Origin of the sequence: Allobosea rubneri (genome assembly GCF_032464875.1) — a bacterium.
In the GTDB taxonomy this organism is placed as follows: Bacteria; Pseudomonadota; Alphaproteobacteria; order Rhizobiales; family Beijerinckiaceae; genus Allobosea; species Allobosea rubneri.
On the sequence record NZ_JAWDID010000024.1, the window covers coordinates 1 to 55,697 of the forward strand.

Genomic DNA, 55,697 nt, shown 5'->3' on the forward strand with positions numbered 1-55,697 from the left:
ATCTCGGCAAGGTCCAGGGCTCGGGGCCCCATGGCCGCATCGTCGAGAAGGACATCGAAGCCGCCAGGCAGGGCGGTGCTGCGAAGGCCACTCCGGCTGCGGCCGCCGCTCCGGCAGCTGCTGCGCCGAAAGCCGCCGCGGCGCCGCTCGCCTCCGGCCCGTCGGACGATCAGGTCAAGAAGCTGTTCGCGCCGGGCTCCTATGAGGAGATTCCGCATGACGGCATGCGCAAGACGATCGCGCGCCGCCTGACCGAAGCGAAGCAGACCATCCCGCATTTCTACGTGACGGTCGATTGCGAGCTCGATGCGCTGTTGAAGCTGCGGGCCGAGCTCAATGCTGCCGCTCCGGAGAAGGACGGCAAGCCGGCCTACAAGCTCTCGGTCAACGACATGGTGATCAAGGCGCTCGCCCTGGCACTACGGGCCGTGCCGGACGCCAACGTCTCCTGGACCGACGGCGCGATGCTGAAGCACAAGCACGCCGATGTCGGCGTCGCGGTTTCGATCCCGGGTGGCCTGATCACGCCGATCGTCCGGGACGCCTGCCACAAGACGCTCTCCCAGATCTCCAACGAGATGAAGGACCTCGCGGCCCGCGCCAAGAACCGGAAGTTGAAGCCCGAGGAATACCAGGGCGGCACGTCGGCGGTCAGCAATCTCGGCATGTTCGGCGTCAAGGACTTCGCCGCGGTGATCAACCCGCCGCATGCAACGATCCTGGCGGTCGGGGCCGGCGAGCAGCGCGCCGTGGTCAAGGGCGGGCAGCTCGCGGTCGCGACCGTGATGTCGGTGACGCTCTCGACCGACCACCGCGCCGTCGACGGCGCGCTCGGGGCCGAGCTGCTGCAGGCCTTCAAGGGCTATATCGAAAAGCCGATGGCGATGCTGGTGTGAGGTAGCCATGACCCGCCAGGCCCGCATCCTCGCCTTCGGCGATTCCCTAACCTGGGGGCGCATCGCCAACCGGCCGGAGCGACATGGCGACGATGTGCGCTGGCCGCGCGTGCTGGAAAAGGCGCTCGGCGGCTATGCGACGGTGATCGAGGAAGGGCTGAACGGGCGGCGGATCGCATTGGAAGACCCGCTGCGGCCCTATCGCTCCGGTATCTCGCTGCTGCCGCTGTTTATCGAGTGCCATGCGCCGCTCGACCTCGTCATCCTGATGCTCGGCACCAATGACTGCCAGCGCCAGCATTCGCTGGCGCCCTATGACGTTGCCCGTTCGATGCGGATGCTGGCGCAGGTGGCGCAGCGCCCGCCGGTCGAGCCTGGCATGCCGGTGCCGGAAGTGCTGATCGTCTCGCCGCCGGTGGTGCGCATGCCCGACGATCCCGAGCATGAGGCGAACTTCTTCATGGAAGGCGCCCCGGAGAAGATGGCCTTGCTGGCGAAATATTATCGCCGGATCGCCGACGAGATCGGTGCCCATTTCTTCGATGCTGCGGCGGTCGCGAGCGTCACCGGTGCCGACGGCATCCATCTCGATGCCGAGAACACCCGCGCCATCGGACAGGCGCTCGCGCCGGTCGTCGACGGGCTGCTCGGCCTGCCGCTGCCTGCCCGCGGTCCGGCGCTGCGGATCACCGGTCCGTAAGAGAAATTACCGGGGTAGTGCCCCGCAACGTCAACGCCTCCCAAAGATGGGAGGGAAGAGCCGAGGTGCCTTTCATGGCTGATTACGACATCATCATCATCGGTTCCGGCCCTGGCGGCTACATCGCAGCGATCCGCGCGGCGCAGCTCGGCTTCAAGACGGCGATCGTCGAGCGCGAGCATCTCGCCGGCATCTGCTCGAACTGGGGCTGCATCCCGACCAAGGCGCTGCTGCGCTCGGCCGAGATCCTGCACTACGGCCAGCACGCCAAGGACTACGGCCTGACGTTGGAAGGCACGTTCAAGGCCGATCTCGAAGCCGTGGTGAAGCGCTCGCGCGGCATCGCGGTGCGGATGAACAACGGCGTCCAGTTTCTGATGAAGAAGAACAAGGTCGACGTGATCTGGGGCGAGGCCAAGCTCACCAAGACCAACACGATCACTGTCGCGCCGACCAAGAAGCCGGCTATGCAGCCGCAGGGGCCAGTGCCGAAGGGCGCCAAAGGCGAGGGCACCTATACCGCCGACCACATCATCGTCGCGACCGGCGCTCGCCCGCGCGTGCTGCCGGGGCTGGAGCCCGACGGCAAGCTGATCTGGACCTATTTCGAGGCGCTGGTGCCGCCGACCATGCCGAAATCGCTGGTGGTGATGGGCTCGGGCGCGATCGGCATCGAGTTCGCTTCGTTCTATCGCACGCTCGGCGCCGAGGTGACGGTCGTCGAGGTGATGCCGCAGGTCGTCCCGGTCGAGGATGCCGAGATCGGCGCCTTCGCGCGGAAGGCCTTCGAGAAGCAGGGCATGAAGATCCTGACCTCGACCAAGGTCACCAAGGTCGAGAAGGGGGCGAACTCCGTCACCGCCCATATCGAGGACGACAAGGGCAACAAGCAGACGATCACCGCCGAGCGGATGATCTCGGCGGTCGGCGTCGTCGCCAATGTCGAGAATCTCGGGCTTGAGGCGCTCGGCGTGAAGCTCGATCGCGGCGTGATCGCGATCGACGGGCTCTGCCGGACCAATGTGAAGGGCGTCTACGCGATCGGCGACGTCGCCGGCCCGCCGATGCTGGCGCACAAGGCCGAGCACGAGGCGGTGATCTGCGTCGAGGCGATCAAGGGCCTGCACCCGCACCCGATGGACAAGGCGATGATCCCGGGCTGCACCTATTGCCACCCGCAGATCGCCAGCGTCGGCCTGACCGAGGCCAAGGCCAAGGAAGCCGGCCACCAGCTCAAGGTCGGCCGCTTCAACTTCGTCGCCAATGGCAAGGCGGTGGCGCTCGGCGAGGACTCGGGCATGGTCAAGACGATCTTCGACGCCAAGACCGGCAAGTTGCTCGGCGCCCATATGGTCGGGCCCGAGGTCACCGAGCTGATCCAGGGCTTCGTCGTCGCGATGAATCTCGAGACCACCGAGGAAGAGCTGATGCACACCATCTTCCCGCATCCGACCCTGTCGGAGACGATGAAGGAGGCCGTGCTCGACGCCTATGGCAAGGTGCTCAACGCCTGAGACCTGCGACTGCGCGCTTGCCTTTGGAGGGCGCTAGCGCAGGTCGAACCTGATGCCGACGCCGATGAAGTTCGAACCGGACTTCTTCGGCGCGATCAGGCCGAAAACGCCGGACCGATGATGCAGCCGGGTGACGAACGAGACGCCCGGCGCTGAGGCATGCGAGAACTCCGCCTCGAAGGCGAGATAGTTCAGCGTCCGCGAGGGTCGGACGTCGATGGCGCCCTCGAAGCGCGGCCGCTCCGACGCGACCGACAATCCCTCTCCGACCGCGAGATTGGCTTCGAGCCCGCCGCCAAGCGGGATCTGCCCGGTCCTGAACATCAGCGCCAGCGTGCCCTCCCAATGGCTCTGGCCGCCGAAATGCTTGAGGACCTGGCCTTCGAGCTCGATGCGGTTGCCGCGGAAGGCAAAGTCGGTGAACGGCAGCGGGGTCGAGAAGGAAGGCACGATCACCCGCGACAGCCCGACACCGGCGAAATTCGTGTCCGAGAAGCTCAGATTGCCGGTGATCGCCCGGCTGGGCACGTCGAGCAGATCGGTGTTGACCCAGCGGCTGACATAGCCTGTCGCGTGCCAGCGCCGCTCTCCGGAACGATCGAAGGCCTCGGCGACCGGCCCACCACCGAACGCAGCCGCAAGCAGCCCGCCCGTCATCAGCACGCCCGAGTGGCGTGGCCGGGTTCTGCCTTCGGGGGCGATAGCGCCGTCACAGCAGGGCATGGCCGGCATCCTCCTCCACGCTGCCGTAGAGCCAGAGCCTCCAGTCCAAGGCGGTAGGGAAACGCCAAAACGCCGTTCCGTCAACCGCAGCCCCGGGAGGGCGGGGCGGCTGGCGCATTCGGCCACGAGGACAATTGTTTCCTGGCCGCTCCCATCTATTCTCTGTTGCCGAGGCGCGCTTCCAGAGGATCTGCGCCGAACGGGTTACAAGGTCGTCGCTTCCGGAGGTTTCCGATGGACATGCGTGCAATCCTCGTCGCCATCGTCATCGGCCTCGTCGCCGGATGGCTCGCCAGCATCGTGGTCGGTGGCGGCGGGCTCGTCCGCTACATCATCACCGGCCTGATCGGTGCCTTCGTCGGCAGCTTCCTGCTGGGCGCGCTCGGCATCAATCTCGGCATCGGCAATCCACTTATCTCGCAGATCGTCACCGCAACGATCGGTGCGATCGTCGTCGTGCTGCTGGCCCGGCTGATCGCCTGAGCGCTTTCCTCTGGAAACCGGCGCACGCGATGGGCATATCGCTGCGATGACGACGACACGCACGCGCAAGGCCCGCGGTCCCGGCCGGGTCATCGAGGACGACAAGGTCGAGATCCTGCCACCGCGGCGGGGCCTTGCGGTCGACTGGCGCCGACTGCTGCCGCCGGTGGCGTTCGGGACTGCGGCGGGCTTCATCGCCAGCCTCGTCGTCGGTGGCGGCGGCTTCCTGCGTCATGCCGTGGTCGGCCTGCTCGGCATGCTGGTCGGCCAGGGGATCGTGCGCGTCACCGGCTGGCGGGTCTCGACCGGCTCGCGCTTCGCCGACGACATGGCGATGGCGGTGATCGGCGCGATCCTGGTGGTGCTATTGGCGCGTTTCATCGCCTGAAGGGCGGGAACCGGCCGGCAAGGCCGGCGTTGATCGCAAGGCCGCGGGCGCCGCGGTCAGCGAGGGCAGGGGGACTACCATGAACAACGAGATCGTCGCCGCGCTCGGCACGCCGGGCTACGGCTTCTTCATGACGCTGCTGATCGGCATCCTCGCCGGCTGGATCGCCGAGCGGGTGACCTCCTCCGACCATGGACTCTTCACCAACATGATCGTCGGCGTCGCCGGCTCCTTCGTCGGCAGCCGGCTGGCCGATCTGCTGGAGATTCCGGTCTATGGCTTCTGGCGCACGCTTACCGCCGCCATCGCCGGCGCGTGCCTGCTGATCGTGGTCTGGCGCGCCCTGCGCAACTGAGTCACGCGCGGCCGCGGGTTGCCCGCGCGACGCTTCGGGATTAGCTAGACGGCGAGGTCGCCTTTCTCTCGCGGCCGCAGGAAACGGACCCATCCATGGCCGTCGTGCTCGACCTTCTGAACCGCGACCCGCGTCCCAATATCGGCAATCCGAAGGCCGAGGCGAAGCCGGGCGGCGAACTGCGCCATCCCGAGAAGCAGAAGCGCGCCGAGAATCCGATCCTGCGCAAGCCGGACTGGATCCGCGTCAAGGCGCCGGGCTCGCCGAAATGGGCCGAGACCCAGAAGATCGTGAAGGCCGAGAAGCTCGTCACCGTCTGCGAGGAGGCGGGCTGCCCCAATATCGGCGAATGCTGGGAAAAGAAGCACGCCACCTTCATGATCATGGGCGACACCTGCACGCGGGCCTGCGCCTTCTGCAACGTCAAGACCGGCGTGCCCGAAGCGCTCGACCATGAGGAGCCGCGCAAGGTCGCCGAGGCCGTCGCCAAGCTCGGGCTCGAGCATGTTGTGATCACCTCGGTCGACCGCGACGACCTGAAGGATGGCGGCGCCGAGCATTTCGCCCGCGTCATCCGCGCCATCCGCGAGGCCTCCCCGACGACGACCATCGAAATCTTGACGCCGGACTTCCTGCGCAAGCCCGGCGCGCTCGAAGTCGTGGTCGCGGCCAAGCCCGACGTCTTCAACCACAATCTCGAAACGGTCCCCGGCAAGTACCTGACCGTGCGCCCGGGCGCGCGCTATTTCCATTCGCTGCGGCTGCTGCAGCGGGTGAAGGAGCTCGACCCGACCATCTTCACCAAGTCCGGCATCATGGCCGGCCTCGGCGAGGAGCGGAACGAGGTGCTCCAGCTGATGGACGATCTGCGCTCCGCCGAGGTCGATTTCATCACCATCGGCCAGTATCTGGCGCCGTCGCGCAAGCACCATGCGGTGATCCGCTTTGTCACGCCCGACGAGTTCAAGAGCTTCGAGACCATCGCCTATGTGAAGGGCTTCCTGATGGTCTCCGCGACGCCGCTGACCCGTTCCTCGCACCATGCCGGCGAGGACTTCGCCAAGCTGCGGGCCGCGCGCGCCGCGAAGACGGGCGCCTGAGAGCGGCTCTCCGATGCCGATGTTCAACAGCACCAGGCGGGTGAAGCACTCGTCCGCGGAGATGTTCGCTCTCGTGGCGGATGTCGAGAAGTATCCTCAGTTCCTGCCGCTCTGCGAAGGGCTCGTGGTGCGCAGGCGGACGCCGCGTGAAGGGGGAGGCGAAGTGCTGCTCGCCGACATGACCGTCGGCTACAAGGCGATCCGCGAGACCTTCACCAGCCGCGTCACGCTCGATCCGGCCAATCTCAAGATCCTTGTCGAATATGTCGACGGACCGTTCCGCTATCTCGAGAACCGCTGGAGCTTCCGGCCGGCCGAGAAGGGCTCGGAGGTGGTGTTCTTCATTTCCTACGAGTTCGCCAGCCGCATGCTCGGCCTGCTGATGGGCGCGATGTTCGACAAGGCTTTCCGCAAGTTCGCCGAGGCGTTCGAGCGCCGGGCCGACGCGGTCTATGGCGCCGGGGTGCCGCTCACTTCAGGCTGAGCGAGGCTTCGCGCAGCAGATCGAGCGCTTCCAGCACGCTGAGGCGGCGGATTTCGTCGCGGCCGAGCGCGCCGAAGCGCCTTTCGCGATGAAGTGTCCGGTCCGCTCCGGCGCAGGCGAAATGGACGAGGCCGACGGGCTTTGCCTCGCTGCCGCCATCGGGGCCCGCGACCCCTGTGATCGAAACGGCGAGACGCGCGGAAAGCCGTTCCCGTCCGCCTTCGGCCATTGCCCGCGCCACCTGCTCGCTGACTGCCCCGTGCCGAAGGATCAGTTCCGGCGGGACATTGGCGAGCGTCGTCTTGGCTTCGTTGGAGTAGGTGACGAGGCCTCCGAGCACCATGCTCGACGAGCCTGCAATCGCCGTCAGGGCGCCGCAGACCAGCCCTCCGGTGCAGGATTCGACCGTGGCGACAGTGATGCCGCGCTCGCGCGAGATGTTCAGGAGCTCGGCGGCCAGCGAACGAGTCTCGAGGTCGAACATGCTGTCACTCCGGTTCCGGCAGGCGGATGCTGGCCGAGGCCTGCGCCGCCAGCCCTTCGCCGCGCCCGGTGAAGCCCAGGCGCTCCGAGGTCGTGGCCTTGACCCCGACCTGGTCGAGCCGCAAGCCCGCGATCGCGGCGATGCGGGCGCGGATGGCGTCGCGATGCGGGCCGACCTTCGGCGCCTCGCAGATGATCGTCAGGTCGAGATGGTCGATCCTGCCGCCGCGGGCCGCAACGCGCTCCGCCGCAAAGGCGAGGAAGCGATCGGACGATGCGCCGCGCCATTGCGGATCGCTGGGCGGGAAATGGCTGCCGATATCGCCATCGGCGAGAGCGCCGAGCAGCGCGTCGGTCAGGGCATGCAGGCCGACATCGCCATCGGAATGCGCGGTGACGCCGTGTGTATGGGGAATGCTGACGCCGCCGATCCAGACATGGTCGCCGTCGGCGAGGGCATGGACGTCGTAGCCCGTCCCGACCCGCGTCACGAGGCTGCGTCCCAGCCGCTGCTCGGCGGCGATGAAGTCTTCGGGATGGGTCAGCTTGAGATTCATCGGGTCTCCCGCAAAGGTCGCGACCTCGTGGCCGGCCCATTCCATGATCGCTGAATCGTCGGTGAAACCGTCGGCTCCCGCCGCGAAGGCCGCCTCATGTGCGGCGAGCAAGGGCGCGAAGGCGAAGGCCTGCGGCGTCTGCACCGAGACGAGGCGGTCGCGCGGCGGCGTCTCGACGATCCGGCCGTCGGCATCGAGCCGCTTCACCGTATCGGTCACGGCGAGGGCAGGGATGGCCGCCTGCGTCTTGCGCGTGGCGACAAGCGCCCGGTGGACCAGTTCGGGCGAAACGAGCGCGCGGGCGGCGTCGTGCACCAGTACGGCGCCGGTGAAGCCCGCTTCGGACAGCGCCTTCAGCCCGGCCCGGACCGAGGCCTGGCGGGTTTCGCCGCCATGGGTCGGCGGGAGCAGGCGGCCGCGCTCGCCTTCGCCGAGTTCTGCAATGGCATTGCGATAGCGTGCATCGTCCCTGGCGCCGATCACCACCAGAACGGGGCCGATGCGCGCTTCGGCCAGGAAAGGCGCGAGCGCGCGGCAAAGCACGGGCTGGCCGCCGAGGCGACGGTATTGCTTGGGCGCCTCGGCGCCGGCGCGCAGGCCGCGTCCGGCAGCGACGATCAGGGCGGCAACGGCCATGGTCATGAAAGCGTCGAGGGCTCCGGAATCTGATGCTGCGGGTGATAGGCTGCGCGGCGCCGATAGCCAAGCGGCGGGGCAGCCGCATGGGCTGAATCGACACGATGCACATCGGAAAGGCAGTCAACCTCGTCGGCTTGCGACGATGGTGCAACGCAGCATTGCTTAGAAATCCCTTGCGCGGTGCAATAGATGTCCAATAAATCACCAGAATGGAATCTGCCTCAAAATCAGGCGACACAGTTCTTGCCATTGGCGGACTGAGCCCGGCCGCCCGCGCCTTCCTGGCGCCGATGTCGGGCGTCACCGATGTGGTCATGCGCCGGATCGCGGCACGTTTCGGCGCCGGGCTGGTGGTTTCGGAAATGGTCGCCTCCGACGAGCTGTTGCGCGGCAGCGAAGAGGCGCGCCTGCGGGCCGAGGGCTCAGGCGTGACGCCGCATGTGGTCCAACTCGCGGGCTGCGAAGCGCGCTGGCTTGCCGAGGCGGCTCAGGTCGCCGAGGCTTCCGGCGCCGAGATCGTCGATATCAATATGGGCTGCCCGGCCAAGAAGGTGGTCGGCGGCTGGGCCGGCTCGGCCCTGATGCGCGATCTCGATCATGCGATCGGCCTCGTCGAGGCGGTCGTCGCGGCCGTGAAAGTGCCCGTCACCGTCAAGATGCGCCTCGGCTGGGACGACGCCTCGCGCAATGCGCCGGAACTTGCGCGGCGCGCCGTCGCCGCCGGGGCCGCCGCAATCACCGTGCATGGCCGCACGCGACAGCAATTCTACAAGGGTGTCGCCGATTGGGCGGCGATAGCGCCGGTGCGGGAAGCCGGCGCCTTTCCGCTGGTGGCCAACGGCGATATCGCGACCGCGACGCAGGCGCGCGACTGCCTCGAACAGTCCGGCGCCGATTATGTGATGGTTGGCCGTGCCGCGCTCGGGCGTCCCTGGCTCCCCGGTCAGATCGGAGCGGTGCTCGCCGGGCGCGAGCCCGATGTGATCGCTGTCGAGACCAAGGCCGAGGTGGCGCGCGAACACTATGAGGGCCTGCTCTCGCTGATGGGGCGCGAGGTCGGCGTCCGCCATGCCCGCAAGCATCTGGCCGCCTATGCCGACGAGGCGCTGGCCTGCGGGCTCGCCCACGACGAACAGGCCCGGCGCGAACTCCTGACCACGGTCGAGCCGGCCCGCGCGCTTGCGGCGCTGGAACGTCTGTTTTCGACCGAGCGCCTCGGCGCTGCCGCCTGAATCACAGGGAAGACCGCGTATGACCATGGCGATATTCGGCGAAAGCGGAGAGACGCCGGATGGAGGGCTGTTCGACAGCCTCGAAATCCAGGCGCTGAATGTGCTGCCGATGCCGGTCGTCGTGGTCGGGGACGGGCAGGCGGTGCTTTACGCCAACACGGCGGCCGAGGATTTCTTTCAGGCCAGCGCCGTCGTGCTGAAGCGCCAGCGCTTGCAGGATCTGATCGCCTTCGGCTCGCCCGTGCTCTCGCTCGTCGACGAGGTCCAACGCCGCGGCGCCAGCGTCAGCGAATACCGGCTGGAGCTCGGCTCGCCCCGGCTCGGGCTCGACCGGATCGTCGATGTTTTTGCCTCGCCATTGCCCGGCCAGCCGGATGCGGTCGTGCTTCTGCTGCAAGAACGGACAATTGCCGAAAAAATGGACAGGCAGCTGACGCATCGTGGAGCAGCCCGCTCAATTACTGCGCTCGGCGCGATGCTGGCGCATGAGATCAAGAACCCGCTCTCGGGCATTCGCGGCGCAGCCCAATTGCTGGAAACCTCCGTTCCGGACGACGACCGCCTGCTGACCCAGCTGATCTGCGACGAGGCGGATCGGATCGTGAAGCTGGTCGAGCGCGTCGAATTGTTCGGCGACGAGCGGCCGAGCGAGCGCGGCCCTGTCAACGTCCATGACGTGCTCGACCATGTGAAAAGGCTGGCGCAGTCGGGCTTTGCCCGGCACATCCGTTTCAGCGAAGCCTATGACCCGTCGCTGCCGCCGGTCTCCGGCAATCGCGACCAGCTTGTCCAGGTGCTGCTCAACCTGGTGAAGAATGCCGCGGAGGCGATCGGCTCCGATGCGATCGACGGCGAGATCACGCTGACCACCGCCTATCGGCCGGGCATCCGCATGCAAGCCCCGGGTTCGCATGCGCGGCTGGCCCTGCCGCTGGAGATCGGCGTGCGCGACAATGGCCCGGGCGTGCCCACCGATCTGCACGCCCACCTGTTCGATCCCTTCGTCACCACCAAGGCTCAGGGCAGTGGCCTTGGACTTGCACTCGTCGCCAAGGTGATCGGCGATCACGGCGGAATCGTCGAGTGCGAGTCCGTGCCGCGACGCACAACATTTCGAATCCGGTTGCCACTGCACGAAGCGCGTGAGCGCCAGTCAGGGTAAACAGCACCAGGAAGCAGGACTGCATGCCGACGGGTAACATTCTCATCGCCGATGACGACGCCGCCATCCGCACGGTCCTCAACCAGGCGCTCGCCCGCGCCGGCTACGAGGTCAGGACTACCGGACAGGCGGCAACGCTATGGACCTGGGCAGCCCAGGGGCTCGGCGACCTGATCATCACCGACGTCGTCATGCCCGACGGCAACGCCTTCGACCTGCTGCCGCGCATCAAGCGGGTCCGGCCGGAGCTGCCGATCATCGTGATGAGCGCGCAGAACACCTTCATGACCGCGATCAAGGCATCGGAGCGCGGCGCCTACGAATACCTGCCCAAGCCTTTCGACCTGAAGGAACTGGTCGCGATCGTCGGCCGGGCTTTGTCGCGCCCGCGCGGCGAGGTCGGGCGCGGGCATGCGGCGGAGCCGGACGACATCCCGCTGATCGGCCGCTCGCCGGCCATGCAGGACGTCTACCGCGCCCTGGCACGGCTGATGCCGATCGATCTCACCGTGATGATCAACGGCGAATCCGGCACCGGCAAGGAACTGGTGGCGCGGGCGCTGCACGACTACGGCAAGCGCCGCAACGGCCCGTTCGTCGCGATCAACATGGCGGCGATCCCGAAAGACCTGATCGAATCCGAGCTGTTCGGCCATGAGAAGGGCGCCTTCACCGGCGCCCTGACCCGCTCATCCGGCCGCTTCGAGCAGGCCGAGGGTGGCACGCTCTTCCTCGACGAGATCGGCGACATGCCGATGGAGGCCCAGACGCGCCTGCTGCGCGTGCTGCAGCAGGGCGAATACACCACGGTCGGCGGACGCACGCCGATCAAGACCAATGTCCGCATCGTCGCCGCGACCAACAAGGATCTGCGCATCTCGATCGCGCACGGGCTGTTCCGCGAGGACCTGTTCTTCCGGCTGAACGTCGTGCCGATTCGGCTGCCGCCGCTGCGTGAGCGGGTCGAGGACGTGCCGGATCTCGTCCGTCATTTCTTCGGGCTGGTCGAGAAGGAAGGCCTGCCGCGCAAGCAGATCGATTCCGAGGCGATGGACGTGATGCGTCGCTATCGCTGGCCGGGCAATGTCCGGGAGCTGGAGAACCTCGTCCGGCGGCTCGCGGCGCTCTATCCGCAAGAGACGATCACTGCCCCGATCGTCGAAGCGGAGCTTCAGCCTGCTGCGGCGACGCCGAGCTATGCCGGCTCCGGCGGCGGCCAGGAACGTGCCGAGACGCTTTCAGGCTCGATGGAGCGCCATCTCAACCAGTACTTCTCCGGCTTCGGCGACCATGTCCCGCCGCCGGGGCTCTATCACCGCATCCTGCGCGAGATCGAGCCGCCCCTGATCGCGGCGGCGCTGGCAGCGACCCGCGGCAACCAGATCCGTGCCGCCGAACTGCTCGGCCTCAACCGCAACACCCTGCGCAAGAAGATCCGCGAGCTCGACATGCAGGTGGTGCGCTCGCCACGTTGAGGCGGCCAGGGAATGTGAACGAGCGAGGCGTCGCGCATTCAGGGCGCGCGCCCAGGCCGGTCACTTCGAAGCGAGCTGTGTCACCAGCCCCTGCATCGCGGTCGGTTGGATCGATATCTTGCCGACAAATGGCCGGTCATGCGCCAGGACCACGAAATAGGCCGCGGCGGCGACCAGCACATAGATGTGCGATGCCAGGATCTGCATGCGGAACGTGTGACTGTGGCAGATGAGAATCAGCAGCAGGGTCGCCGTCGAGATCAGCCACATCGCGCTCCATTGCGCCCAGGTCGTGCCGGCCCTGGACGCCGCGAGGCGCGCGAGCCGCGCGTGCCGGATCTCCAGGAGCTGACCGAGCAGCGGTGAATAGCTCGTACCGTTGGCGAGCAGACGATTCTGCCGGGCGATCAGGTCGATCGCTCCCAGCAGGTGCTTCTCCGACTGGTCGAAGACCGCATCCTCGAGCGATGTGCTCTTGGCCATAGCCGGCCAGTCGACCGCAATGACGTCCTTCAGATAGGCCTCAAGCCCGCCGTTCAGCTGGCTCTGCACCTCGTCCGGCAGGCCCGCAGAAACGACCAGGGCGTTCTCCACGGCATCGGCCTCGCGCTGGACGGCGGTACGCGCGGAAACCGCGTCATTCCAGATGCCGGCGGCCGAGAAGGCGACGATCAGCGCGAAGAGCGCGCCGCAAGCGTTGATGAGAGAATCGCGAATCGGCAGCGGCTCGCTCAAGCGGTAGCCCATGCGCGGCACGGCGAACCGCACGAATCCGATCAGGAGCCAGCAGATCGCGGTGCTGATCGCCCAGACGACGAGAAACATCGCCGCGAGTGGCAGTTGATGGAAAGCGATGAGCATGAGGGCCTCTGCGATCCGGCTTATGCACAGGCTAGAGGCTGTCTTTGAGGGGGCATAGAGCCCCGAAGCCGGCTTCAACAGATTGACTTCCAAGGGACACGTGATGGCGGGCGCTCTTGCCTTGCCCGTGTCATATTTTGACAACACCGTTGCGGCAGCGCATCACAGCGCCGGATCGCTCGGACCGCCCTTCGGCGGAGATGCGTCCAACGGAGCTTAGACACCGCTTTGACTGCCTCGATCGGCGACCTTCGCATGACGCCGCGCAATGAAGAGACGCCAAGGCGGGTTTCTGCCTGGCTCGGGGCGACGGTCGTCTGCTTCGCGCTGGTTTCCGGGCTCGCGACCTTCCTGGTCCTCGCCGGTGCGACGCCGGTCGCGCCGGTCCATCAGGTCGTGCTCGGCCTGTTCGTTCTGAACGGCTTCCTGATCCTGCTGCTCTTGGTCATCGTCGCCGTCGAGGCGGCGGTGCTTATCAAGGCCAGGCGCGCGGGCGTCGCAGCCGCCGGGCTGCACGTGCGGATCGTCAGCCTTTTCAGCATCGTCGCCGCCCTGCCGGCGGCGCTGGTCGCGGTGGTCGCGACCGTGACGCTGGAGCGCGGCCTCGAGCCCTGGTTCTCGGACCGGATGCGCGACGTGATCTTCAAGTCGGTTGAGGTCGCCGACGCCTATACCGCCAGCCAATGCCGTTCGCTCGGGCGCGAGATCCGTCTGCTTGCCGATGATCTCGGTCGGGCCAAGCCGGCTTTCGACGTTGACCGCCCCTGGTTCGAGAACTTCCTGACGGCGCGCGCCACGGCGCTCGGCCTGCCCGTCGTCTGGATCATGAAGCCGCCGGACACCGTGGTCGTCCGGGCCAATATCGATGTCTTGCGCGGCGCGAGCAAACCGGATGCTGCCGCCTTCGAAGACGCCGAGACCTCGCCCGAGCCGATCTGCGTCATTCCGTCGACCGGGCGTGTCTTCGGGGCGCTGCTGAAGCTCCCCTCCTATGACGGCGCCTTCCTCTATGTCGCGCGTGAGGTCGATCCGCTGGCGGTCGAATTTCCAGCGGTGGCTCGTGCGGCAGCAGTCGAATATCTCGGCATTGATGCACGCCGCAAGGGCGTCCAGATCGCCTTCGCCTCGATGTACGGGCTGATCGCGGTGATCCTCCTGCTCTCGGCGAGCTGGCTCGGGCTGAATTTCGCCAATGGCCTGGTGGCACCGATTCGCCGGATGATTCACGCCACCGATCAGGTTTCCAGCGGCAATTTCTACGTGCAGGTACCGATTCGGCGCGCGGAGGGCGATCTCGCCCATCTCGGCGAGACCTTCAACAAGATGACCGCGGAGCTGCGACGACAGCGCGACGGGCTGGTGACGGCGAGCGAGGTGATCGATCGCCGGCGCCGCTTTACCGAGACTGTGCTTTCCGGCGTCTCGTCGGGCGTGCTCAGCCTCGACGAGGGCGGGCACGTGACCATCGCCAACCGTTCGGCCGAGGCGCTGCTCGGAACCGGTGGACGCCTGCTGGGCCAACCCATCGCCGAGATCGCTCCCGAGATTGCCGGGTTCGTGGCGGAAGCCATGGCCAATCGCCAGCGCTTGAGCTCCGGCCAGGTCGCGATCACGCGGGCCGGGCGCGACCGGATGGTCAACATCCGCGCCGTCCGTGAAGGCGAGGGGGCCGGTGCCGGGCTTGTCGTGACGCTCGACGACATCACCGATCTCGTCACCGCCCAGCGCACGGCGGCCTGGGCCGATGTGGCGCGCCGCATCGCGCATGAGATCAAGAACCCGCTGACACCGATCCAGCTGTCGGCCGAGCGCATCCGCAGGAAGTTCGGCCGGGTCATCATCGAGGATAAGGAGATCTTCGACCAGTGCACGGCGACGATCGTGCGGCAGGTCGACGACATCCGTCGCATGGTCGACGAGTTTTCGTCCTTCGCGCGAATGCCGAAGCCTTCGCTGGCGCGCGAGGACATCGTCGAGACGGTCCGCCAGATCGTCTTCCTCATGCGGGTCGGCAATCCCGAGCTCACCATCGCCGACAGCCTGCCGGCCGAGCCATTGCTGGCGCAGTTCGACCGTCGCTTGATCTCGCAGGCGCTGACCAACGTCATCAAGAATGCGACCGAGGCGATCGAGGCCGTTCCGGCCGAGGAGCGCGGCAAGGGCCGCATCGACATTTCGATGGAGCGTCATGACGACGGCCGCATCGTCATCGACATCCTCGACAACGGCAAAGGCCTGCCTGCCGACCAGCGCCACAAGCTGCTGGAGCCCTATATGACGACCCGCGACGGCGGCACCGGCCTCGGCCTCGCGATCGTCGGCAAGATTCTCGAGGACCATGGCGGCGGCATCGAGCTGCTCGACCGGCCCGACAATGCGCGGGGCGCGCAGGTCAGGCTCTGGTTCGTCGAGACCGGGCCGCCGGACAGCGGCGAAGAGACATCAGAAGCACGCAATGCATCGGCGGAAAGAGCCGGAGGACAGATGAACGGGACCCAGGCATGAGCGCTGACATTCTCGTCGTCGACGACGAAGCCGACATTCGAGAACTCGTCGCCGGACTGCTCGAGGACGAGGGCTACCGGACCCGCAAGGCGGGTTCGGCCGACGAGGCGTTGGCGGCGATCGCCGCGCGGCGACCGAACCTCGTCTTCCTCGACATCTGGCTGCAAGGCAGCCGGCTCGACGGACTGCAGGTGCTGGAGCTGATCAAGGAGAGCCATCCCGAGCTTGCCGTGGTCATGATCTCCGGCCACGGCAACATCGAGACGGCTGTCTCTGCGATCAAGCACGGCGCCTACGACTTCATCGAGAAGCCGTTCAAGGCGGACAGGCTCGTGCTCGTCGCCGAGCGCGCGCTGGAGGCTTCGCGATTGCGCCGCGAAGTGCGCGATCTCAAGGCGCGTTCGGTCCAGGCGAGCCGGATTGTCGGCCGCTCGACAGCGGTCAACCAGCTCAGGCAGACATTGGAACGCGTCGCGCCGACCAATGCGCGCGTCCTGATCACCGGCGAGCCCGGCTGCGGCAAGGAACTGACCGCCCGGACGCTGCACGAGGCTTCCAGCCGCTCCGGCGGGCCCTTCGTCGTCATCAACGCGGCGACCATCACTCCCGAGACGATGGAGGAGGAGCTCTTCGGCATCGAAGGCGGCGAGGGACGCTCGCGCCGTGTCGGCGCCCTCGAGGAGGCGCATGGCGGCTCGCTCTACATCGACGAGATCGGCGACATGCCGCGCGAGACCCAGAACCGCATCTTGCGCGTGCTGGTCGACCAGAACTTCCAGCGCGTCGGCGGCGCGACCCGCGTCCATGTCGACGTCCGGATCATCTCCTCGAGCAGCCGCGACCTCGTCAAGCTGATCGCCGAGGGCCAGTTGCGTGAGGATCTTTATCACCGCCTCGGCGTGGTACCGATCCGCGTGCCGGCGCTGTCGGAACGGCGCGAGGACGTGCCGGAGCTGATCGAGTTCTTCATGGAGCAGATCTCGGTCGCCAGCGGCTTGCCCAAGCGCCGCATCGGCAGCGATGCGATGGCGATCCTGCAATCGCATGAATGGCCGGGAAACGTGCGCGAACTGCGCAACAACGTCGAAAGGCTGATGATCCTGACCAAGGGCGATCCCGGTGCGGAGATCACGGTCGAGATGCTGCCGGCCGAGGTCGGTGCGATGGTCCCGACGACGCCTTCCGGCTCCGGCGGCGAGAAGCTGATGAGCCTGCCGCTGCGCGATGCCCGCGAGATCTTCGAGCGCGAGTACCTGATGGCGCAGATCGCGCGCTTCTCGGGCAACATCTCGCGCACGGCGGAGTTCATCGGCATGGAGCGCTCGGCGCTTCATCGCAAGCTGAAATCGCTGGGGGTGGGGTAGTTCGGGGCGTCCGCAATGCGTTCTGCGCAAGGCGGTCGCTTAAAAATGGTGCACCGCAACCCTTGCGCGACAATGCGCCCTCACGATCTAATGAAGCGTCGGTGTTTCGAAGCGCGACGGCTGTCGTCGTAGCCCAACGGAACGATCTGGATCGCATGCGCAAGCCGATTGCGGTCCCAACAACAGAGGCAAAACATGGCCGCAGAGCGGGCTCAGAATCTCCAGGACACGTTTCTCAACCACGTCCGCAAGCAGAAGATTCCCCTCACCATTTTCCTTGTGAACGGCGTCAAACTGCAGGGCGTTGTCACTTGGTTCGACAATTTCTGCGTGCTGCTGCGCCGCGATGGCCATTCGCAGCTCGTCTACAAGCACGCGATCTCGACCATCATGCCGGGTCATCCCGTGCAGTTGTTCGAGTCTGAGGAACAGGAAAAGGCCTGAGTCGTGGCCGGCAGAGCCGGAACTGACGACGACATCCCGGCGGAGAAGCGCATCGATGCGGCCGAACATGCGGTCGCAGCCGATACTCGCGCATTCGTGATCGGCCCCTACCCGGCGCGCAAGGCGTCGGGCAGGGTGGCCGAGACCGACGACAATCCGCGCAGCCATGCGGCGCGCCTGGACGAGGCGATCGGCCTGGCCGGGGCCATCGACCTGCAGGTGGTCGAGGCTATTCCCGTCCTGCTGAGTACGCTTCGCCCGGCGACCTATATCGGCAAGGGCAAGGTCGAAGAGCTGTCGGAGCGGGTGAAGCTCGAGGAGATCGGGCTCGTCGTGATGGACTGCGCGCTCTCGCCGGTGCAGCAGCGCAATCTCGAAAAAGCCTTCGGCTGCAAGGTCATCGACCGGACCGGGTTGATTCTCGAGATTTTCGGGCGTCGCGCACGCACCCGAGAGGGCACGCTGCAGGTCGAGCTCGCGCATCTGAATTACCAGAAGAGCCGGCTCGTGCGGTCCTGGACCCACCTCGAGCGCCAGCGCGGCGGCTTCGGCTTCCTCGGCGGACCGGGCGAAACCCAGATCGAGGCCGACAGGCGGGTCATCCAGGAGCGGATGACCAAGATCGAGCGCGACCTCGAGACGGTGAAGCGCACGCGGTCGCTGCACCGGGCAAGCCGCAAGCGCGTGCCTTATCCGATCGTGGCGCTGGTCGGCTACACCAATGCCGGCAAGTCGACGCTGTTCAACCGGCTGACCTCGGCAGAGGTGCTGGCGCAGGACATGCTGTTCGCGACGCTCGATCCGACGGCGCGGGCTCTCAAGCTGCCGCATGGCGCGAAGATCATGCTCTCCGACACGGTCGGCTTCATCTCGGACCTGCCGACGCAGCTCGTCGCCGCCTTCCGGGCGACGCTGGAGGACGCGATCGAGGCGGATGTGCTCCTTCATGTACGCGATGTCTCGCACGAGGACACGCAGGCCCAGGCCACCGACGTGCGCGGTATTCTTCGTGACCTCGGCATCGATCCGGATGACGGCCAGCGCGTGATCGAGGTCTGGAACAAGGCCGACCTGCTCGAAAGCGCGGAGCGCGAGCGCCAGGCCGCCCTTGCCGAACTCAAGCCGGAAGCGACGCGCCCGGTTCTGGTCTCGGCGCTGACCGGCGAAGGCATGGGCCGGCTGACCGACGCCATCGAAGCCCGGATCGCCAGGAGCCGCCCGGTCTACCGGCTGGCGCTGGAGCCCGGCGACGGCAAGTCGCTGGCCTGGTTGCATGCCAATGGCGAAATCCTCGAGCGCAGCGATGCCGAGGACGGCGCGCTCAGCCTGCTGGTGCGCCTGCCGCCAGAGCGGGAAGGGGCCTTCACGGCTCGTTTCCCGCAGGCCGAGCGCCAGCGCTAGCGGGCACCCCGACCGGTTCACGCCGTCATTCCGGCCCAGCAGAAGCGAAACCCGGAAGCCATCACAAGGCTCCGGTGCATTCCGGCGCTGCGTCGCTCTGCTGCTTTTCCAGGATGAGGTTTCGATCGGAGGCCGGCTTCGCCCGAAAATCGGCCTCCGCTTTTCGGGGCGTCCTTCTAGCCTGCTCCTAGTTCAGCTCGACCTTGTCGAGCCGGTAACGTCCCTTGCGGTCGCGCCGGAAGAACTCGCGCGCCTGCGGGTGGCGGATCGGCTGACCGGTCTCGTCACTGACCAGATTCTGCTCCGAGACATAGGCGACGTATTCAGTCTCCTCGTTCTCGGCGAACAGATGATAGAAGGGCTGATCCTTGGACGGGCGCAGATGTTCGGGGATCGCGAGCCACCATTCCTCGGAATTGGAAAAGACCGGATCGACATCGAAGATCACGCCGCGGAACGGGTAGACGCGATGGCGTACCACCTGCCCGATGCGGAATTTCGCGGTTCTTGCTTCCATGTTCCTTCGATCTGTTTCTGACTTGGCAGGCGGTTACCCTGCCAACATGCGTCGCCATCCAAGGCCTGACCTAGGATTGCGCCGGCAATAGGTCAATCTCCGCGGCGGTCACGACTTCGCGTCAGAAGCCGTAGCGCGCCGCCAGGGCCGGATCGCGGCCGGAAACCTGCTTCGCCAGGTCGACAATCACCTTGGCCTGCTTCCAGGTCGCGTCGTCCTGCATCTTGCCGTCGATCATCATCGCGCCGGAGCCGTCCGGCATCGCCTCCAGGATTCGCCTGGCGAAGGTGACCTCGTCCGGGTCCGGGCTGAAGACGCGCTTGGCGATCTCGATCTGCGAGGGGTGCAGCGTCCAGGCGCCGGCGCAACCGAGCAGGAAGGCGTTGCGGAACTGCGCCTCGCAGGCGGCTCCGTCCGAAAAATCGCCGAACGGGCCATAGAACGGCTTCAGCCCTGCCGAGGCGCAGGCATCAACCATCTTCGCCAGCGTGTAGTGCCAGAGGTCCTGCTGGGCAACGGCGCGGGGAGCGCCATCGGCCGTGAGGTCGGCGATGACCTTGTATTCGGGGTGGCCGCCGCCGACCCGTGTCGTCTTCATCGCGCGCGAGGCGGCAAGGTCCGCCGGGCCGAGACTCATGCCGTGCATGCGGGGGGAGGCGGTGGCGATCGCGTCGACATTCTTGACGCCCTCGGCCGTCTCCAGAATGGCGTGGATCAGCACCGGCTTGGGCAGAGCGTGCCGCGCCTCGTGCTGCGCCAGCAACTGGTCGACATAATGGATGTCCCAGGGACCCTCGACCTTCGGCACCATGACGACATCGAGCTTGCCGCCGATCTCGCCCATGATCGCGGCAATGTCGTCCAGAAACCAGGGCGAGTTCAGCGCATTGACCCGCGTCCACAGTCCGGTCGCGCCGAAATCGGTGGCCTTGGCCAGTTCAATGAAGCCGTCGCGAGCGGCCTGCTTGGCCTCGACCGGAATCGCGTCCTCAAGATTGCCGAGCACGATGTCGACTTGGCCGGCTAACTCGGGGACCTTGGCCCGAACCTTCTCCAGATGGGGCGGGACGAAATGGATCATCCGCTCCAGCCGCAGCGGCAATTCGCGATAGGGCTCCGGCGCGCCGATCGCCAGAGGACGGAAGAACTGGCGCGGCGTCTTCGTAGTCATGCTCGGCTCCATGCTGCGGTGCAGCGAATGTGGCCGAGAGCGGCGCCGGCGTCCACTCGCCTTTGGATGCAAGAAGGAGGGGTGTTTTCCTAGGAAAATATGCCGCAGTCGAACATCAGGAAAACATTCCGATTGCGGGCGTCGCGGCGCCTGCCGCCGTTCCAGGCGATCTCAGTTCCGGCTGAAGGGATTTTCGAGCACGATGCGCGCCGGCGTGCCGATGCTGTCGCGTGGCTCGATCCCGCCGCGCAGATTGAGCGCATCGCTGGCGAAATCGGGGTCGTGCAGGCTGGCCTCGCGCACCCGCAGCTTGCGCTCGAAGCTGCGCATCTGGGCCTCCCGGTGCGAGATGCCGACCCTGGCATCGATCTCGCGCCGCTGGCTCGCGTTCAGATCGGCCGAGTCCCGGAAATCCCGAAAATCCGAGGCGGTATAGGGCCATTTGGTCGAGCCGGCGAAGGTGCGCACCCGCCCGTCGAGGACGACGCTGTCGCCCGGCCGCAAGGTGATGTCACGCAGCACGGAAATGCGATGCTCGCCGGGCTTGGCGATGGCCGGACGGCAGGCGGGATCCGAAGATTGCTCGTAGCCATAGGCGACCGGCAGCGCGCCATACGTCTTGCCGTCCGCCGAGACGGCGGCGTCGATCGTCGTGGCGCCCGCAGCGACCTTGAAGACCTTGACCGGGATGCCGGGATTGCTGGCCTGGCAAATGGCTTCATGGGCCTTCAGGTCGCTCTGGTTCCTGAGATGGCCGATCGGCGCATGGAAGCCGTCGCACATGCGCACGCAGATGGTGCGCGTTACATCGGCGGCGCCCGAGACGGTGTCGTAGCGGATCGCCGGCTGTCGCTTGGCGACGCGCTTGGGCGCGGCTTCGCGCCGCTTGAACGGATTCAGCACGATCGGCGGGTGCCGGATCACGCCGTCGGGGCGGGCCTGCCAGAGGGGCATGGTCCAGAGATTGCGCTCGGGGGCATAGGCCCTCGCGGAAGCATAGACCGCGCGCGGAGCCGCTTCGCGTTGCGCCTGGCGGGCGGCGGCCTCCTGCCGATGGAAGGCGCGGATGCCGGCATCGTCCTCGGCCTGGACGAGGGAGACCGTGAGCACTGCGCCGCTCGCGCCAAGCGCCAAACCAAGCCCCGCCATCGCTGCCAGACGCAAGGGTTTGCGCCCGCGGCGTCGCAGAGAAGCGGAATCTGAAACGGAAATAGCGGCAGGTGCCGCCTTGGAAGCAATCGATTCGATATTACGGACACGAAACACCGCGATCACTCCATCGCTCGCTGGTTCAGCTGTCCGCCGCAAACGAGCCATAATTTACTTTTTGTTAATATTCAATTGCCGGCCGCCGCAACGGCAAATGGGCGCGATGCTTAACGTCGCGCTGCGGCAGGTCTCGTTGGCTGGCTTGCTTGCGGCTCAGCGCAGAATCGTCTCGCGCAATGGCGCTGCGACGACGGTGTCGGCATCGAGCGTGCCGCGAAGCTCGGCGATCTCGGCGAGTTCGCGCGGCTCCTCGCGCACCTGCAGGCTCTGGCGCAGGAGCTTCTGGCGCGTCTCGGCCAGAGTGATGCCCACGGTCTCGTCGATCATCCGCCGTGTCGCAAGGCCTAGCTTGCCGGCCCGGCGGAAGTCAGCGAAATCGCCGGCTTCGTAAGGGAAGGCCGAGGAGCCCGTGAAGGTTTCGACCTTGCCGTCGAGGACGATGGAATCGCCGGGACGCAAGGTGATGTCGCGCATCAGGGAGACGCGCCGTTCGCCAGCGGTGACAATGGCCGGCCGGCAGAGCGGATCGGCCTTCTTCTCATAGGCGTAGGCGTTCGGCAGCGCGGTGTAGCTCGTACCGTCGCCGGCGACGGCGCGGTCGACCGACGTGGCGCCCGCCGACAGCCGGAACAGCCTGGCGGGAACGCCGGGGTTCTGCGCCTCGCACAGGGCCTCCTGCGCGCTGAAATCCGCTCGTGAGCGGGCATGGCCGAGCGGAGCATGGAAGCCGTCGCAAAGCCGCACGCAGATGGTGCGTCCCGCTCCGCCGGTCCAGGCAATGCTCTCCTGATTGCGAAGCGTAGCCAGCCGCATCCTCGGACGGACCGGCTGGCCGAGACGAATATCGGCTCGCGTCGCGAGAGCCGGGCGGGCGAACCGGACGGGTGCCGGAGCGTAGGCAAGACCCGCCGTCGGGCGGCCAGCCCATCTGGTGGCCTCGTCACGATGGAAGGCACGGATGCCGGCATCGTCCTCGGCGAGCACAAGCGAGGACGCTGCGAGCACGGCGCCGGCGCAAAGAGCGGCAGCAAGGCGGCCGAGCGGGCGGATGCGGCGCGGCCGCTCTGCCATTCCTGCCCGAACGCCTGACATGTTGCTGCGCTCCCCCACCAAGCTCGTCTCGGGGAAAGCGATACGTAGAAGGCTGTTCAGAACGCTCGAAAAAAACCTCGCAAATTTGAACGATCTGCCCGCAAGAGCCGGGGATACTTAACGGATCGCGATCAGCTCTCGGCGCGATGCAGCGCCTGCGGGACGGCGACAGGCACGGCCGCGCCAGGCACTTCCGCCGGCTCGCCGCGGCCGCGACCGGAGAGCCAGCTGTCGACCTTGTCGAGATAGAAATAGATCACCGGCGTGATGTAGAGCGTCAGCAACTGCGAGACCAGGAGGCCGCCGACCACGGCGATGCCGAGCGGCTGGCGCAGTTCGGCGCCGGCACCGGCGCCGAGCGCGATCGGCAATACGCCGAAGATCGCGGCAAAGCTCGTCATCATGATCGGACGGAAGCGGACGAGCGCGGCCTCGCGGATGGCGGAGAGGGCATCGTCGCCGTGGCGGCGGCGCTCGATCGCGAAGTCGACCATCATGATCGCGTTCTTCTTGACGATGCCGACCAGCATCAGGATGCCGATGATCGCGATGACCGACAGATCCATATGGAAGTACTGCAGCGCGAGCAGAGCGCCGAGACCGGCCGACGGCAGGCCGGACAGGATGGTGATCGGGTGGATGAAGCTCTCATAAAGGATGCCGAGGATGATGTAGATCACCAGGATCGCCGCGAAGATCAGCAGTCCCTGGCCCTTCAGCGCATCCTGGAAGAGCTGGGCCGAGCCGGCGAAGCTGGTGACGATCGAGGCTGGAAGGTTCACGTCGCGCTCGGCCGCGCGGATCGCGTTGACGGCGTCGCCAAGTGAAACGCCGGGCGCGGTGTTGAACGAGATCGTCACCGCAGGCTGCTGCGAGATGCGGTTGACCGCGAGCGGGCCGACGCTCGGCTTGATCGTGGCCACCGTCTCGAGCGGGACATTCTGGCCGTTGGCGGCCTTGAGCAGCAGCCGCGACAGCACGCCCGGGTCCTGCTGATAGGCGCGGTTCGCCTCCATGATCACCTGGTAATCGGTGGCGGGCGTGAAGATCGTGGCGATCTGGCGTGAGCCGAAGGCGTTGCCCAGCGCCTGGCGGATCTGGTCGCTTGAGATGCCGAGGCTGGCGGCGCGTTCGCGGTCGATATCGATCGAGAGCTGCGGATTGCGTAGCTGAAGATCGATGTTGGCGTCGCGCAGTTGGGGAATCTGGGCGAGCCGCTGCTGCATCAGCGGCGCGTAGTTGAACAGCGCCGCGAGATCCGGACCCTGCAGCGAATAGAGATACTGGGCGCGCGAGGAGCGGCCGGCGTTGAGATTGATGTTCTGGACCTGCTGGAACACAGCCGTCATGCCCGGCACTTCCGAGGTGGCCCGGCGCAGCCGGGCGATCACCACATCGGCCTTGTCCCGTTCGGATTTGGGCTTCAACGCGATGAACATGAAGCCGTTATTGGTGGCGTTGAAGCCACCGATGTTCGAGGTCAGGTAGTCGACCGCCGGATCGGCCCGGACGATCTCGGCGACGCGGGTCTGGCGCTCCGCCATCGCCTCGAAGGACGTGTCGGGCGGACCTTCGGTCGCGCCGCGCAGCAGGCCGGTATCCTCCAGCGGGAAGAAGCCCTTCGGGATGTCGATATAGAGCTGGACCGAGACGTAGACGGTTCCGAGCGTGAACAGCAGCATCAGGAATCGCGCCCTCAGCACATGGTCCAGCGACCAGCGATAGGCGCCGAGCATGCCCTGGAAACCGGCCTCGAAGGTCCGGTCGAGCAGGCTCGGTTTCTTGTGATGGTCATGTGCCTTGAGGAAGCGGGCGCAGAGCATCGGGGTCAGGGTCAGCGAGACGAAGCCGGAGACGATGATCGCTGCGGCGATCGTGCCGGCGAATTCGGCGAAGACCTTGCCGACCACCCCGCCCATGAAGAAGACCGGGATGAAGACAGCGACCAGCGAGATGGTGATCGAGAGGATGGTGAAGCCGATCTCGCGCGAGCCGTCGAGCGCTGCCTGGAACGGCTTCTTGCCCATCTCGATATGCCGGATGATGTTCTCCAGCATGACGATGGCGTCGTCGACGACGAAGCCGACGGCGAGCGTCAGCGCGAGCAGCGAGATGTTGTCGAGCGAATAGCCGAGCGCATACATGATCGCGAAGGTGCCGATCAGCGAGATCGGCAAGGCGAGCGTCGGGATCAAGGTGGCGGTCAGGTTCTTCAGGAACAGGAAGATCACCATGATCACCAGCACGATGGCGATCATCAGCGAGACCTCGACATCCTCGACCGCTTCGCGGATCGGGATCGAGCGGTCGTTCAGTACCGCCAGATTCATCGCCGCGGGCAGCTGGGCGCGGTAGGCGGCGAGCCGGTCCTTGATGCTGTCGACGACCTCGACGGTGTTGGCGTCGGACTGGCGGTAGACGGCGAGGATGATCGAGCGCTCGCCATTGTACCAGCTCGCGGTCTGGTTGTTCTCGACGGAGTCGAAGGTCTGGGCGACGTCGCTGAGCCGGATCGGAATGCCGTTCTTCTGCGAGATGATCAGGTTGCCGTATTCGGCCGCGCGCTCGAGCTGGCCGGTCGCGCCGAGCGTCAGGCGCTGGTTGATGCCGTTCAGCGTGCCGACCGGGGAGTTCGAGTTGGCGGCCGAGACGGCGTTTCGGACATCGGCGAGCGAGAGCCCGCGCGCCGAGACGGCATCCGGATTGACCAGGATGCGCACCGCGTATTTCTGCGCGCCGAAGATGTTGACCTGGGCGACGCCCGGCAATTGCGCGATCTGCTGCTGCAGCACGTTCTCGCCGAACTCATGTACCTCGTAGAGCGGCTTGGTCGCCGATGTCAGCACCATGAACAACACCGGCTGGTCGGCCGGGTTGACCTTCCTGAAGCTCGGCGGGGCAGGAAGCTCGGGCGGCAGGCGCCGCGTCGTGGCGCTGAGCGCCGCCTGCACGTCGAGCGCGGCGCCGTCGATGTTGCGGTTGAGGTCGAATTGCAGGGTGATCGAGGTCGAGCCGAGCTGCGAGACCGAGGACATCGAGGTGATGCCCGAGATCGAGGCGAACTCGCGCTCCAGCGGCGCGGCGATCGAGGAGGCCATCGTCTCCGGGCTGGCGCCGGGCAGACGGGCGCTGACGTTGATCGTCGGGAAATCGACGGGGGGCAGGGCCGCGACCGGCAGCTGCTTGAAGGCGAACAGCCCGAAGATCAGGAACGTCGCCATCACCAGCGTGGTCATGACCGGGCGGCGGATGCAGAGCTCGGGCAGGTTCATCAGCCGGCGCTCCCTCGCTGCGAGGTCTGGTTCGGCGGCGGACTCTGGCCGCCGCGATCGCGGTTGCGCTCGATGGTCCGCGCCCCCTCCGTCAGCAGGAGCTGGCCGTCGACCACCACCGTCTCGCCGCCGCTGAGGCCGGAAGCGATCACCACGCGGTCATCGACCGTGCGGTCGACGACGACCGTGCGGGCCCGCGCCAGCCCGTCCTCGACGATGAAGACGAATGAGCCGTTCTGACCGGTCTGGATCGCCTCGCGCGGCACTGTGACAGCCTCCGGATCGACGCGCAGCGTGACGCGGACCTGGCACAGCGCGCCGGGCCAGAGCGTCTCGTCGGCATTCTCGAAGGACGCGCGGATCTGGATGGTGCCGGTCGTGGCGTCGACCAGGTTGTCGACGACCGCGATCGTGCCCTCGGCGCTCTTCGCCCCGCCTTGCTGCGTCGCCTGCACGACGGCAGTCCCGGCTGCCATCGCGGCGCGGATGTCGGGGAGATGACGCTGAGCGACGGCGAAGGCGACATAGATCGGGTCGGTCTGGTTGATCGTCACCAGCACGGTCGAATTGTCGCCGGTCTTGGCGATGTTTCCTTCCTTCAGCCCGGCCACGCCGATGCGGCCGGAAACCGGCGCGAGGATCGTGTAGTAGCTGAGCTGGACCTTGAGCGCCTCGACGGCCGCCTCGCCCCCGCGAATGGCAGCTTTCAGGGTCGCGACCTGGGTGCGCGCCGTATCGAGGCGCTGGTCTGTAGCGAAATCGCGCTTCGCCAGTTCCTCGGCGCGCCTGAGATCCGTCTCGGCCGAGGCGAGCGAGGCGCGGTCCTTCGCGACGCTGGCCTCGGATTGCTTGATCAGCGCCTCGGCCAGGCGTGAATCGAGCCGGAAGAGCACATCTCCCTTCTTGACGTAGCCGCCGTCCTTGAAAGCGACTTCGGTGATCTGCGTGTCGACGCGCGAGCGGACATTGACCGACGAGATCGCCTGGACGGTGCCGATCGCATCGAGGCGGACCGGCATCGCCCGGCGCTCTGCCTTGGCGGTTACGACCGTGACAGGCGGGCGGTTGCCGGCACCGCCGCGCCCGCCTGGTGTCGCGGCGACCGGTGCGGGCGGCTTTGCCTGTGTCGGGACCAACTTGCCGAAGGGTACCTGATCGAGCGGCCAGGGGATCGGCCGGCCAGTGTAATGGAGTGCGGCGCCGACTGCGAGGATGCCCGCAGCCGAAAACAGAGCTAGACGCCCGAAACTCAGCCTTGCCATGAAAAGCCTTGCGCCATGCGGGCGGCCCGGCCGAACCTTACGGAACCGCCGCCCCTCCAACCATCGCCGCCGCCGAAATCGAGCATGCAGAGGGTGGTTTGCCGGCGCAAGCCGGCATCACGCATTGTTGCGGCATGTAGCGGCAATGTGACGCGGCCGGCGAATACCTTTCACCGGCATTCGCTTTCAGCGCCAGCAGGCGCGAAGCGCGCCCGATCACAGTATCGCGATGACGATTCCTATCCACATCAAGAACAGGCAGGCGACGCCGACTGCGTAGACGAGGGCGCGCTGGCGCAGATCGTTGCTGCCGGTGTGGATCAGCGTATGCACGATGCGGGTCGCCACGAAGGCCCAGGCCAGGGCCGCCATGACATAGCCGGTGGCGCCGACATGGATCGCGATCAGCACCAGCGCGAAGAACAGCACCGGCGTCTCGAACTGGTTGCTGAAATTCGCGGCGGCGAGCCGGGCCGGTTCCGGATAGCGCTCGGTCGAGACGGCGACATCCGCCATCCCGACCTCGCGATTGTCGAAAGCCTTCTTGCGACGCAGGAACACGATCACCAGCACGACGAAGGTCCAGAAGACCTGGGCGAGCGCCGGATAGATCAGCTTGAGCGTCATGGCCTACCTCGTGAAGGACCTGCAGTTGTGCATCAAAGCAGGTTTCTCACGAGCGGGTCGGATAATTCGGGCTCTCGCGCACGATGGTCACGTCGTGGACATGGCTCTCGCGCAGGCCCGCGCTGGTGATGCGGATGAAGCGGGCCTTGGCGCGGTAGTCTTCGAGGTTGCGCCCGCCGACATAGCCCATCGCCGCCCGCAGGCCGCCGGCGAGCTGGTGCAGCACGTTCGAGACCGGGCCCTTATAGGCGACCTGGCCCTCGATTCCCTCCGGAACGAGCTTCAGCGAGTCCTTGATGTCCTGCTGGAAATAGCGATCGGCCGAGCCGCGCGCCATCGCGCCGACCGAGCCCATGCCGCGATAGGATTTGTAGGAGCGGCCCTGGTAGAGGAAGGTCTCGCCCGGCGTCTCGTCTGTGCCGGCGAGCAGCGAGCCGACCATGGCGCAGGCGGCGCCGGCGGCGAGCGCCTTGGCGAGATCGCCCGAATACTTGATGCCGCCATCGGCGATTACCGGGATGCCGGCCTTCTGGGCGGCCGAGGCTGCATCCATGATCGCGGTGAGCTGCGGCACGCCGACGCCGGCGACGATGCGGGTCGTGCAGATCGAGCCCGGGCCGATGCCGACCTTGATCGCATCCGCGCCGGCATCGATCAGGGCCTGGGCGCCGCCGGCGGTCGCGACGTTGCCGGCGATGATCTGGACGGCGTTGGAGAGCTTCTTCACCCGCGTCACGGCTTCCAGCACCTTGGCCGAATGCCCATGGGCGGTGTCGACGACGATGATGTCGACGCCGGCGTCGATCAGCATCTCCGAGCGCTCGAAGCCGAGATCGCCGGTCGTTGTCGCCGCGGCGACCAGCAGGCGGCCATGCGCATCCTTTGCCGAATTCGGATGCGCGACCTGCTTCTCCATGTCCTTGACGGTGATCAGGCCGATGCAGCGGAAATGGTCGTCGACGACAAGCAGCTTCTCGATCCGGAACTGATGGAGCAGCCGGCGGGCCTCGTCCTGGCCGACCCCCTCGCGCACCGTGATCAACCGGTCCTTGGTCATCAGCTCGGAGACGGGCTGTTCTGGATTGGCGGCGAAGCGGACGTCGCGATTGGTGAGGATGCCGACGAGGCGGCCCTTATGGCCTTGCGGCCCACGCTCGACCACCGGGATACCCGAGATCGAGTTGTGCTTCATGATCGCGAGGGCATCGCCCAGCGTCTCGTCCGGGAAGATCGTGATCGGGTTGGCGATCATGCCCGACTCGAACTTCTTCACCAGCTTGACCTGCGCAGCCTGCTGATCGGCCTCGAGATTGCGGTGCACCACGCCAAGGCCGCCGGCCTGCGCCATGGCGATCGCCATCCCGGCCTCGGTCACCGTGTCCATGGCGGAGGCGATGATCGGCAGGTTGAGCGAGATCGTCTTGGTCAGCTTGGTCGAGACGTCGACATCGGCCGGCATGACTTCCGAAGGGCCCGGCTCGAGCAGGACATCGTCGAAGGTCAGGCCGTCGCGGATAAGGCCGTCGGTGATCGTTGCCATCGTCAACTCCGGGGCCGGCCGGGCCGGCGCTAGTTCGTGGCCGGGCAGGGCGCCCATGGCCGAGTTGACGAGGCCCGTTATCATGCGGGCGACGAGGCCGCTAGGGGGCCACGGTGGAAAGTTGTGTCGGGCGCACCGTGAAGCACGCCCAGCCACAAGTCGGCTATTGCTGCTGGCCCGGGCGCGAACGTCCTGCCTGCGCTGCCGCGGCAGCCGAGGGGCTGACGAAGAAGCAGCCGAGTTCCATCATCATCGCGCCCTTGGCATTGGCCATCGCCTGGCATTCCTTCTGGCGGGCGCAATTGTAGACGCGCAGCGCATCGCCGGAGCCCGGCGAGACCATGCGCTCGGCACAGCCGCGTTCCCAGCTGTTCGACTGGGCGGTCGCCGCCGTGGAGCCGAGGCCGAGGAAGGCGAAGCCGGCGAGGAGCGCGAAGGTGGCCGCGCGGACAGGCGCTCCAACCGGCACCATGCGGAGAGAATTCTGTTCTTGAGTAGACATGGGACACCTTCGCCGGCGCGCCGGCCCTTCCGATCTCGAATGTGAAGATCTTCGCCCCAGACCTCACATAGGCACGCTCTTTCGTCTTTGATCCGCGTCGAACGCATGGCCAATTTGCCATCACGTATCCGTGCCAAGGCTTGCGCCTGCCTCGCAGTCGCCGTGAGGGAGGTGGATTGATTCGTCATGCAGCAGGCGCAACTCGCGCAAGCCAGCGATTCGTGCCCCTGTACTCTCGTCAGCAGGCGGAACGCGGATTAAGGCTGACGCGCAGCCCGCCAGAAAGTCCGCCCTTGCAGCGCGCCAAGCTCCTGCCCCTGATCGTCGCCTGTGCGTTGTTCATGGAGAACACCGACTCGACGGTGATCGCCACCTCGCTGCCGGTCATCGCGCAATCGCTCGGTGAGGACCCGATCGCGCTGAAGCTGGCGGTGACCTCCTATCTGGTCAGCCTCGCCGTCTTCATCCCGATCTCGGGCTGGATGGCCGACCGGTTCGGAGCCCGTACGATCTTCCGCACGGCACTGGGCGTGTTCATGCTCGGCTCGGTACTCTGCGCGCTTTCGAATTCGCTCGGCGCCTTCGTCGGCGCCCGCTTCGTGCAGGGCATGGGCGGCGCGATGATGGTGCCGGTCGGCCGCCTCGTCATCCTGCGCAGCGTCGAGAAATCGCAGCTGGTCAGCGCGCTCGCCTATCTCACCGTGCCGGCGCTGGTCGGACCCGTGGTCGGCCCGGTGCTGGGCGGCTTCATCACCACCTATTTCGACTGGCGCTGGATCTTCTTCATCAACCTGCCGATCGGCCTGCTCGGGATCGTGCTGGCGACGAAGTTCTTCGAGGATATCCGCGAGGAGGACGTGGCACCGCTCGACATCAAGGGCTTCCTGCTGTCCTCGACCGGCTTCGCTTCCCTGATGCTCGGCCTGGTGACCGGCGGGCGCCATCTCGTGCCGGAGAGCGTGTCTTATGCCTGCGTCGCATTCGGCGTGCTGGCATTGGTGGCCTACTGGTTCCACGCCCGGCGCATCCCTCATCCGGTGCTGAATCTCACCCTGCTGCGGATCCCGACCTACAATATCGGCGTCATCGGCGGTTCGATCTTCCGCATCGGCATCGGCGCGATCCCCTTCCTGCTGCCGCTGATGCTGCAGCTCGGCTTCGGGCTCAATGCGCTGCAATCGGGGCTGATCACCTTCGCCTCGGCTGCCGGCGCGCTGATCATGAAGACCCTGGCGAAGACGATCCTGCAGCGTTTCGGCTTCCGCCGCGTGCTGACCTTCAACGCCCTGGTCGGCGCCGCCTTCCTCGCCGCCTCCGGCCTGTTCACGCCGTCGACGCCGCATTGGCTGATGCTCTCGGTTCTGCTGATCGGCGGCTGCTTCCGCTCTCTGCAGTTCACCGGAATCAACGCGTTGAGCTATGCCGACGTCTCGAACCGCGACATGTCGAGCGCCACCAGCCTGTCGAGCGTTGCGCAGCAATTGTCGCTGAGCCTCGGCGTCACCATCGGCGCCTTCGCGCTGGAGACGGCGAACGCTTTCAATGGCGGTGTGGCGCTCGGCGCGGCCGATTTCTGGCCGGCCTTCGCGCTTGTCGGCCTGATCGCGGCCTCGTCGGCGCTGTGGATGGTGCGCCTGAAGCCCGATGCCGGCGCCGAGGTCTCCGGCCACGCGCCGATCAGCGCCCGCAAGGCGACGGCACAGGCGATCGAGGACCAGAAGCCGCTCGAATGATGGCCGGCATGCCCCCCGAGCGGTTGACGAACGCGCCCCGCCGGGCGACCGGTGGCAGATGAATTCCGTTTCCCAGCGCGCCTTTCTCGGCGTCGAACGTTCGGCGCTCGGGCGCCCTTGGCGCGACCGGCTCGACATTGCGGGGCTGGCCCGGGCCGAGGCCCTGGCGCAGGTCGAAGGCGTCCCCGATGCGGTGGCGCGCATCCTTGCTGGGCGCGGCGTCGCCGCCAGCGAGGCCCTGAGCTATCTCGAACCGAAGCTGCGGGACCTGCTGCCCGATCCTTCCGTGCTCCTCGACATGGCGGCTGCCGCCCAGCGTCTGGCTGAGGCGGCGACACGCGGCGAGAAGGTCGCGATCTTCGGTGACTACGATGTCGACGGCGCCTGCTCGGCGGCCCTGCTCGCGATCTTCCTCAAGCAGGCCGGCGCCCGCCCGCGCGTACATATTCCCGACCGGCTGATCGAAGGCTACGGTCCCAACAGCGAGGCGATCGCCATGCTGGCCGGGGAGGGCGCGACGCTCCTCGCCACCGTCGATTGCGGCACAACCAGCCACGAGCCGCTTCGCGAGGCCGTCAGGCTCGGGCTCGACGTTGTCGTGCTCGACCATCACCAGGCGCCGGAACAGCTGCCGGCGGCGGCCGCCATCGTCAATCCTAACCGGCAGGATGATCTCTCCGGCCTCGGCCATCTCTGTGCCGCCGGCGTCGTCTTCCTGACGCTGGTCGCCACCGCGCGCGAGCTGCGCCGGCGCGGGCATTGGGCGAGTAGGGGCGGGGAGCCCGATCTGCTGGCGATGCTCGATCTTGTCGGGCTCGCGACCGTCGCCGACGTCGTGCCGCTGATCGGCCTCAACCGCGCCTTCGTCCGCCAGGGCATCGCGATTCTCAGGCTGCGCCAGCGGCCCGGTCTCGCGGCGCTGCTCGATGCCGCCGGGCTCGATGGCCCGGCCCAGCCCTGGCATCTCGGTTTCCTGCTCGGCCCGCGGATCAATGCCGGCGGGCGAATCGGCGATGCCGGCCTCGGCGCCCGCCTGCTGATGACCGATGACGAGGTCGAGTCACGCAGCATCGCCGCCGAGCTCAACCGGCTGAACCAGGAGCGCCAGGAGATCGAGCGCGCCGCCGTCGAGGAGGCGGTGGCCGAGGTCGAGCACCGTCTCGGTGACGCGGCCGAGCATCCGGTCCTGTTGGTCGGCTCCGCCGATTGGCATCCGGGCGTGGTCGGGCTCATCGCCGCCCGGCTGAAGGAACGCTTTCGCCGGCCGGCCTTCGCCCTGGCGCGTCATCCCGATGGCGGCGCGACCGGCTCCGGCCGTTCCGTTCCCGGCGTCGACCTTGGCGCCGCCGTGCGCCGCGCCGTCGAGGCCGGGCTCGCGATTAAGGGCGGCGGCCATGCCATGGCGGCGGGAATCACGCTGGCGCCGGGGCAGGAGGCGCCCTTCATTGCCTTCATGAGCGCAGAGCTCGCGGCCAATGTCGCGGCCTCGCGCGAGGCCGAGGCGCTGCTGGTCGATGCCGCGATCAGCGCGGGCGGGGCCAATCCGCGGCTGCTCGCCGAGATCGACCGCGCCGGCCCGTTCGGCTCGGGCTGCCCGGAGCCGGTCTTCGTGCTGCCGGCGCATCGGCTGGCCGATGTCGTCGAGATCGGCAGCGGCGGGCATCTGCGGGTCAGGTTGCGCGCCGGGGACGGCGCCAGCATTGGCGGTGTCGCTTTCAGGGCGGCGCAGGAGCCGCTCGGCCAAGCGCTGCTGGCGGCGCGCGGCGAGCAGGTCCATCTCGCCGCGACGCTGACCCTGAATCGCTGGGGCGGCTCGGAGAAGGCGGAGCTGCGCGTGCTCGATCTGGCGAAGCCGCTGTGAACGGTCGACAGAAATCCGAAAACCGGGCTTGCCCAACCGCGGCAGGGTGACTATAGCTCGCCCCGCTTCGCAGCAACGCCGCCTCGCGGCAGAAGCTCGCGACCTTCGTCTATCGGTTAGGACACCAGCCTTTCACGCTGGGGAGACGGGTTCGACTCCCGTAGGTCGCGCCACTGCTGTGGCATCTCGCTGATCCATCCAGTTCTACGCGCCCATCAACCGGCTTGGCTGTGCCGTGCATTTCCGCAGCGGCGCCTCTTCCGTCGAGCGCCCGTGCGAGCGCGCTCAGACCGAGCTCAGCAGGATGCTGGTTTCGCTGTTGAGGACGCCGTCGATGGTGCGGACTTCGCGCAGCACGCGGTCGAAATCGCTCAGGCTGTCGGCACGGACCTCGGCGACGAGGTCCCAGCCGCCATTGGTGGTGTGCAGGGAATGGAGTTCCGGCAGGCCGCGCAATTGGCGGATCACCGCGGTCGTCGAGCGGCCGGTGACCTCGATCATCATGATCGCCCGGATCGCCTTGTCGTCGGTGTCCTGGCGGAAGCGGACGGTGAAGCCGAGCACGGCCCCGGATTCGATCAGCCTGTCGAGCCGGCTCTGCACGGTTGCCCGCGAGATGCCGAGAATCGTCGCGAGCTTCGAGATCGGCGCGCGGCCGTCCTCGCGCAGGGCGGAGATCAAGCGATGATCGAGATCGTCGAAGACATGCATGACAAAACGCTCAATTCTGATTGGCAGATTGCTCTAATTTCTGCCCCTGGATGAACTTGTTCGCAGTTCTTAGTGCAAATTGCCTTGTCGTAGAATGAGGAGAGAACGAGACAGCGGAGGAGGGCGCGCGATGATGCGGTATGTGGGCGTCGACAACATGGTCCGGCTGGTCAGGGCCGTCGGGGTCGAGGCCTATCTGACCGGGCTCGCGGGCTACATCGAAGAGGATTTCCGACGCTGGGCCGAGTTCGAGAAGACGCCGCGCGTCGCCAGCCATTCCCGCGACGGCGTGATCGAGCTGATGCCGACCAGCGATGGCGCGCTCTACGGCTTCAAATACGTTAATGGCCACCCGAAGAACACGCGTGCCGGTCTGCAGACGGTGACCGCCTTCGGGGTGCTGGCGGATGTAGACACCGGCTATCCCCGCCTGCTTTCCGAGATGACGATCACCACCGCGCTGCGCACCGCGGCGACTTCGGCCGTCGCCGCTCGCTATCTTGCGCGCAAGGATGCCGAGGTGATGGCGATCATCGGGCTCGGCTCGCAGTCAGAGTTCCAAGCGCTCGCCTTCAAGGCGCTGAACGGGATCAGGCGCCTGCGCGTCTTCGACATTGATTCGAGCGCGACCGAGAAATTCCTCGCCAATCTCGCTGGCCGGGGCTTCGAGATCGAGGTGGCGGCGAGCGCCCAGGAGGCGGTGCTCGGCGCCGACATCATCACCACCGTCACCGCCGACAAGCTCAAGGCTACGATCCTCTCCGACAACATGGTCGGCGCCGGGGTGCACATCAATGCGGTCGGCGGCGACTGCCCGGGCAAGACCGAATTGCAGCGCGAGATCCTGCTTCGCGCCGATGTCTTCGTCGAGCTGCCGGAGCAGACCAGGATCGAGGGCGAGATTCAGCAGATGCCGCCCGACTTCCCGGTGACCGAGCTCTGGCGCGTGATCACCGGTGAGGCGGAAGGGCGCCGCGCCCGCGACCAGATCACGGTCTTCGATTCCGTCGGCTTCGCCACCGAGGATTTCTCGGCGCTGCGCTATCTCGACGACCTGATCGAGGGCACCGACTATTACGACGAGATCGACCTGCTGACCGAGCCCGAGGATCCGCGCAACCTGTTCGGCCTGCTCGCCGCCTGAAGGCCCGGTCCCGGCGGGAAGCTCGCACGGCTTGCGAATGGGCAAGGCGGGCGTGCTTCACGCTGCTCCCTTGCCGGCGAATGCGCGCGGACCAGCAGCGTTTTCGGTAAGCGCCTCCAGAGCAAGTCGCCTCAGCCGGTCAGGCTCGCTGGTGGCGGAGTGCGCGACCGACCGCGCGTCCTGCGTCGGGGAGCCGTCGACCTTGAAGGCGGCGATCAGCCCGTCCAGCCTCTGAACCTGGCTCGACAACGCGGCCGCGGACGCAGCGCTTTCCTCGGCGAGAGCGGCGTTCTGCTGCGTCGAGGCATCCATCATGGCGAGCGTCTGGCTCATCTCGTCGATCCCGTTCGCCTGTTCCGACGAACCGGAGGAGATTCCCGAGACCGCCGACGCGACCTGCTGGGATGCGGCGACGATCCGCTCCAGCACCGAGCCCGCCGAGCGCACCAGGGTGACGCCGCGCGCGACTTCGGTGTTGGAAGCGCTGATCAGCGCATTGATGCCCTTGGAGGCTTCGCCGGAGCGCTGGGCGAGGGTTCGGACCTCCGAGGCTACCACCGCGAAGCCGCGACCGGCATCGCCGGCCCGGGCGGCTTCCACGGCGGCATTGAGCGCCAGCAGATTGGTCTGGAAGGCGATGCCGTCGATCAGGGAGGTGATCTCCGCGATCTTCTTCGATGCCTCGTCGATCCCCGTCATCGCTTCGACCGCCTGCCGGACGATCGCGCCGCCTTCTTCGGCGACCAGCATCGCCTCCCGGGCGGCCTGCTCGGCATGACGCGAGGATTGCGCGTTGCTCTTGACCGAAGCCGCCAGCTCCTCGGTCGTCGCGGCGCTCTCTTCCAGTGAAGCGGCCTGTTCCTCGGCGCGCTGAGCCAGATTCTGCGAGGCCTGCGAAACCTCGCCGACGCTCGAGCGAATTTCCCGCGTCGTCGACAGGACGGTCCGCATCGTGTCTTGCATCGTGGCGACCGCAGCGTTGAAATCGTCGCGGAGCTGGCCGTACTCGGCTGGCAGGTCATCGGGCATGCGATAGGTGAGGTCGCCACGGGCCATGGCCGCCATGGCTTGTCCCACGGAGCTGACGACTGCTGCGCGCTCTTTCTCCAGCACCTCCCGCTCGCTCCTGAGGCGAGCGGCCTCTGCCGCCTCCAGGTAGACCGAAATCGCAAAGTCCATGTCGAGCAGCGTCGCCTTGGCGACAGCGCTCACTTCCGCGCTCACCGATCCGGCACTCACCGCGCTGTCGCTTTTGTTCTGGCGAGCCCGGAACGCCTTGCCGAAAACGCCTGTTGCCGCCTCTTCCTCGCCGGCCTGGGGCCAGCGTGCCGCGATGATCTTGCCGATCAGGGCTTCGAGAACGAGGCCATAGCCGCCGATGTACCATCGCGGTGCGAGGCCGATCCGGGCGTGGACCTGGCCAACGATCGAAACCGCCCGGACATAATCCTCGTCGAAGCGCCCTCCCGAGATCATATCCCAATGGGCGATCTGCTTGCTCTTGGCGCCAGAGATCTGGGGCTCTCCCGAAAAGAACGCCCGCGTCTCGGGAAACGCGCGAACCTGGTCGTAGAAGTCATCGAGCGCTTGCGGCAGCGCATCCATCACGATCGGCTTTACGCTCTGGATGCTCTCCAGAGCGGATTTGTCCAGCTTCATGAACTGAAGGCGTTCGGATAGGGCGCTCGACGACGACATATGACTATCCCGATTGAATGAGTTGACGGCTTGGATCGAGGGCAGGCCAGGCAAGTTCGTTCGTTGCGATGAGTTCTGCGCGGGCGCTCGGTCAGGCGGCTCTCACCGTCGACAGGAAGATCTCCGCTTCGGACATCAGGCTTCCGGCCTGCCGTGCGAGGTCGGTCGTGGCCGACAAGGCATGCGAGGATGCTGCGCTCGACTCCGAGGCACGTCTTGTCACGCTGACGATGCTGTTCGCGACCTCGGCCGAACTTTGCCAGGCCTGCTGCAGATTGCCGGCGGTTTGCTGGGTCGCCTGTTCCTGATCCGCGATGGCGCGTGCGATGTCGGCTCCGATCCCGTTCATTTCGTCGATGGTTCGCCTGATCGTGCCGACCGCGGCCGCAACGTACTGGGTAAAGTCGCGGATGGTTCCGATCTGGGCGTCGATCTCGGAGGTCGCATGAGCCGTCTGGGTGGCCAGCAGCTTCACCTCCGCGGCGACGACCGAGAAACCACGGCCGGTCTCGCCTGCGCGTGCCGCTTCGATGCTGGCGTTCATCGCCAGCAGCCGGGTTTTGCCGGCGATCTCCCGGATCACGTCGACGATCCCGTCGATCCGGTCGACGGAGCCGGTCAGTTCGCCGACCTGGCCGCTGATTTGCTGGGCTTCGGTTACCGCGCGTGTGGAAACCAGGCCGGAGGCCGCGATCTGCCGACCGACTTCGCTGAGGGAGAGCGCCAGGGCGTCGGTCGCGCCAGCCACCGCTTCGATGTTCGTCGTCGCCTCGAGCGATGATTCCGAGGCGGCATCGGCCTGCTGCAAGGTCTCGCTCGATGACACTGCGAGTTGTCCCGCCGAAGCCTGGAGATCGTTCGCTGCAGCAGTGACGGAACGGACGACGGTGGCGACCACCTGCTCGAAATTGCCGGCCAGTCCTTCCAGCGTTTCCTGCCGCTTGCGGCGCTCCGCTTCGAGATAGACGCCGATCGCCAGATCCATGTCGAGCAGGGCGGCGCGGTTGAGCGCGATCGCCGCGCGCTGCATCCGGTGCTCCCTGCCGAGGCGCCATGCCGCCTTTGGCCGCCCGATGCGGGCGATCAATCGCGCCAGGATGAAATTGTAGCCGCCGATGTACCAGCGCGGCTCCAGCCCCAACCGGCAATGCACCTCGCCGATACGCCTGACCGAGTTGGCGTACTGGCTGTCGTACGCCGCCTCCGTGATCAGGTCCCAATGCGCGATCTGCATCTGGCGAGCTCGTGCAAGCACGGTCTCGCTCGGGAAAAGCCGGGACACATCGGGAAAATGTCGGATGTGACGGTAGAACACATCGAGCACGCCCGGGAGCTCGACAGCCACGATCGGACGGATCTCGCGGAGCAGGGCGCGGGCCTCGTCATCGATCCCGGCGAAACGGAGCCTTTCCGAGATGTCGTCGCAGCACGGCGCATGGCCCGGACCGTTGCCGGAGAGTGGGCGACCAATCAGGGACGAACTGGCGCGTTCCGAGCCTTCGGCGAGCGCATCCGTCACCCTTTCAGGTCCAGGCAGACTCATGGAATAACAGCTCCCTGCGCCGTGATCGCCTCGCGGAACGGGGGGCCGAGAGGATATGAACGATTCCGTTCTTATTGAGTACCGTAGCGTACGTTACGCAAGGTTAACAGAAGATTGTCCGCCATGGCCCAGCGCAACGCCCGGGGGAATGCTTGAAGCAAGAGTTGAAGGGCGATTTCGATATCCGGAATCAGGTATTGCTCTCGGTCCGGCCCGAGGCACGGGCCTTCATCGAGCCGCGTCTGATCACGCGGCGACTAGCTCTCGGCCAGACGCTGAATCAGGAGAACGAACCCTTCACGCATGCGATCTTCCCGCATGAAGGCGTGATCTCTCTCAAGGCCGAGATGCGCGACGGGCGCAGCGTCGAGAAGGCCTCGATCGGCTACGAGGGCTTCATCGGCATCCCGTTGATCATGGGCGGAAGCGAAGCGATCAGCCAGTCGACGGTCGCGGTTCCCGGCTATGCGTCCTGGCTGTCCATCCAGGATCTGGACGACGCGATCGCCGGCTTTCCCTGCGTCCGCGAAGCCATGCTGCGCTACGCCAAGAGCCTGATCATCCAGCTGCTCGAAACGGTGGCCTGCAACAGCCTTCACAGCGCGGAGGAGCGCATCGCGCGCTGGCTGGCGCACGCCCATGACCGGGTCGTGGGCGACAGTTTCCAGCTCACCCAGGCGGCGATCTCGCAGGCGCTCGGGCTGCGCCGGGCGACCGTCAACCAGGTCTGCTCGAAGCTGATGGAGAACGGGGCGATCGCCTATTCGCGGGGCGATCTGACCGTCCTCGACGCCGACCGACTCCAGGGCCATGCCTGCGAATGCTATGGCCGAGTCCGCAAGGCCTTCGAGATCAATGCGAAACCCGTCGAGCGCTTCATCAGATAGGCTGCGCGAGATCCGGCAAAGACGGCGGGACCGTTGCCGGTTCTCGGACGCGCCATGACCGAGGTGCATGGGTGCGCAGGTTCTCATCTGCCGGCCAGCGTCCTATAAGGCCGTACCGCGTGGTTCGCCCTTTCCGGGAAGGCACCAGGTGGACGAACCCACCGAGTGCAGCGCCCGCATGGCCGACCTCGCCAATCTCTTCAATCTGGTCGCGCCCTTCTTCGGGCTGATCGTGCTCGGCTTCGCCGTCGGCCGCTACAAGCAGCTGCCGGAGGAAGGGCTCGCATGGATGCAGTTCTTCCTGATCTATGTGGCGCTGCCCTGCCTGTTCTACCGGCTGATCGCCGACAAGCCGCTGAGCGATTTGACCAATTGGGCCTTCGTCGGAGTGACGACGACGGCGACCTTCATCGCCTTCGTGCTCTCCTTCGCCCTCGGCTACAGATATACTAGGGGCAACATGCCCCAGGCGGTGATGCAGGGCGTCGCCGGCTCCTATTCCAATATCGGCTATATGGGGCCGCCGCTGATCCTGGCGGCGCTCGGGCCGGTCGCGAGCGCCCCCGTCGTCCTGATCTTCGTCTTCGACAATCTGCTGCTGTTCTCGCTGATCCCGTTCCTGATGGCGGTGGCCGGCGTCGAGAAGCGCAGCCTCGCAGCGACGGCCGGCGACGTCGCGTGGAAGGTCGCGACGCACCCGTTCAATCTCGCGACCGTCGCCGGCGTGCTCGCCGCCTTTACCAAGCTCGAACTGCCCACCGCGATCGACAAGATGACGCTCTGGCTGTCTCAGGCCGCGGCGCCCTGCGCATTGTTCTTGCTCGGCGTCACCGTCGCGCTGCGGCCGATGAAGCGCATGCCCGGCGAATTGCCCGCGCTCGTCTTCATCAAGCTGGTGCTGCACCCTTTGCTGGTCTGGGTCCTGCTCTCGGCGTTGGGCAATTTCTCCGACGCCTGGATTTATGCGGCGGTGATCATGGCGGCGCTGCCGCCGGCGCTGAACATCTTCGTGATCTCGACGCAGTACCGCGTCGGCGTCGAGCGCGCCTCGGCTTGCATCCTCGTCGGCACCATTGTCTCGACCGTGACGCTGACGGGCTTCCTGTGGCTGGTGAAGACGGGCAGGATGCCCGCCGATCTTTTCCACTGAGCGCCCGGCCGGGCCTCGCCAAGGGCAAGCCCGACGATGCAGCCGCTTTCCGATCTCCTCGTTCTCGACTTTTCGACCTTGTTGCCGGGCCCGCTCGCCAGCCTGTTCCTGGCCGAGGCGGGAGCGCGGATCGTCAGGATCGAGCGGCCGGAGGGTGAGGACATGCGCCGATTCCCGCCGCGTTTCGGCGAGACCTCGGCGCCGTTCGCGGCGCTCAATCGCGGCAAGACCAGCCTCGCCATCGACCTCAAGGCTCCCGACGCGGTGGAACGCCTGCGCCCGCTGATCGAGAAGGCCGACATCCTGATCGAGCAGTTCCGGCCCGGCGTGATGGCGCGGCTCGGCTTCGGCCCGGAAGCCATGCGCGCGATCAATCCGCGGCTGATCTATTGCTCGATCAGCGGCTACGGCCAGGAAGGCCCGCGCGCGCTCGAAGCCGGGCACGACATCAACTATCAGGCGATCGGCGGGCTGCTCGGCCAGTCGCTGAAGCGCGGCGAGCCCGCGCCGCTGCCGCCGACGCTGGTCGCCGACATCGCCGGCGGGGCGATGCCGGCCGTGCTCAACATCCTGCTCGCTTTGCGTGAGCGCGACCGCTCGGGACAGGGCTGTCATCTCGACATCGCCATGACAGATGCGATGCCGACCTTCGCCTGGTACGGGCTGGCACAGGGCCAGGCGAGCGGGCGCTATCCGCAGGGCGGGGAGGGGCTGCTGACCGGCGGCAGCCCGCGCTACGGGCTCTACTCCACCGCCGATGGCTGGTTCCTCGCCGTCGGAGCGCTGGAGGAGAAGTTCTGGGCGACGTTCTGCGCGGCGATCGGTCTCGAAGAGGCGCTGCGCGACGATCGCCGGCAGGAGGCGGCGACGCGCGCCGCCGTCGCGGCGCTGATCGGCGCGCAGCCTGCCGAACACTGGCGCGCACTGCTCGAGCCGCTCGACTGCTGCTGCACCGTGGTGCGGACGCTGGAGGAGGCGCTGGCCGATCCCCATCTTACCGCCCGCGGCCTGCTCGACCGGCAGGCGGAGGAGCCGGGCGGCCGGCGGATCGTCTCGACGCCTTTGCCGCTGGCGCCGGTCTTCCGCGATGCGGCACCCGCGTTGCGCAAGGTTCCGGCGGTCGGCGACGAAGCGCTCTGAACGTCGCGCTCAGCCAGCGGCGGTGCCGCCGGCGAGACCCTGGCGCATGACGAGGCGGCGCAGCGGGCCGAAGCGCGACAGGGCGAGCAGGCCGGCACCACGCAACAGATCGGCCGGCAGCAGGTCGGTCAGCAAGGTCCGATTCAGCGCGTCGACGGCGCCGGTGCGCAGCCGCACATCCGCCTGGCGGGAGAGGTCGTAGCGCGCCAGCACTCCCTCGGCACCGGGATCCTCGGCCTCGATCAGGGCGTCGCGCAGTGCCGCGACGTCGCGCAGGCCGAGATTGAGGCCCTGCGCGCCGATCGGCGGGAAGACATGCGCGGCCTCGCCGATCAGCGCGGCACGCTCCGCCGCGAAGCGCTCGACGGACAAGCCGCCCATCGGCACGCGCCCGCGCCGGCCTTCGACGGTCATCGCTCCGACGATGGAGTGGGTCTGCCGCTCGACCGCTCGGGCGAAGCCGGCATCATCGAGCGCGGCGATCTCGTCGGCCTCGCGCGGGGCCAGCAGCCAGACGAGCGAGGAACGGCGGCCCGGCAGCGGCACCAGCGTGCACGGGCCGGCGCGGGTATGGAACTCGGTCGAGGCGTCGCCATGCTCGCGGCGATGGCCGAGGATCGCGGTTAGCGCCACCTGCGGGTAGGTCCAGTCGCGCGTCTCGATCCCGGCCGCGGCCCGAACCCGCGAATTGCGGCCATCCGCACCGACCACGAGCGCCGCATGCAGCGGCTCGAAGCCAGCGCCGGAAAGCCGCGCCGCTTCCGGCCCGATCGCGATCTCCTCGACCGGCAGCGGCACCATGCGGATCGCCGGCTCTTGCGCAGCACGCGCGGCAAGGGTCTCGACCAGGGCGGCGTTCTCGACATTCCAGCCGAAGGCCGAAAGCCCGAGCTCCGCGGCCTTGAACTCGACCGGCGGCTGGCGGAACAGGCTGCCGGTATCGTCGACCAGGCGCATGATCTCGAGCGGGGCGGCGAGGCGCTCCAGCGCCTTGCCGAGACCGAGTTCGCCGAGCAGGCGCCAGGAGCCGTCGAGCAGGGCGACGGTGCGGCCGTCGCGTGGGGCGGTCGCAGCGCCGAACAGCACGCTCTGCCGGCCGCTGGCGGCGAGGGCGAGCGCCGCGGCGATCCCGACCGCGCCGGCGCCGACGATGGCGATCTCGCAATCCTGCATGGGTTGTTCCGTCATGTCGTCTTGGCTAGCCCATGTCGGCAGCGCTGGCGAGCGCGCCCTTGCCGCAGCTCAGGCATCGCGGAACCTGACCAGCGTCTCGTCGATCCCCTCATGGCCGAGCACGCGGCGCACCGGTGCCGTCGCGCCGAGGATCTCGACCCGCGCGTCATGGCGGATCGCCTTGTCGACCATCGCCCGCAGCGCGACGGCGGCGCTCGAATCCGCGAAGGGAACGTCGGAGAGATCGAGCACGATGCGGGCCGGGAACGGCCCGGTCCGATCAAGCACGGTCGCGACGCTCATGCTGGCTCCGAAGAAGAGCGGGCCGGAGATGCGGTAGCGGAAGGTATCGCCATTGCCGTTGCGGACCTTTTCCGTTTCGGCCGGCTCGGACGCGTCATCGTCGTCGACCAGGGCCGGGTCCATGCCGGCCTCGACGGTGACGACATTGGCCATGCGGTGCATGAAGATCAGCGATCCCAGCACGACGCCGACGCCGATGCCGACCATCAGATCCTCGAAGATCACCAGCAGGAAGGTCGCCAGCAGCACCACCGAGTCGGCACGGGAATGCCTGAGGATGGCGATGAAGGCCGCCTTCTCCGCCATGTTCCAGGCGACGACGGCGAGCACCCCTGCCAGCGCGGCGAGCGGGATGTAGGAGGCGAGCGGCGCCGCGACCAGCATGAAGAGCAGCACGAACAAGGCGTGCAGCATGCCCGCAACCGGCGTCTGGCCACCGGCCCGGACATTGGTCGCGGTGCGCGCGATCGTCCCGGTCACGCAGATGCCGCCGAACAGCGAGGCGCCGATATTGGCGGCGCCCTGCGCCACCAGCTCGGTGTTGGAGCGGTGCCGCCGCCCGGTCATGCCGTCGGCGACCACCGCCGAGAGCAGCGACTCGATGCCGCCGAGGATCGCGATCGACACCGCAGCCGGCAGGACCGCGACCAGCTTCTCGAGGCTGAATGCCGGCAGATGCGGCGCCGGCAGCGAATTCGGGATGCCGCCGAAGCGGCTTCCGATGGTTTCGACCGGCAGGTTCAGCAGGAACACCAGCGCGGCGGCGAGGGCGACCGCGATCAGCAGCCCCGGCCAGCCCGGCCGCCACCGGCGCAGGCCGAGGATGACGCCGATGGTCAGCGCAGAGAGGGCCATGGCCGCCGGATTGACCGTGGGCAGCGCCTGCCAGAGCGCCTGCAGTTTCGGCAGCAGCGCCGCCGGCTCCTTGCCCGGCAAGGTCAGGCCGAAGAGGTCGCGGATCTGGCTGGCGAAGATGATGATGGCGATGCCGGCAGTGAAGCCGACGAGGACCGGGTGCGGGATGTATTTGATGTAGGTGCCGAGCCTGAGCAGCCCGATGGCGATGAGAATGGCGCCGGCGACCAGCGTTGCCAGCACGAGCCCGTCGAAGCCGTGCTGGTCGATGGTCGCGGCGATCAGGACGATGAAAGCACCGGCCGGGCCGCCTATCTGGTGGCGGCTGCCGCCGAGAGCCGAGACCAGGAAGCCGCCGATGATGGCGGTGAAGAGGCCGGCAGCCGGGGGCGCGCCGCTGGCGATGGCGATCGCCATGGAGAGGGGCAGAGCGACGATGGCGACCGTCAGCCCGGCCAGCGCGTCGGCCCGTAGTCGGGCCGGGCCGTAGCCCTCCCGCAGCACGGTGAAGAGCTTGGGAGCGAAGGTTCCATGCGAAGCCGTGTCGCTGCCAAGGCGTGCCCCTGGCTCGTTCATGTCTTGTTCCTGCTCCGCGATTCCGCCAGCCCGATCGTTCTCCGGCACGCGACTCGCGCCAGACGCTGATCCCCATGCGCAGTCCAGCCGTTGCGCCGGCCGGATGCAAGTCCCTATGGTCACGCACCTGCCTCGAGGAGAGATTGCCATGGTGAAGGCCATTCGCGTGCACAAGACCGGCGGACCGGAGGTGCTCCAGCTCGAAGACGTCACGCTGCCGGCGCCGGGGCCCGGCCAGCTGCTGATCCGCAACCGCGCCATCGGCCTCAACTTCATCGACACCTATTTCCGGACCGGCCTCTACCCGGCGCCGCAAATGCCGTTCACGCCCGGCAACGAGTCGGCCGGCGATGTTCTCGCCGTCGGCGAAGGCGTTTCCGAGTTCAAGCCGGGCGACCGTATCGCCTGCGTCGCGGGCCTTGGCGCTTATGCCGAGGAGCGGATCGTTCCCGCGGCTGCGGCCGTGGCCTTGCCCGATGCGGTGTCCTATGAGGCGGCTGCCAGCATGATGCTGAAGGGCCTGACGGCCGAGTACCTGCTGCACCGGACGTACAAGGTGAAGCCGGGCGACACGATCCTCGTCCATGCCGCTGCCGGTGGCACTGGGACGATCCTCTGCCAGTGGGGCAAGGCGCTGGGCGCCACGGTGATCGGCACCGCCGGCTCGAAGGAGAAGGCCGACCTCGCCAAGGCTCATAGCGCCGACCATGTCATCCTCTACGGCGAGGAGAACGTCGCCGCGCGCGTCAAGGAGATCACCGGCGGCCAGGGCTGCGACGTGGTCTATGACGGCGTCGGCAAGGACACCTTCATGGCCTCGCTCGACTCGCTGAAGCCGTTCGGCCTTCTGGCGAGCTTCGGCAATGCCTCGGGCGCGGTCGACGGCGTGAATCTCGGCATCCTCGCCTCGAAGGGCTCGCTGTATGTGACCCGGCCGACGCTCAACACGCATACGGCCAAGCGCGAGACCATGGTCGAGATGGCGAAGAACCTGTTCGGCGCGGTGAGCTCCGGCAAGGTCACGGTGGCGATCAATGCCCGCTTCCCGCTGGCCGAGGCGGCTGCGGCCCACCGCGCGCTCGAGAGCCGCGGCACCACCGGCTCGACGGTGATCATTCCGTAGGCGCTGCCGCACCGGGAGCGCTATTCCGCCCGAATTGCCGTCTAGAAGCCGTCCTGCCGGGAGTGCTTTCCGGCTGGAGCGGGCTGCGAACGGATCACGGGATGAAAAGGGTGGGGCTGGCGCTGCTGCTGGCGCTCGGGCTCGGTGGCGCGGGGGGACTCGTCGCACCGCCGGCCTTGCGGTTGTGGGAGCTTCACGCAGCCGCCGACGATCCCGTCGCGCTGTCGCGACTACGCCTCGACCAGGCGCTCGATGCTGCGCGCGTCGCCACGGGAATCGAGGAGGCGATCACTGCCGGCGACATCGAGCTCGCCGACAGCTTCATCTCGCTCGCCACAGACCGCGACATCGCTGTGGCGCCCGAGCAGCTCCGGCGGTTGCAGGCCCTGCGTGACGGTGCCTGGCTGCGCACCGCTTCCGATTTCGGCCATGGTTTCGTCGCCGGCGCGCGCGACAGCGATGCCGCCTTCGCCGGAGCGCTGGCGAGCGATGTCACCGGCTTCGGCGATCTGCGCGACCTCGCGCTCGAAGGACGAAAACTGCTCGGCGGGCAGGGCGCAGACGAGACCATCCTCGCACTGTCCGCCGTGGGGCTCGCTGTCAGCGCCGCCACCTGGGTCAGCATGGGCGGCGGCCTGCCGGCCCGTGGTGGCCTTAGCGCCGTCAAGGCCGCCGGCAAGGCGAAGCTGCTCTCGCCAGCCCTCACCGCCAGTCTCGGCCGTGCCGCTGCCGGCGCGCTCGACCGGCCGGCGCTCGCCGCCAGCCTTGGCGCAGCCGCGCGGCTCGACCTTGCCGCGGCGAAGGTTGCTGCCGGCGGGATCGTCCGCCCGGCGGCCCTGGCACGCTTCACGGCGCTCGGCCAGGATGCCGGCGTCCTCTATGCGCGCACTGGCCAGCGCGGTTTGCGCCAAGTGCTCGCCGTCGCCGAGGATGCGGGCGATATCGGCAAGGCGGCCCGGCTCGGTGCGGCAAAGCCCTCGACCTTGCGCGCGACGCTGAAGGTGCTCGGCCGCTCGGCGCTGGCGCTCGGAGCATTCAGCCTCAGCGCCGCAAGCTGGATGCTCGCCCTGCTCGGCTATGTGCTGGTGCTCGCCATGGCCGCACAGCGTTTCGGCTGGTGGCTGGGGCGCCTCGGCCGTCGACGCCGTCAGGAGCGGGCGGCGCGAAAGCGGGCATCGGGCCTTCGCTGGAATCCGCCCCTTCCTGCCGCAGCGTGAGCCGGCGCGGACGTCAGATCTCGCAGGCCGAGGCCATGGCCGAATCTACCTGAAAAGAAAAAAAGCGAAAGCAGGCGAAAGCGAAAGTCGAAAGCGGTTCTGCCGACGGCAATGACCGGGAAACAATCATCTCCCGGACCTTACGTCATGTACCGCTTCCTGCGCCTTGCAGGCTTCAGCCTCTCCTTCCTGATCGTCGCGACCGTGCTCTACGGCCAGTTGACCAGCCGGCCGACCATCCACGTCGCGCTTCAGCTCGAAGAGGGCCAGGCCCGGCTCGAGAAGCCCTCGCGGATGCGCATCGGGCGCGTCGCCGAAATCCGCCGCATGCCGCGCGCCGTCGGCGCGACCTTCGCCTGATCAGAAGGAGCGGAAGGAGGCCTCGCTCAGACCGCAACCCCGTGAAGGTCATAGGCGTCGGCGCGCTCGACCTTGACCGTGACGATGTCGCCCGGACGGAGCGGCCGCCGGCTCGCGACATAGACATTGCCGTCGATCTCCGGCGCATCCCATTTCGAGCGGCCCTTGGCGACCGTCGGGCCGGCCTCGTCGATGATCACCGGAATGCGCTTGCCGACTCTGGCCTTGGCGAGGCGGGCGCTGACCAGCGCCTGTGTCTTCATGAAGCGGTGCCAGCGCGCTTCCTTCTCCTCCTCGGCGATGGCGGGCAGGCCGAGATCATTGGCCTTGGCGCCCTTCACCGGCTCATATTTGAAGCAGCCGACGCGCTCGAGCTTCGCTTCCTTGAGCCAGTCGAGCAGGAAATCGACATCGTCCTCGGTCTCGCCGGGGAAGCCGACGATGAAGGTCGAACGGATGGCGAGATCCGGGCAGATCTCGCGCCATTTTCCGATGCGCTCCAGCGTCTTCTCGTGATGGGCAGGCCGGCGCATCGCCTTCAGCACTGAGGGGGAGGCATGCTGGAAGGGGATGTCGAGATAGGGCAGCACGTGCCCTTCGGCCATCAGCGGGATGACCTCGTCGACATGCGGGTACGGGTAGACATAGTGCAGGCGGACCCAGATGCCCATCTGGCCGAGCTCGCGCGCCAGCTCGAAGAAGCGGGTGCGGACCTCGCGATCCTTCCACATCGAGGGCGCGTACTTGATGTCGAGCCCATAGGCGCTGGTGTCCTGCGAGATCACCAGCAATTCCTTGACGCCGGCCTTGACCAGCTTCTCGGCCTCTCGCAGCACCTCGCCGATCGGCCGTGAGACCAGGTCGCCACGCAGGTTCGGGATGATGCAGAAGCTGCAGCGATTGTTGCAACCTTCTGAAATCTTGAGATAAGCGTAGTGTCGCGGCGTCAGCTTGATGCCCTGGTCCGGGACCAGGTCGACGAAGGGGTCATGCTTCGGCGGCGCGGCCTGATGCACGGCCGAGACGACGCTCTCATAGGCCTGCGGGCCCGTGATCGTGAGCACGTTGGGGAAGGCGCTCCGGATCTGCTCGGGCTCGGCGCCCATGCAGCCGGTGACGATGACCTTGCCGTTCTCGGCCATGGCCGAGCCGATCGCCTCCAGCGATTCCTGCTTGGCGCTGTCGAGGAAGCCGCAGGTGTTGACGATGACGAGATCGGCGCCCGCATGGCTCTTGCTGAGCTCATAGCCCTCGGAACGCAGCGAGGTGATGATGCGCTCGGAGTCGACCAGGGCCTTGGGGCAGCCCAGCGAGACGAAGGAGATTTTCGGCGCGACGGCATTCATCGGCGGCAGGACTCGACGTCAGGAAAAAGGGAAGGGCGCGGCAGGGCCGGCGCATTGGCGCTTCCTTTGATCCTTTTTGGACGAATTTGCAAATGCCGGATGAGCGCGGGCCGACTTCGAAACGGCTCTCGGCAGGATCGTCGTCATGCCGAAAGCCAATGCGAACCGGAATCCGCTCCGGCCGAAAACGCCCTAGCCGGCAGCAGTCGCGACCGGGCGCTCGGGATCCTGGGTCCAGTCGGTCATCGAGCCGTCATAGAGCGAGACCTCGTCGCGTCCAAGCACCTCGGAGAGCACGAACCAGTTCAGCGCCGCGGTATGGCCGGTGTTGCAATAGGAGATCGCCGGGCCGCTTGGTACCGCACCATAGAGCGCGCCGAGATCGCCATGTGGCTTGAGTTTGCCGGCCGCCGGATCGAAGGCCGCCGCATAGTCGCGCGAGACGGCGCCCGGGATATGACCGGCGCGCGTTGCCTCCGCCGCTTTCTCGCGGCCGTCGAAATAACTGGCGGCGCGCGCATCGACCAGCGTGGCGAGCTTGCCGCGCGCGGCCACGAAGGTCGCGTCGGCCGTGCTGCGCAGTTCCTGCTTCACGACGACGGGGTAAGGGGTAGCAACCGCCGGTCGCGAGGGACCGGTTGCGACTGGCCGCGCCGGATCGACCTGCCAGCCCCTGAATCCGCCATCGAGAATCGTCTGCTGCCCGTGGCCGATGAGCTTCAGGGTCCAATAGACGCGCGCTGCCGCCGCAAAATCCGTGGCGGCGTGCCCAGCGGGGACGATCACGACCCGGCTTTCGGGGCGAATGCCGAGGCTGCCGGCGAGCGCGGCGAGATGATCGAGCGGCGGCAGCATGCCGGGCGCGTTGCCGATCTTGGCGCGCCAGCCCGCGGCGGCATAATCGCTATGTACCGCTCCGGGGATATGGCCAGCCTCGAACGCGGCCTGTCCGCCTTCGGCGGTGGCGCGGATATCGATGATGACGAGATCCGGTCGGCCGAGAGCGGCCTGCAGGGTCTCGGGCGAAACCAGTCCGGATACGGGAAAATCGCTCATTCCGCTGCCACCTGCTTCAGTTCGTCGATCACCTCGAGCGAGGCGCTCATCTCCGCGGTCGCACCCAGCATGATCGAAGCTGAGCAGTATTTTTCCTTCGACAATGTGACGGCGCGCTCGGCCTTGGCCTGGGAGAGGCCGCGCCCGGTGACGCGATAGGCGATGTGGATCTTGGTGAAGACCTTGGGATCCTCCGTCGCGCGCTCGGCCTCGACCTCGACCTCGCAGCCGGTGACGTTCTCGCGGCCCTTCTTGAGGATCTGCACCACGTCGAAACCCGTGCAGCCGGCGAGGCCGATCAGCAGCATCTCCATCGGCCGGATGCCGATATTGCGGCCACCATATTCCGGAGCGCCGTCCATGACCACGGCATGACCGCTGCCGGCCTCGCCCATGAAGGCCATGCCCTCGACCCAGCTCGCGCGTGCTTTCATCACCGTCTCCTTCGACATGGTCCGCTACCGAAATAGCCCGGCGACGCTTGCGAAGCGAGAGGGTCAGGCTGCGGCGAACAGGCTGCCATGCGTGATGCGCAGCCGCACGCGCTCGCCGATCGCCGGCGCGACCTGGCTGGCGAGGTCGACGTCGAGGCGTTTTGGCAGGCCTTCCACGGCGACTTCGGCGCGGCGCAGCGGCCCGTTGCGGCGCAGATGCTCGACGACACCGGGCAAGGCGAGCGGCGCATCGTCGACGATGCGCAGATGCTGCGGACGGACATAGAGCGAGGCCGGGCCGCCCTGGTTCTGCGTGAGACCGCCGAGCACTGGTCGGTCGAGGAAGAAGGCCTGGCTGCCGACGACCTTGACGGGGAGGTGATTGGCGTCGCCGAGGAACTCGCAGACGAAAGGCGTCGCCGGGTGATCGTAGACATCGTCGGGCGAGCCGACCTGTTCGAGCCGGCCATCGCTCAGGATCGCGACGCGGTCGGCGAGTTCGAGCGCCTCTTCCTGGTCATGGGTGACGAAGACGGTGGTATGGCCGGTGCGCTGGTGCAGCTGCCGCAGCCAAGCGCGCAATTCCTTGCGGACCTTGGCGTCGAGCGCGCCGAAGGGCTCGTCGAGCAGTAGCACGCGCGGCTCGATGGCGAGGGCGCGGGCAAGGGCGACACGCTGGCGCTGCCCGCCCGAGAGCTGGCTCGGATAGCGCTTCTCCAGCCCGGGGAGCTGGATCAGTTCGAGCAGCTCGGCCACGCGGCGCCGGATCTCCGCGGGCTCGGGCCGCTCGCCGCGCGGGCGCGACTTCAGTCCGAAGGCGACGTTCTCGCCGACCGTCATGGTCTTGAACAGCGCATAATGCTGGAAGACGAAGCCGATCCGCCGGTCGCGCAGGGAGAGATCGCGCGTGTCGATGTCGCCGAACAGGACGCGGCCGCGCTCGGCCTGCTCCAGCCCGGCGATGACGCGCAGCAATGTGGTCTTGCCCGAACCGGACGGGCCGAGCAGGGCGACGAGTTCGCCCGGCTGGATGTCGAGCGAGACGCCGCGCAGCGCAGGGAAGTTCTGGAAGCGCTTCTCGACGGATTCGATGGTGACGGCGACGGACATGGGCTGAGCTCTCAATGACGTCGGCTGGCGGCGATCGCGTCGGCGAAGTGCCATTCCAGCAGGGTTTTCAGGGCGAGCGTCACGAGGGCCAAGCCCGCCAGCAGCGAAGCGACGGCGAAGGCGGCAGCACCCATGTACTCGTTGTAGAGAATCTCGACATGCAGCGGCATGGTGTTGGTCAGGCCACGGATCTTGCCGGAAACCACGGCGACGGCGCCGAATTCGCCCATCGCACGGGCGTTGCAGAGCAGGACGCCGTAGAACAGGCTCCATTTCACATTGGGCAGCGTCACGGTCAGGAAGGTGCGCCAGGGCGAGGCGCCCAAGGTCAGCGCAGTCTCCTCCTCGGCCGAGCCGAGCGACTGCATGTGCGGGATCAGCTCGCGAGCGACGAAGGGGAATGTGACGAAGATCGTCGCCAGCACGATGCCGGGAAGGGCGAAGACGATCTGGATGTCGTGCGCCTTCAGCCAGGGGCCGAAATAGCCCTGCGCGCCGAAGAGCAGGACGAAGACCAGTCCCGAGATCACCGGCGAGACCGAAAAGGGCAGGTCGATGAAGCTGGTCAGCAGGCTCTTGCCGCGGAACTCGAACTTGGCGATCGCCCAGGCGGCGGCGATGCCGATGACGATGTTGAACGGCACCGCGATCGCTGCGACGAGCAGCGTCAGGCGGATGGCGGCGAGCGCATCCGGCTCGAGGATGGCTTCGCGATAGGCCTGCCAGCCGCGCGCGCCGGCTTCGACGAAGACCGTGATCAGCGGCAGGAAAAGGAACAGACAGAGGAAGGCCAGCGAGATCGCGACCAGGCTCCATTGCACCAGCCGGGACTCTCCGGAGACATGTCGGGCCGCACGGGCGGGCTCGAGGTCTTCGGCCTGAAGGGGAAGGCTCGCATCAGACATTGCCGAACCTCCTGCGGGCGCGGGCCTGGACGAGATTGACCAGCAAAATCAGGGCGAAGGAGAGCAGCAGCATCAGCGTCGCGACGACTGCCGCCCCGGCATAGTCAAACTGCTCGAGCCGGATCACGATCAGGAGCGGCGCGATCTCCGAGACCATCGGCACATTGCCGGCGATGAAGATGACCGAGCCGTATTCGCCGACGGCGCGGGCGAAGGCGAGCACGAAGCCGGTCATCAGCGCCGGCAGGACCGGCGGCAACAACACCTGGAAAACGGTGCGCCAGCGGCTGGCGCCGAGCAGCGCGGCGGCCTCCTCGATATCGGCCGGCAGCTCCTCCAGCACGGGCTGGACGGTGCGCACGACGAAGGGCAGGCCGATGAAGATCAGCGCCACCATCACGCCCAACGGCGTATAGGCGACCTTGATGTCGTAGGGGGCGAGCAGGCCGCCGACCCAGCCATTGGGCGCGTAGATCGCCGCCAGCGCGATGCCGGCGACCGCTGTCGGCAAGGCGAAGGGCAGGTCGACAGCGGCGTCGATCAGGCGCCGACCCGGGAACTCATAGCGCACCAGCACCCAGGCGAGGATCAGCCCGAACACGGCGTTGACCGCGGCGGCGAACAGCGCTCCGAGAAAGGAGAGCCGCAGCGCCGCCAGCGTCCGGGGCGAGGTGGCGACGGCCCAGATATCGGCCGGGCCGGCGCTCGCCGCCTTCAGGAACAGCGCGGCGAGCGGGATCAGCACGATCAGCGACAGCGCCGTCAGCGTGATGCCGAGCGCCAGGCCGAAGCCGGGCAGGATACTGGGCTCACGCCAGCGGGAGACTGTCGCAGTCATGGCTCAGCGCGTCGGCTTGTAGAGCTGGTCGAAGGTGCCGCCATCGCCGAAATGCGCCGGCTGCGCCTTGGCCCAGCCGCCGAAGGCGGCGTCGATGGTGATCAGCTCGACCTTCGGGAAGCGCGCGATATCCTTGGCGTCGGCGGCTTCCGGATTGCGCGGCCGATAATAGTGCTTGGCGATGATCGCCTGGCCCTTCGGCGTGTAGAGGAAGTCGAGATAGGCCTGCGCCTCAGCCCGCGTGCCCTTTGCGTCAACATTGCCGTCGACGATCGTCACCGGCGGCTCGGCCAGGATCGAGAGCGAGGGCACGACGATGTCGAACTTGTCCTCGCCGAACTCCTTCAGCGCCAGGAAGGCCTCGTTCTCCCAGGACAGGAAGACGTCGCCGATGCCGCGCTGGGTGAAGGTCGTGGTCGCGCCGCGTGCGCCGGTGTCGAGCACCGGGACGTTCGCGAGGAGCTTGGCGATGTAGTCGCGGACCTTGGCCTCGTCCTTGTTGAAGGCCTTCTCGGCATAGGCCCAGGCGGCGAGGTAGTTCCAGCGGGCGCCGCCCGAGGTCTTCGGGTTCGGCGTGATGATCTGGACGCCGGGCTTCACCAGGTCGCCCCAATCCTTGATCGCCTTCGGATTGCCCTTGCGGACGAGGAACACGATCGTCGAGGTGTAGGGCGAGGAGTTCTGCGGCAGGCGCTTCTGCCAGTCGAGCGGCAGCTTCTTCGAACGCTCGGCGACGGCGTCGATGTCGCCGGCCAGGGCCAGCGTCAGCACGTCGGCATTGAGGCCGTCGATGACGGTGCGGGCCTGGGCGCCGGAACCGCCATGCGACTGCCGGATCGTCCGGATCGTCTTCTGCGGATTCTTGGCGTTCCAATCGGCGATGAAGGCCGCGTTGACCTCGCGGTAGAGCTCGCGGGTCGGATCGTACGAAACGTTGAGAAGTTCGGTCTGAGCCCGGGCTCCGGTGACGCCCCCGAAGCAGAGCGAGAAGGCGCCGAGCGTCAATCCGGCTTGCAGAAGGCGGCGAAGTCTCTGTCGCGTCATGTCAGTGCTCCGTGTTGAACGGTCCGTATGGGTCGGGTCGTTCGGAATAACAAACGAAACGTACTGAATTGGCGGCGTGCACTCAACGGCGTGCGGCAGTAGAGCCCTTCCAAACATTAATCGCCAGAGAGAAAACGCCTCTCCGGCCGATCGGTTCAATCTCAGGCGCGGGCCTGGCGGCGGTCGGCAGCAGAGACGGCCGCGCCCATGGCGTGGCCGATGATCACGAGGACTGGCCCCTTGCTCGGCAGCTCGCCGAGCCGTTCCGGCAGGTCCGCGACCATGCCGGAAACCCGTGCCTCATCCGGCCGCGTCGCCCCGAAGATCGCGATGGCCGGCGTCGCAGGGTCGATGCCGGCGGCGAGCGCACCGTCGCGGAAGGCGGCGAGGGTGGCGCGCGCCATGTAGACCACGGTGGTGGCGACCGGGTCGGCCATGGCGGCCCAGTCGATGTCCTTGGGCAGTTGCCCGTCGCGGGCATGGCCGGTGACGAACTGCAGGCGCCTTGCATGGTCGCGATGGGTCAGCGACAGGCCGAGCGAGGCGGCGGCGCCCTGAGCGGCGGAGATCCCGGGCACGATCGCGACGGGGATGCCGGCCTGCGCGCAGGCTTCGATCTCCTCGCCGGCGCGGCCGAAGATGCCGGGATCGCCGCCCTTCAGCCGGACGACATGCTTGCCCTGGCCGGCAAGGGCCACCAGCATGGCATTGATGTCGTCCTGCTTGACCGAGGGGCCATAGCCTTGCTTGCCGACCAGAAGCCGCTTGGCCTCGCGCCGCGCGAGTTCCAGCACATCGGCGGAAACGAGGTCATCGTAGAGAATGATGTCGGCGCTCTGCAGAGCCCGGATCGCCTTCAGCGTCAGCAATTCCGGATCGCCCGGACCGGCCCCGACCAAGGTGACGCGGCCGCCGCCCGAGCCCGAGGCCTCGATCTGGTCGAGCGTGCTGCGCAGACTGGCATGATCGCCAGCATCCGGCCGGCGCTGCGGCTCACCGAAGGCGAGGCTGGTGAAGCTCTCCCAGAAGGAGCGCCGCGCGGGAAAGGCCAGTTCGCGCGCCTGCACGGCCGGGCGCCAGTCCTTCGCGGCCTGGGCCCAGTGCTTCAGCCCGGCCGGCAGCAAGGCCTCGATCTTGGCGCGAATCGCCTGGCCAAAGACGGGCGCCGCACCATCGGTCGAGATCGCCACGACCAGCGGCGAGCGATTGACCAGCGAGCCGAAGGCGAAATCGCAGAACTCCGGCTTGTCGACGAGATTGACGGGAACGCCGAGCTGGCGCGCCGCCGCGGCGAAAGCCCTTGCCTCGTCGGCCTGCTCGATATCGGCGATGGCGAGCGCCGCGCCGTCGAGGTCGGTCGCCTGCCAGTTGCGTGAGAGGACCTCGACCTTGCCAGCCGGCGGATCCGCCGCGAGCGCGGCGAAGAGCGCAGCCGAGTCGCCAGCGAGCACGACGAGGTCGCAGCCCGTCGA

At 67.2% G+C, this 55,697-nt stretch carries 50 protein-coding genes and 1 tRNA gene (1 of these 51 running past the window's edge); 25 read left to right on the plus strand and 26 right to left on the minus strand.

Going from position 1 to position 55,697, the window contains the following annotated elements; all coding sequences use genetic code 11:
* The 3 genes from RKE40_RS16115 to lpdA form a co-directional block, all read left to right on the plus strand.
* Positions 1 to 896, plus strand: an 896-nt coding sequence (locus RKE40_RS16115) for a 2-oxo acid dehydrogenase subunit E2 (protein ID WP_316019248.1), incomplete at its 5' end; no start/stop codon positions are given.
* 7 nt (positions 897 to 903) lie between these two features.
* A complete protein-coding gene (locus RKE40_RS16120) occupies positions 904 to 1,596 on the plus strand; it encodes an SGNH/GDSL hydrolase family protein (RefSeq protein WP_316019249.1) in 693 nt (230 codons plus the stop codon).
* Positions 1,597 to 1,670: 74 nt separating this feature from the next.
* Entirely contained in the window at positions 1,671 to 3,110 is a 1,440-nt protein-coding gene (gene lpdA, locus RKE40_RS16125; RefSeq protein ID WP_316019250.1) for a dihydrolipoyl dehydrogenase, read from the plus strand.
* A gap of 33 nt (positions 3,111 to 3,143) precedes the next feature.
* On the opposite strand, the gene RKE40_RS16130 is transcribed toward lpdA, so the two are convergent.
* Complete coding sequence (locus RKE40_RS16130) at positions 3,144 to 3,833, minus strand: hypothetical protein (protein WP_316019251.1); 690 nt, start codon at positions 3,831 to 3,833, stop codon at positions 3,144 to 3,146.
* Between the two features lie 234 nt (positions 3,834 to 4,067).
* Here RKE40_RS16130 and RKE40_RS16135 point away from each other — a divergent pair, with 234 nt between their 5' ends.
* The 5 genes from RKE40_RS16135 (at position 4,068) to RKE40_RS16155 (ending at position 6,643) form a co-directional block, all read left to right on the plus strand.
* Positions 4,068 to 4,316 (plus strand): GlsB/YeaQ/YmgE family stress response membrane protein, encoded by a 249-nt coding sequence (locus RKE40_RS16135; protein WP_316019252.1) that lies wholly within the window; start codon positions 4,068 to 4,070, stop codon positions 4,314 to 4,316.
* A 46-nt stretch (positions 4,317 to 4,362) separates the two neighbouring features.
* Positions 4,363 to 4,704: a GlsB/YeaQ/YmgE family stress response membrane protein gene (locus RKE40_RS16140; protein WP_316019253.1), complete on the plus strand. Its 342-nt coding sequence runs from the start codon at positions 4,363 to 4,365 to the stop codon at positions 4,702 to 4,704.
* Between the two features lie 79 nt (positions 4,705 to 4,783).
* Positions 4,784 to 5,059, plus strand: a complete 276-nt coding sequence (locus RKE40_RS16145; protein WP_316019254.1) for a GlsB/YeaQ/YmgE family stress response membrane protein — start codon at positions 4,784 to 4,786, stop codon at positions 5,057 to 5,059.
* A gap of 95 nt (positions 5,060 to 5,154) precedes the next feature.
* Entirely contained in the window at positions 5,155 to 6,159 is a 1,005-nt protein-coding gene (lipA, locus tag RKE40_RS16150; RefSeq protein ID WP_316019255.1) for a lipoyl synthase, read from the plus strand.
* A gap of 13 nt (positions 6,160 to 6,172) precedes the next feature.
* Positions 6,173 to 6,643, plus strand: a complete 471-nt coding sequence (locus RKE40_RS16155; protein WP_316019256.1) for a type II toxin-antitoxin system RatA family toxin — start codon at positions 6,173 to 6,175, stop codon at positions 6,641 to 6,643.
* Here RKE40_RS16155 and RKE40_RS16160 read toward each other — a convergent pair.
* Both RKE40_RS16160 and RKE40_RS16165 read right to left on the minus strand, forming a co-directional pair.
* A complete protein-coding gene (locus RKE40_RS16160) occupies positions 6,630 to 7,127 on the minus strand; it encodes a CinA family protein (RefSeq protein ID WP_316019257.1) in 498 nt (165 codons plus the stop codon). The two genes, RKE40_RS16155 and RKE40_RS16160, sit on opposite strands and share 14 nt — an antisense overlap.
* Positions 7,128 to 7,131: 4 nt before the next feature.
* A complete protein-coding gene (locus RKE40_RS16165) occupies positions 7,132 to 8,319 on the minus strand; it encodes a bifunctional 2-C-methyl-D-erythritol 4-phosphate cytidylyltransferase/2-C-methyl-D-erythritol 2,4-cyclodiphosphate synthase (protein WP_316019322.1) in 1,188 nt (395 codons plus the stop codon).
* Positions 8,320 to 8,531: 212 nt separating this feature from the next.
* On the opposite strand from RKE40_RS16165, the gene dusB reads away from it, so the two are divergent.
* The 3 genes from dusB (at position 8,532) to ntrC (ending at position 12,191) form a co-directional block, all read left to right on the plus strand.
* Positions 8,532 to 9,554 (plus strand): tRNA dihydrouridine synthase DusB, encoded by a 1,023-nt coding sequence (gene dusB, locus RKE40_RS16170; RefSeq protein ID WP_316019258.1) that lies wholly within the window; start codon positions 8,532 to 8,534, stop codon positions 9,552 to 9,554.
* Between the two features lie 109 nt (positions 9,555 to 9,663).
* On the plus strand, positions 9,664 to 10,716 hold the full coding sequence (locus RKE40_RS16175) for a two-component system sensor histidine kinase NtrB (protein WP_316019323.1): 1,053 nt from the start codon (positions 9,664 to 9,666) through the stop codon (positions 10,714 to 10,716).
* Positions 10,717 to 10,739: 23 nt separating this feature from the next.
* The gene (gene ntrC, locus RKE40_RS16180; protein WP_316019259.1) at positions 10,740 to 12,191 is read left to right on the plus strand and encodes a nitrogen regulation protein NR(I); all 1,452 of its coding nucleotides are present in this window, start codon (positions 10,740 to 10,742) and stop codon (positions 12,189 to 12,191) included.
* A gap of 60 nt (positions 12,192 to 12,251) precedes the next feature.
* Here ntrC and RKE40_RS16185 read toward each other — a convergent pair whose 3' ends face one another.
* Entirely contained in the window at positions 12,252 to 13,052 is an 801-nt protein-coding gene (locus tag RKE40_RS16185; RefSeq protein ID WP_316019260.1) for a bestrophin-like domain, read from the minus strand.
* Between the two features lie 255 nt (positions 13,053 to 13,307).
* Here RKE40_RS16185 and RKE40_RS16190 point away from each other — a divergent pair, with 255 nt between their 5' ends.
* The 4 genes from RKE40_RS16190 (at position 13,308) to hflX (ending at position 18,766) form a co-directional block, all read left to right on the plus strand.
* Positions 13,308 to 15,557 (plus strand): sensor histidine kinase NtrY-like, encoded by a 2,250-nt coding sequence (locus RKE40_RS16190; RefSeq protein ID WP_316019261.1) that lies wholly within the window; start codon positions 13,308 to 13,310, stop codon positions 15,555 to 15,557.
* Positions 15,554 to 16,921 (plus strand): nitrogen assimilation response regulator NtrX, encoded by a 1,368-nt coding sequence (ntrX, locus tag RKE40_RS16195; protein ID WP_316019262.1) that lies wholly within the window; start codon positions 15,554 to 15,556, stop codon positions 16,919 to 16,921. The genes RKE40_RS16190 and ntrX overlap by 4 nt, the downstream gene beginning before the upstream one ends.
* A gap of 195 nt (positions 16,922 to 17,116) precedes the next feature.
* Positions 17,117 to 17,365, plus strand: a complete 249-nt coding sequence (hfq, locus tag RKE40_RS16200; protein ID WP_066469118.1) for an RNA chaperone Hfq — start codon at positions 17,117 to 17,119, stop codon at positions 17,363 to 17,365.
* Positions 17,366 to 17,368: 3 nt separating this feature from the next.
* On the plus strand, positions 17,369 to 18,766 hold the full coding sequence (gene hflX / locus RKE40_RS16205; protein WP_390893398.1) for a GTPase HflX: 1,398 nt from the start codon (positions 17,369 to 17,371) through the stop codon (positions 18,764 to 18,766).
* Between the two features lie 187 nt (positions 18,767 to 18,953).
* Here hflX and hspQ read toward each other — a convergent pair whose 3' ends face one another.
* From hspQ to RKE40_RS16250, 9 genes are all read right to left on the minus strand, one after another.
* The gene (gene hspQ / locus RKE40_RS16210) at positions 18,954 to 19,283 is read right to left on the minus strand and encodes a heat shock protein HspQ (protein WP_066469120.1); all 330 of its coding nucleotides are present in this window, start codon (positions 19,281 to 19,283) and stop codon (positions 18,954 to 18,956) included.
* A gap of 121 nt (positions 19,284 to 19,404) precedes the next feature.
* Positions 19,405 to 20,454: an HpcH/HpaI aldolase/citrate lyase family protein gene (locus RKE40_RS16215; protein WP_316019263.1), complete on the minus strand. Its 1,050-nt coding sequence runs from the start codon at positions 20,452 to 20,454 to the stop codon at positions 19,405 to 19,407.
* Between the two features lie 171 nt (positions 20,455 to 20,625).
* Complete coding sequence (locus RKE40_RS16220; protein ID WP_316019264.1) at positions 20,626 to 21,564, minus strand: DUF2865 domain-containing protein; 939 nt, start codon at positions 21,562 to 21,564, stop codon at positions 20,626 to 20,628.
* A 312-nt stretch (positions 21,565 to 21,876) separates the two neighbouring features.
* Positions 21,877 to 22,794 carry a DUF2865 domain-containing protein gene (locus tag RKE40_RS16225; protein ID WP_316019265.1) on the minus strand — a complete coding sequence of 306 codons (918 nt, stop codon included), beginning with the start codon at positions 22,792 to 22,794 and terminating at the stop codon, positions 21,877 to 21,879.
* A 152-nt stretch (positions 22,795 to 22,946) separates the two neighbouring features.
* Complete coding sequence (locus tag RKE40_RS16230; protein WP_316019266.1) at positions 22,947 to 26,087, minus strand: efflux RND transporter permease subunit; 3,141 nt, start codon at positions 26,085 to 26,087, stop codon at positions 22,947 to 22,949.
* The gene (locus tag RKE40_RS16235) at positions 26,087 to 27,349 is read right to left on the minus strand and encodes an efflux RND transporter periplasmic adaptor subunit (protein ID WP_316019267.1); all 1,263 of its coding nucleotides are present in this window, start codon (positions 27,347 to 27,349) and stop codon (positions 26,087 to 26,089) included. The genes RKE40_RS16230 and RKE40_RS16235 overlap by 1 nt, the downstream gene beginning before the upstream one ends.
* A 216-nt stretch (positions 27,350 to 27,565) precedes the next feature.
* Positions 27,566 to 27,976 (minus strand): MAPEG family protein, encoded by a 411-nt coding sequence (locus RKE40_RS16240; RefSeq protein ID WP_316019268.1) that lies wholly within the window; start codon positions 27,974 to 27,976, stop codon positions 27,566 to 27,568.
* A gap of 46 nt (positions 27,977 to 28,022) precedes the next feature.
* The gene (guaB, locus tag RKE40_RS16245; RefSeq protein ID WP_316019269.1) at positions 28,023 to 29,516 is read right to left on the minus strand and encodes an IMP dehydrogenase; all 1,494 of its coding nucleotides are present in this window, start codon (positions 29,514 to 29,516) and stop codon (positions 28,023 to 28,025) included.
* Between the two features lie 163 nt (positions 29,517 to 29,679).
* Positions 29,680 to 30,018: a hypothetical protein gene (locus RKE40_RS16250; protein WP_316019270.1), complete on the minus strand. Its 339-nt coding sequence runs from the start codon at positions 30,016 to 30,018 to the stop codon at positions 29,680 to 29,682.
* Between the two features lie 293 nt (positions 30,019 to 30,311).
* Here RKE40_RS16250 and RKE40_RS16255 point away from each other — a divergent pair, with 293 nt between their 5' ends.
* From RKE40_RS16255 to RKE40_RS16265, 3 genes are all read left to right on the plus strand, one after another.
* The gene (locus RKE40_RS16255; protein ID WP_316019271.1) at positions 30,312 to 31,751 is read left to right on the plus strand and encodes a DHA2 family efflux MFS transporter permease subunit; all 1,440 of its coding nucleotides are present in this window, start codon (positions 30,312 to 30,314) and stop codon (positions 31,749 to 31,751) included.
* 58 nt (positions 31,752 to 31,809) lie between these two features.
* Positions 31,810 to 33,612, plus strand: a complete 1,803-nt coding sequence (recJ, locus tag RKE40_RS16260) for a single-stranded-DNA-specific exonuclease RecJ (RefSeq protein WP_316019272.1) — start codon at positions 31,810 to 31,812, stop codon at positions 33,610 to 33,612.
* A gap of 98 nt (positions 33,613 to 33,710) precedes the next feature.
* Positions 33,711 to 33,785 (plus strand) — tRNA-Glu (locus RKE40_RS16265).
* Positions 33,786 to 33,897: 112 nt separating this feature from the next.
* On the opposite strand, the gene RKE40_RS16270 is transcribed toward RKE40_RS16265, so the two are convergent.
* A complete protein-coding gene (locus RKE40_RS16270) occupies positions 33,898 to 34,323 on the minus strand; it encodes an Lrp/AsnC family transcriptional regulator (RefSeq protein WP_316019273.1) in 426 nt (141 codons plus the stop codon).
* Between the two features lie 130 nt (positions 34,324 to 34,453).
* Between RKE40_RS16270 and RKE40_RS16275 the strand changes: the two genes are divergently transcribed.
* A complete protein-coding gene (locus RKE40_RS16275; RefSeq protein WP_316019274.1) occupies positions 34,454 to 35,467 on the plus strand; it encodes an ornithine cyclodeaminase in 1,014 nt (337 codons plus the stop codon).
* Between the two features lie 57 nt (positions 35,468 to 35,524).
* On the opposite strand, the gene RKE40_RS16280 is transcribed toward RKE40_RS16275, so the two are convergent.
* Positions 35,525 to 37,219 carry a methyl-accepting chemotaxis protein gene (locus RKE40_RS16280; protein WP_316019275.1) on the minus strand — a complete coding sequence of 565 codons (1,695 nt, stop codon included), beginning with the start codon at positions 37,217 to 37,219 and terminating at the stop codon, positions 35,525 to 35,527.
* A 37-nt stretch (positions 37,220 to 37,256) separates the two neighbouring features.
* Positions 37,257 to 38,708, minus strand: coding sequence for a protoglobin domain-containing protein (locus RKE40_RS16285; RefSeq protein WP_316019276.1), 1,452 nt, complete (start codon positions 38,706 to 38,708; stop codon positions 37,257 to 37,259).
* A 152-nt stretch (positions 38,709 to 38,860) separates the two neighbouring features.
* Between RKE40_RS16285 and RKE40_RS16290 the strand changes: the two genes are divergently transcribed.
* From RKE40_RS16290 to RKE40_RS16300, 3 genes are all read left to right on the plus strand, one after another.
* On the plus strand, positions 38,861 to 39,595 hold the full coding sequence (locus RKE40_RS16290) for a Crp/Fnr family transcriptional regulator (protein ID WP_316019277.1): 735 nt from the start codon (positions 38,861 to 38,863) through the stop codon (positions 39,593 to 39,595).
* Positions 39,596 to 39,743: 148 nt separating this feature from the next.
* Positions 39,744 to 40,745: an AEC family transporter gene (locus tag RKE40_RS16295; protein ID WP_316019278.1), complete on the plus strand. Its 1,002-nt coding sequence runs from the start codon at positions 39,744 to 39,746 to the stop codon at positions 40,743 to 40,745.
* 36 nt (positions 40,746 to 40,781) lie between these two features.
* Complete coding sequence (locus tag RKE40_RS16300; RefSeq protein WP_316019279.1) at positions 40,782 to 41,885, plus strand: CaiB/BaiF CoA transferase family protein; 1,104 nt, start codon at positions 40,782 to 40,784, stop codon at positions 41,883 to 41,885.
* A 9-nt stretch (positions 41,886 to 41,894) separates the two neighbouring features.
* Here the strand turns inward: RKE40_RS16300 and RKE40_RS16305 are convergent, their stop codons facing one another.
* Entirely contained in the window at positions 41,895 to 43,073 is a 1,179-nt protein-coding gene (locus tag RKE40_RS16305) for a UbiH/UbiF family hydroxylase (protein ID WP_316019280.1), read from the minus strand.
* A 54-nt stretch (positions 43,074 to 43,127) separates the two neighbouring features.
* Entirely contained in the window at positions 43,128 to 44,792 is a 1,665-nt protein-coding gene (locus RKE40_RS16310) for a SulP family inorganic anion transporter (protein ID WP_316019281.1), read from the minus strand.
* 148 nt (positions 44,793 to 44,940) lie between these two features.
* Between RKE40_RS16310 and RKE40_RS16315 the strand changes: the two genes are divergently transcribed.
* The 3 genes from RKE40_RS16315 (at position 44,941) to RKE40_RS16325 (ending at position 47,492) form a co-directional block, all read left to right on the plus strand.
* Entirely contained in the window at positions 44,941 to 45,915 is a 975-nt protein-coding gene (locus RKE40_RS16315) for a quinone oxidoreductase family protein (RefSeq protein ID WP_316019282.1), read from the plus strand.
* Positions 45,916 to 46,016: 101 nt separating this feature from the next.
* On the plus strand, positions 46,017 to 47,132 hold the full coding sequence (locus RKE40_RS16320) for a hypothetical protein (protein WP_316019283.1): 1,116 nt from the start codon (positions 46,017 to 46,019) through the stop codon (positions 47,130 to 47,132).
* Between the two features lie 147 nt (positions 47,133 to 47,279).
* Positions 47,280 to 47,492, plus strand: a complete 213-nt coding sequence (locus RKE40_RS16325) for a hypothetical protein (RefSeq protein ID WP_316019284.1) — start codon at positions 47,280 to 47,282, stop codon at positions 47,490 to 47,492.
* Between the two features lie 26 nt (positions 47,493 to 47,518).
* Here the strand turns inward: RKE40_RS16325 and rimO are convergent, their stop codons facing one another.
* The 8 genes from rimO to cysG form a co-directional block, all read right to left on the minus strand.
* Positions 47,519 to 48,838, minus strand: a complete 1,320-nt coding sequence (rimO, locus tag RKE40_RS16330; protein WP_316019285.1) for a 30S ribosomal protein S12 methylthiotransferase RimO — start codon at positions 48,836 to 48,838, stop codon at positions 47,519 to 47,521.
* A 192-nt stretch (positions 48,839 to 49,030) separates the two neighbouring features.
* Complete coding sequence (locus tag RKE40_RS16335) at positions 49,031 to 49,894, minus strand: sulfurtransferase (protein WP_316019286.1); 864 nt, start codon at positions 49,892 to 49,894, stop codon at positions 49,031 to 49,033.
* A complete protein-coding gene (locus RKE40_RS16340) occupies positions 49,891 to 50,328 on the minus strand; it encodes an OsmC family protein (protein ID WP_316019287.1) in 438 nt (145 codons plus the stop codon). The genes RKE40_RS16335 and RKE40_RS16340 overlap by 4 nt, the downstream gene beginning before the upstream one ends.
* Positions 50,329 to 50,391: 63 nt before the next feature.
* Positions 50,392 to 51,438: a sulfate/molybdate ABC transporter ATP-binding protein gene (locus tag RKE40_RS16345; protein WP_316019288.1), complete on the minus strand. Its 1,047-nt coding sequence runs from the start codon at positions 51,436 to 51,438 to the stop codon at positions 50,392 to 50,394.
* A gap of 11 nt (positions 51,439 to 51,449) precedes the next feature.
* Complete coding sequence (cysW, locus tag RKE40_RS16350; RefSeq protein ID WP_316019289.1) at positions 51,450 to 52,343, minus strand: sulfate ABC transporter permease subunit CysW; 894 nt, start codon at positions 52,341 to 52,343, stop codon at positions 51,450 to 51,452.
* Positions 52,336 to 53,181 carry a sulfate ABC transporter permease subunit CysT gene (cysT, locus tag RKE40_RS16355; RefSeq protein ID WP_316019290.1) on the minus strand — a complete coding sequence of 282 codons (846 nt, stop codon included), beginning with the start codon at positions 53,179 to 53,181 and terminating at the stop codon, positions 52,336 to 52,338. Before cysT ends, cysW begins: the two co-directional genes overlap by 8 nt.
* Before the next feature lie 3 nt (positions 53,182 to 53,184).
* Positions 53,185 to 54,225, minus strand: coding sequence for a sulfate ABC transporter substrate-binding protein (locus RKE40_RS16360; protein ID WP_316019291.1), 1,041 nt, complete (start codon positions 54,223 to 54,225; stop codon positions 53,185 to 53,187).
* A 161-nt stretch (positions 54,226 to 54,386) separates the two neighbouring features.
* Positions 54,387 to 55,697, minus strand: partial view of a siroheme synthase CysG gene (gene cysG, locus RKE40_RS16365; protein ID WP_316019292.1) — the 3' portion only. 144 nt of this gene lie beyond the right edge of the window; 1,311 of the gene's 1,455 nt are visible here — the last part of the coding sequence; the start codon falls outside the window, past its right edge; the stop codon is at positions 54,387 to 54,389.

What these genes read in the sequence shown, in the direction of transcription:
- RKE40_RS16120 (WP_316019249.1), top strand. Translation starts at nt 904, where the DNA reads ATGACCCGCCAGGCCCGCATCCTCGCCTTCGGCGATTCCCTAACCTGG.
- RKE40_RS16145 (WP_316019254.1), top strand. Translation starts at nt 4,784, where the DNA reads ATGAACAACGAGATCGTCGCCGCGCTCGGCACGCCGGGCTACGGCTTC.
- RKE40_RS16140 (WP_316019253.1), top strand. Translation starts at nt 4,363, where the DNA reads ATGACGACGACACGCACGCGCAAGGCCCGCGGTCCCGGCCGGGTCATC.
- RKE40_RS16130 (WP_316019251.1), bottom strand. Translation starts at nt 3,833, where the DNA reads ATGCCCTGCTGTGACGGCGCTATCGCCCCCGAAGGCAGAACCCGGCCA.
- RKE40_RS16360 (WP_316019291.1), bottom strand. Translation starts at nt 54,225, where the DNA reads ATGACGCGACAGAGACTTCGCCGCCTTCTGCAAGCCGGATTGACGCTC.
- RKE40_RS16235 (WP_316019267.1), bottom strand. Translation starts at nt 27,349, where the DNA reads ATGGCAAGGCTGAGTTTCGGGCGTCTAGCTCTGTTTTCGGCTGCGGGC.
- RKE40_RS16300 (WP_316019279.1), top strand. Translation starts at nt 40,782, where the DNA reads ATGCAGCCGCTTTCCGATCTCCTCGTTCTCGACTTTTCGACCTTGTTG.
- cysT (WP_316019290.1), bottom strand. Translation starts at nt 53,181, where the DNA reads ATGACTGCGACAGTCTCCCGCTGGCGTGAGCCCAGTATCCTGCCCGGC.
- RKE40_RS16340 (WP_316019287.1), bottom strand. Translation starts at nt 50,328, where the DNA reads ATGAAAGCACGCGCGAGCTGGGTCGAGGGCATGGCCTTCATGGGCGAG.
- RKE40_RS16160 (WP_316019257.1), bottom strand. Translation starts at nt 7,127, where the DNA reads ATGTTCGACCTCGAGACTCGTTCGCTGGCCGCCGAGCTCCTGAACATC.
- RKE40_RS16320 (WP_316019283.1), top strand. Translation starts at nt 46,017, where the DNA reads ATGAAAAGGGTGGGGCTGGCGCTGCTGCTGGCGCTCGGGCTCGGTGGC.
- RKE40_RS16310 (WP_316019281.1), bottom strand. Translation starts at nt 44,792, where the DNA reads ATGAACGAGCCAGGGGCACGCCTTGGCAGCGACACGGCTTCGCATGGA.
- hfq (WP_066469118.1), top strand. Translation starts at nt 17,117, where the DNA reads ATGGCCGCAGAGCGGGCTCAGAATCTCCAGGACACGTTTCTCAACCAC.
- lpdA (WP_316019250.1), top strand. Translation starts at nt 1,671, where the DNA reads ATGGCTGATTACGACATCATCATCATCGGTTCCGGCCCTGGCGGCTAC.
- dusB (WP_316019258.1), top strand. Translation starts at nt 8,532, where the DNA reads ATGGAATCTGCCTCAAAATCAGGCGACACAGTTCTTGCCATTGGCGGA.
- ntrX (WP_316019262.1), top strand. Translation starts at nt 15,554, where the DNA reads ATGAGCGCTGACATTCTCGTCGTCGACGACGAAGCCGACATTCGAGAA.
- RKE40_RS16285 (WP_316019276.1), bottom strand. Translation starts at nt 38,708, where the DNA reads ATGAGTCTGCCTGGACCTGAAAGGGTGACGGATGCGCTCGCCGAAGGC.
- RKE40_RS16135 (WP_316019252.1), top strand. Translation starts at nt 4,068, where the DNA reads ATGGACATGCGTGCAATCCTCGTCGCCATCGTCATCGGCCTCGTCGCC.
- RKE40_RS16165 (WP_316019322.1), bottom strand. Translation starts at nt 8,319, where the DNA reads ATGGCCGTTGCCGCCCTGATCGTCGCTGCCGGACGCGGCCTGCGCGCC.
- cysW (WP_316019289.1), bottom strand. Translation starts at nt 52,343, where the DNA reads ATGTCTGATGCGAGCCTTCCCCTTCAGGCCGAAGACCTCGAGCCCGCC.
- RKE40_RS16240 (WP_316019268.1), bottom strand. Translation starts at nt 27,976, where the DNA reads ATGACGCTCAAGCTGATCTATCCGGCGCTCGCCCAGGTCTTCTGGACC.
- RKE40_RS16270 (WP_316019273.1), bottom strand. Translation starts at nt 34,323, where the DNA reads ATGCATGTCTTCGACGATCTCGATCATCGCTTGATCTCCGCCCTGCGC.
- RKE40_RS16250 (WP_316019270.1), bottom strand. Translation starts at nt 30,018, where the DNA reads ATGTCTACTCAAGAACAGAATTCTCTCCGCATGGTGCCGGTTGGAGCG.
- guaB (WP_316019269.1), bottom strand. Translation starts at nt 29,516, where the DNA reads ATGGCAACGATCACCGACGGCCTTATCCGCGACGGCCTGACCTTCGAC.
- rimO (WP_316019285.1), bottom strand. Translation starts at nt 48,838, where the DNA reads ATGAATGCCGTCGCGCCGAAAATCTCCTTCGTCTCGCTGGGCTGCCCC.
- RKE40_RS16230 (WP_316019266.1), bottom strand. Translation starts at nt 26,087, where the DNA reads ATGAACCTGCCCGAGCTCTGCATCCGCCGCCCGGTCATGACCACGCTG.
- RKE40_RS16190 (WP_316019261.1), top strand. Translation starts at nt 13,308, where the DNA reads ATGACGCCGCGCAATGAAGAGACGCCAAGGCGGGTTTCTGCCTGGCTC.
- ntrC (WP_316019259.1), top strand. Translation starts at nt 10,740, where the DNA reads ATGCCGACGGGTAACATTCTCATCGCCGATGACGACGCCGCCATCCGC.
- RKE40_RS16345 (WP_316019288.1), bottom strand. Translation starts at nt 51,438, where the DNA reads ATGTCCGTCGCCGTCACCATCGAATCCGTCGAGAAGCGCTTCCAGAAC.
- lipA (WP_316019255.1), top strand. Translation starts at nt 5,155, where the DNA reads ATGGCCGTCGTGCTCGACCTTCTGAACCGCGACCCGCGTCCCAATATC.
- recJ (WP_316019272.1), top strand. Translation starts at nt 31,810, where the DNA reads ATGAATTCCGTTTCCCAGCGCGCCTTTCTCGGCGTCGAACGTTCGGCG.
- RKE40_RS16275 (WP_316019274.1), top strand. Translation starts at nt 34,454, where the DNA reads ATGATGCGGTATGTGGGCGTCGACAACATGGTCCGGCTGGTCAGGGCC.
- RKE40_RS16335 (WP_316019286.1), bottom strand. Translation starts at nt 49,894, where the DNA reads ATGAGCGATTTTCCCGTATCCGGACTGGTTTCGCCCGAGACCCTGCAG.
- RKE40_RS16315 (WP_316019282.1), top strand. Translation starts at nt 44,941, where the DNA reads ATGGTGAAGGCCATTCGCGTGCACAAGACCGGCGGACCGGAGGTGCTC.
- RKE40_RS16305 (WP_316019280.1), bottom strand. Translation starts at nt 43,073, where the DNA reads ATGACGGAACAACCCATGCAGGATTGCGAGATCGCCATCGTCGGCGCC.
- RKE40_RS16325 (WP_316019284.1), top strand. Translation starts at nt 47,280, where the DNA reads ATGTACCGCTTCCTGCGCCTTGCAGGCTTCAGCCTCTCCTTCCTGATC.
- RKE40_RS16185 (WP_316019260.1), bottom strand. Translation starts at nt 13,052, where the DNA reads ATGCTCATCGCTTTCCATCAACTGCCACTCGCGGCGATGTTTCTCGTC.
- RKE40_RS16175 (WP_316019323.1), top strand. Translation starts at nt 9,664, where the DNA reads ATGCCGGTCGTCGTGGTCGGGGACGGGCAGGCGGTGCTTTACGCCAAC.
- RKE40_RS16215 (WP_316019263.1), bottom strand. Translation starts at nt 20,454, where the DNA reads ATGACTACGAAGACGCCGCGCCAGTTCTTCCGTCCTCTGGCGATCGGC.
- RKE40_RS16155 (WP_316019256.1), top strand. Translation starts at nt 6,173, where the DNA reads ATGCCGATGTTCAACAGCACCAGGCGGGTGAAGCACTCGTCCGCGGAG.
- RKE40_RS16225 (WP_316019265.1), bottom strand. Translation starts at nt 22,794, where the DNA reads ATGGCAGAGCGGCCGCGCCGCATCCGCCCGCTCGGCCGCCTTGCTGCC.
- hspQ (WP_066469120.1), bottom strand. Translation starts at nt 19,283, where the DNA reads ATGGAAGCAAGAACCGCGAAATTCCGCATCGGGCAGGTGGTACGCCAT.